Origin of the sequence: Sphingobacterium deserti (assembly GCF_000757725.1) — a bacterium.
Lineage (GTDB): Bacteria > Bacteroidota > Bacteroidia > Sphingobacteriales > Sphingobacteriaceae > Sphingobacterium > Sphingobacterium deserti.
Map to the genome: position 1 here is coordinate 1 of NZ_JJMU01000026.1, position 57,671 is coordinate 57,671.

The following is a 57,671-nucleotide window of genomic DNA, read 5'->3' on the forward strand; positions in this document are numbered from 1 at the left end:
CAAAAATTTCTCACTACGCACTACTCATTACGCACTACCAATCAATCGAACGAACAGCCGCATGTCCTTAAAATACCGAATAACGGCATTTTGTGTTTCATCAAGTGATGGAAAGAGCAGAGGACTGCCGTCGCCTAGTGGGTATGGACAGGCATGAGATTATCTCCCGAAATCCAATCTAAAAGGATTTTGGGATGTCATCTAGCCAGACAGGCAGCCTGCTGCTGTGTGTTGGGTGTTGGGAGAGATCGCCTCGATGGAACAAAGATTTTTTGTATACTTTTTCATCTGAAAAAGTATGGCCCAGTCCCGGCAAGGGACAAGCGATCTGCCGCATGCCGCAGCAAGTTCAAGTTTCTGTTTATAAAACGGATTGTCCGACGCACACCCCTTCCGCCGCATGCCGCGGCAAGGCAAATACTTTTGTAGGGCAAAAGTATTCAAAACCCCGTCGCTTGAAACCTTTGCAGGGGAGGTTTGTGCAATGGCAAATGTCTACATATTGCAAAGCTTTCGAGGCGACATTTCGGTTAAAATTGGTAGGAAGCAATAAAGCAAAGAAAGGTTTAACATCTCACTACGCTATACGCATTACGCAATTCTAAATACTAAGTACTACATACTATCATCTAAAAAAGAGGCGACATTTCGCTTAATAACTACGCATGTCTTTACTGTCACCCCGTTAAGTTTACTGACTTAATCTTCTTCGTCATAAAATTCCTCAAGTGACGCCATATAGGTATTATCCCAGCCATCGACGATATCGGCGTAGGCCTCGTCTGGAATGTTGACATGCTGAACCTCAAATGAAGTTCCTTTTTTATGTTCGTGAAGCTTAATGGTAACAATTGAGGGCTCATTTTGATCCCCAAAATACCATTGCTGTACGATCCTTTTGAAGGGCTCTAAGGTTATAAACTTACCCGTTATAGCACCGTCCCACATAGAAAACTCGCCGCCTTCCTGCGGATCTATCTCGACAAGATCGCCGGTCCACAAGCGGATCGTAATCTCTGTAGTCAACGCCTTGTAGATATCCTCTGGGGTGGCTCTTATAATATAGTATTTTTTAAAATCCTTCATTTTCGGGTGTTTTTGTAATTCCTTTCCTAATGTGGTAAATTTACAGAGAATTAAATGATATATCGATGAGCAACTTCCTTCCGAATGAACTTATTAAAAGATTAAGTGAAGATGAACATTTCAATCAGGAGTCTTTTTTGGAAACCCACGAGTCAGGCGAAAAGGTTACCTCTATTCGTTTAAATCCGCTGAAGAAGCCCAGGGAAGCTTATGATGAACTTGCTGCAGTACCCTGGTGTAATGATGCCTATTATTTAAAGGAGCGTCCGATATTTACGTTGGATCCTCTCTATCACGCCGGCTGTTACTATGTGCAGGAGGCCTCATCGATGTTCTTGGGATATATTCTTGAGCGCATTGGTTTGCGAGATAGTGCGATCAGGGCGCTTGATCTATGCGCGGCGCCAGGTGGAAAATCAACACTATTGAATAGTTACTTGGGAGAAAAAAGCTTGTTGGTGTCGAATGAGGTGATCAAAAGCAGAGCCGGAATATTGGTAGATAACGTGACGCGTTGGGGAATGCACAATGTCGTGGTAACAAACAATGATCCATCAGCATTTGGTCGACTTCCAGGCTATTTTGACCTGATGGTTGTCGATGCCCCTTGTTCGGGCTCGGGCATGTTTAGAAAAGATCCGGCAGCTATTGATGAATGGTCGTTGGCAAATGTAAAGTTGTGTAGCGATCGTCAAAAGCGAATCCTAGCGGAATCCATTTCAGCGCTCGCGACCGGCGGCTATCTCGTTTATTCTACATGCTCGTATTCAAGGGAGGAGAACGAAGATATTGTGGATTGGATTATGGAAGGCAATGGTTTTGAAAGCGTGAAAATAGACTTTAATTCAGCATGGGGAATAGAGGAAACCACCTCTACATCTAAAGGTGCCTTTGGTTATCGGTTCTATCCACACAAGGTGAAGGGAGAAGGCTTTTTTGTCGCGGTATTACGCAAAACAGGAGAGCAGGGCTCTTTTGAGATGAGAAGGTCAAAACCAGAAAAGTCGCCAGTATCCAAAGTTGTATTGGAGCATTGGTTGGACAATATAGCGAGCATACAGCACTTTCTGCATGGCGATAATGTGCATATTTTCCCCGCGATATACAAAGATGACTTACGGCTATTACAGGATATGCTGTATATCCGAAACGCAGGGACCAATATTGGAAAGTGGCTGGGCAAGGAACTCATCCCTTCGCATGATTTGGCAATGAGTGTACATGTTAAGGCTGATTTACCTGGGCAGGAAGTTTCATTAGCTACGGCACAGCAATACCTTCGTAAAGAGAATCTAGATAGAAGCAACTTCGAGGTTTCATCAGGCTGGTGCCTAGTGCAATATTCAGGGGTGAATCTGGGTTGGGTGAAAGTCTTACCAAATAGGATAAACAATTACTATCCGAAAGAATCTAGGATTGTTCACTTATAATGAGCTGATGATCTACGATGATTTCGCAAATATCTCGAGCAATTTCCATCTTGCTTTTAAGGGGCAGGTGGATTTTGTTTAAATCTTTACCGATGATGGTAACTTTATTTGTATCAACGGCAAATCCTGCGCCTTGGTCTTGCATAGAGTTCAAGACGATATAATCTAGGTTTTTACGCGCTAACTTTCCTTTCGCGTTTTCCAACTCATTGTCTGTTTCAAGCGCAAAGCCTACGAGTGTTTGTTTTGAGGATTTTCTTGCACCTACAGTTGCCAGAATATCTGTCGTCTTCCGTAATGAAATAGTGAAAACGTCCTCTTTTTTCTTAATTTTTGTAGTTGCCACCTCAATGGGCGTATAATCTGCTACGGCGGCGCTCATGACGATGATGTCGGCATCGTCAAAGTGATGTTCCACTTGCGAGAGCATTTCCGCTGCGGATATTACATGAAGCTGTTGCACATTGTCAGGTGTTTTAAGGGCCGTAGGACCGCTCACTAAAACCACTTGCGCTCCAAGCCTTTGAAGAGCTTCTGCAATAGCGAAGCCCATTTTACCGCTCGAGTGATTACCGATAAATCGAACAGGGTCAATGGTCTCATGCGTTGGGCCTGCAGTCACTAAAGCCTTTTTTCCCTGCAGGGGCAAAGCGTCGCTAAAAAAATTATAGATGGTCTGAAAAATATCCTCAGGTTCGGCAAGTCTACCTTCACCTGATAACCCGCTAGCTAATTCACCAGAAGTAGGAGCGATGATGATATTCCCAAATGATTTTAATCGCGAAACATTATCCTGCGTGCTGGGATGAGCCCACATATCAAGATCCATCGCAGGAGCACACATAACGGGGCACTTTGCTGATAGGTAAGTTGCTAATAGCAAATTATCGCAGCCACCATGAGCCATTTTACTAAGGGTGTTGGCTGTTGCCGGAGCAATTAGCAAAAGATCCGCATGAAGACCTAAATCTACATGGTTGTGCCATACGCCTGTATGTGGATCAAAATAATCGGAATAAACGGGATTTTTAGAGAGGGTGGCAAACGTGAGCGGTGTGACGAAAGCCTTAGCCTCTGCTGTCAGGATTACCTGCACATTCGCGCCTGCTTTAACTAGCGATCGGACAAGGTATGTAATTTTATATGCGGCTATTCCGCCGCATATACCAATTACAATATTTTTGTCTTTTACAGACATCAGAAATTAATCTTGTTCTTTAGAAGGGTTTCTAAAGTAAACTTTATCGTTCAAAAATTCGTCAACAGCTACTAGAGATGCTTTTGGCATGCGTTCGTAATGCTTCGAGATTTCGATTTGTTCACGATTTTCAAAAACTTCTTCCAGATTATCGTTGTTGCTAGCAAATTCCGACAGTTTACCGTTCAATTCTTCTTTTACGTCTACGGCGATTTGATTGGCACGTTTAGAGATAACAACAATTGATTCATAGATGTTATCCGTCCCTTTATCCAATTGTCTTAAATCACGGGTAACTGTTGAACTTGGGACAGAAGTGTTTTTATTTTGACTCATTTTGTAGTGTATTACGAATTTTCTAATTTATTTCGAAGACGAATTAACTTCGTTAACTTCTTTAGCTTCAGCTTCTTCTTTACTTATTCCGAGTTCTCTTTGCTGTTCTTCACGCATTTTGTTTATTGCGTCCATTCTTTTAACAACAAATGCTATCTCTTTTTCTGCGCTGGACCTTAGATGGTCGGCATCGCTTTTAAACTTGCTTTGTGGGTAATGGTCAACAAAGGATTGATAATAATCAATAGCTTCATTGTATCGGGCTTCCTGGCGGTAAGGCATGCTATTCTGTGCGAATAGATATTGCGCTTTCACTATCAAGAACTCAATTTCCTCGGCGTATCTAGTATCCGGATATTCTCGGAGCATGCTCTCGAAAGCAATGACAGCGGCACGATAATCATCGGGTTGGCCCATATCGAAATATAGTCGAGCATTAGCGTAGGCTTTTTGCTCCAGCTTATCCCGTAATTTTTGTATCAAATCGCCAGCTTCCTTCGCTTTTTCCCCATCAGGATATAAGTTGATAAAGAGCTGCAATTCATCGATTGCTTTCCGCGTGTTTTCCTGGTCTAAAGAAAACCTTGGTGAGTCCTGATAAAAGCAATAAGCAGACATAAATCTACACTCTTCGGCACGCGGACTATTGGGGTAAGTTGTTGCGAAATTTTTAAAGTTAAATCGCGCAGATGTATAATCGCTCAAGCGATAACTTGTGTAAGCTGTGTAATAGTAAAGATCTTCAGCCTCCGATTGCCCCCTGTACTTACTCATTAGCTCGTCAAAAAGAACCAATGCTTTAGCGTACTTCTTTTTCTCGTAATACTTCACAGCCTCTTGGTACTTCATAGCAATATTGTTGCTGGCGCGAAGTTTTTCGAACCTGCTTTTACAACTTGTCGCGAACATTACCATTACTACGCAAGCAATTATGGATACTATACGTCTATCTAAAAACATTTTACAAAGATACATCAAATTCAGATAAGATTCAATTAAATTTTAGTGCTGCAAGTTACCGCTTAATTTATCGTAACCCCGCTTATTTAAAGCTGTTTAACATTCTTTAACTTGAGCTTCGTTAGAGATGTCAACGAAATGTTGAATTAACGAGCTATGATTTGGTTAACCCAAATAATTTTAATAATTTGATTATCTTTACATCATAAAAATTTACTAGAGAAATGACATTAAAAGAGCGAGTAGAACAGGCATTAGATACCATTCGTCCTTACTTGGAGACGGATGGGGGGAACGTTAGCGTGGAAGAGATTACTCCTGATAATGTAGTTAAATTGAAACTTTTGGGGACTTGCGCGAGTTGTTCGATGAGCATCATGACTTTCAAGGCGGGCTTAGAACAAGCGATCAAGAAATCTGTTCCAGAAATTACAGCAGTAGAAGCTATCAATTTAACAGACATCAATGATCCCAACGCAATAACGCCCGAACAATTTTAGGGTTAACACAATTTAACAGGCTTTTGCGTTAAGTTTGTATAATTTTGGAGTATGGTAGGACGGTTTCTTTTTGCGGTTGTTGTGATTCTGATTTTCCTTTTCCCGGCTAAGGGTCAAGAAAAGAAAATTATACAATTCAGCGGTCTCATTAGTTCGGTGGGAGGAGAGCTGCCCGTACCCTTCGTTACCGTGACAAACAAAAGCCACAACAACCAGGCGCATGCTGCAGATAATGAAGGTTTTTTTTCGTTTGTAGCCCACGTAGGTGATACGATTGCTTTCACCTCTGTAGGATTCGATCCGCTGACGTATGTTATTCCGCACACACCCACAGATAAATTTACCGCACGAATCAATATGAAGAGCTTAGTAATTGAGCTTCCCGCCGTTATGCCCTTCCCATGGGCCAGCATCGAGGAGTTTAATTTAGCGTTCTTAGCCTTGGATGTAAGTAACGATGACGCTTCTCGAATCAAACGAAGCCTGTCGCCCGAAGCATTAGCTGCGCTCTCGCAAGTTACTCCGCGTAGCGCAGAGGAAATTCAGACCTTTAATTCCATGCGTCAGCATATTAATATGACGAATAAGAATATGAATCAGCGCTTTTCCAATCCTTTATTTAGTCCACTCGCTTGGGGATCGTTCATTAATTCAATTGTAAAAGGGGACTATAGTAGAAAGCGTCTGCAGTACTAATCTGCAGCGCGTATGGCATCATTTCGAATTTCTCGGACACTTAGCGAGGAAGCGAGGTAAGAAATGAGGATAGCAACCAGCATCACAGTTACAAATACAAGTAAGAAATCTAAAGGACGTATATCTACAGGATAGACATCCATGATCGCATTTTCGCCATCACCTGTTCGAATAATACCGTACCTGTCCTGCAACAGGCAGAAGCCCAAACCCATTGCGATTCCTATTATTCCCCCAATAAAGGCAATCATAACACCTTCGTAAAAAAATATGCGTTGAATAAGCCAATTGTTTGCTCCTAAGCTTTTCAATACTGTCATGTCCTGTTTCTTATCGATTACGAGCATCGTCAAAGATCCGATAATATTGAATATGGCTATAACCCCTATCACGGTAAGAATAAAGAACACGATCCACTTCTCCGAACGTACCGTTTTGTATAGTAAAGGGTTTTGCTGTTCCCTACTTTTGACGATGAAGTCATCGCCTAGAGCTTGTTGCGTCTGCTTCTGAAGTTCTTCAGACTGATTTGGGTCTTTGGTATAAAGCTCTATGGCCGACACTTGATCGTGTTCGTTAAGTAAATCGCGAGCGAAGTCAATCGGCGTGATTACCAAATTATCAAAGCCTTGTTGATATTGAAGCAGGCCGCAGGGTGAAATGTTCCGAATATTAATTTCATCCATAGGGTTTACGCTGTTACCGGAGCTTCCTTTTCGAGGTGAAAATAGTTGGATAGTATTATCAAGGCCTTGCAAAGGAATACGAAGGTTCGCTTGGACTTGTGCACCGATTAAAGCAAAATTTGTGCTATCTGCATAGATATTCAGGTTGCCGGCATATAGCATATCCTGATGGTCAGCTTCGGTTAGGCTTTTCGGTTCTACGCCTTTTATTTGCGCTATAAATTGTTGATGCTCGTATTGTATAAGCACCTTTTCTTCCAATATTTCAGAATAGCTCTTGATTGCTTTGTTCTGTCTTAGCTTTGCAAAAACCTCTTGTCGAGCGTCAAATACCTTTCCCTTTGCAGGCTCTATTCGCAGCTCTGGCGCAAAGGTGCTATATAAGGAGAGAATAAGATTTTCCATCCCATTGTAGAACGAAAGCACAATAACTAATGCTGCGCTACTAACTAATACACCAACAACGCTGATTGTGGAGATGATGTTGATCGCATTTAAAGATTTCTTGGAAAAGAGATATCTCTTTGCAAAAAAGATAGGCAGTTTCATTCTTAACCTTTTATAAATGGATTGGTCGACTTTTCGAAGCCGACTGTTGTCTGCGGCCCATGCCCCGGATATACTACCGTTTCATCAGGTAATGTATATATTTTGGTTTTGATATTATCCAACAGTTGCTGATGATTCCCGCCAGGCAGATCCGTTCTTCCGATGCTGTTGCGGAACAGCACATCGCCACCAATTAAGAACTTTTGGTCAGGCTGGTAGAAGCAAAGATGAGCAGGCGAATGACCGGGGACTAATAATAAATGAAGCTGGTGCTGCCCAATATGGATAATCTCTCCTTCCTGTAAAAACGTTTCTGGGATTGGGGATATTTCGTAGCGTATGCCGAACATAGGCGCTCGATGTTCTACATCGACCAATACTGGTATTTCACCTTCATGCATCTGGGGAATTAGATTATATTGTTCGTAAATAAACCTGTTGCCAAGTACATGATCGATATGGCAGTGGGTATTGTACAGTGCAATAGGACGAAGGTTCTGCTCCCCTATGAACGACAAAAACTGTTTCTCCTCGGCAGCATTGGACATACCAGGATCAAAGATTGCACAATTGCCTAGTTCATCATAAACGATATATGTATTCTCCTGAAAGGGATTAAAAGCGAAAGTCTGAATTGTCAACATAGTTCAAAAATAGGAATTATTTCCAAGTAAAGGAGCGGATCATTAAGCGCATTGTCCTTTCCCAGAACATTTAGCAGCAGCGCCAAGAGGTAGGGTTACAAATATTTATTTAGGGATTCGCTACGCTTGGATATTATTTACATGATCATAAACAAAACACTTGCGCAGATTAATAATATACATGTTTGTCTATCTACTTTATCAAGCGTACAAGAGTAGATGAAAGTGACTCTCAACGTCCAACACATAGGCAGCATCAACTTATGTAATAGGCGCGTGGTCATTGGCTCTCCAAAGCATAGTGAAGATTCGCTTAGTGCTCTACCAGCAGCCATAGCAAAGTGCTACAAAGCGCACTTCATACCACATGCTCATAACCCTATCGCCGAAAAGGATCAAAATTGCCTTCTAAAAGGCCTCGTTCCAAATTGCCCAATTCCTTTCAGCTTGCAAAATCAACATCTCATGTCCGTTTTTTATTGCAGCGCCTCGCTCACGGCCTTTTTTCAAAAATAACGTTTCCTCGGGATTGTATATTAGATCATACAGTAGATGTGCGTCGCCAATGCCATCGTAAGGAATCTGCGGACATTGATCGGTATCCGGGAAAGTCCCTACTGGCGAACAGTTGATCAGCAGCTTGTTGTCTGCGATGATTTTTTCGGTCAGCTCGTCGTATGTTAAATCGCCTGTATCTTTATGGCGACTAACGATTTGATAGCTGATGTTTAATTTTTTTAAGCTGTAATAGACTGCCTGCGCAGCGCCGCCGTTTCCAAAAACGAGCGCTGTTCGATGTTTTTCCGTTAATAGGGGATGAAGCGAGTGTTCAAATCCATATGCATCGGTATTAAATCCCTTCAAGCGTGTTTTGCCATTGTCCCGCTGTATAGTTACACAATTGACAGCGTTAATTTCTGTAGCTTCGTCCGATAGTTCGTCCAATAGCGTCATGACATTTCGCTTGTGGGGAATGGTCACGTTAAACCCAACGAATTGCTGATCACGTTCGTAGATATTACGGAAATCGTTTAAGTCTTCAACAGGATACAATTCATAATCAATATCCGTTATACCTTCCTTTTCAAATTTATTGAGGTAGTATTTTTTTGAGAATGAATGACCTAAAGGGAAACCTATAAGACCTAATTTTTTCATGGGTTATTTGTGTATTTCCTAATAATATCAACAATGATCTTGTTCCCTTGCAATTGCGGTAGATAATCAAACAAAATATAGAATTTGTCCGGATTAGTGGCTAGGCCCAATTCTAGGAAATTCAATGCCTCATTATACTGTCCGTTTGCAAAAAGATAAGCGACAACTCGGTAATACAGTTCAGAAGCCTCCGGATTTTGCCTGATCGCATCTGCCATTACATCGATAGCTTGCACGTACTTTCTTTGTTCAAAATAAATGGATGAAAAGTCTAACCACGCTTCAATATCCGTGGGATTTAGTTCCACAACCTTGTTGTAGGCAAATTCAGATTCTTCAAACTGATTCAGCTTATACCGGGCGTCAGCTATTGCAAACCAATAGTCTGGATTTGCATCATCGAGCTCGAGAGCCTTTTTATAAAAGTGCAAAGACTCAAAATGACGATCGTCAAAATCCAACGTAACCCCTATACCAAACCATCCATCGGCAAGGTGCGGATCCAATTTGACCGCTTTTTTATAGTTTTCGCGGGCCTCTTCCATATGCTCCAGTTTCTCATAACATTCACCTATCGCACAGTATACGTCTGCTGTTGGTGTCTCATATTCAAAACTCTGTTTATACACATCGATGGCTTCGGTGTACTTTTGGGAACTAACAAGTACATTCCCTTTATTGAAGTAGGCAGGAACAAATGCTTCATTGATGAGTATGGCATAATCATAGGCATCAATGGCTTCTTCAAATCGATCCAGCTTTTCATATACCATACCAAGATTAAACCAGGCGGCGTAGGAATAAGGATCCTTATCAATATACTGTTTATAAAACTCTATGCTTTCCTCCGGCTTTTCCAATACCTCATAACAAAAGGCAAGCGCATGTAAAGCGTCATCGTTTTCCATATTAATTTCTAACGACTTTTTGAGATACGCTATGGCTTGTTCATAATCTCCTTTTAGCTGAAAAAGTTCTGCCGTTTGCAGGTAGGCCTCAGCGGTATCTTCACCAAGCTCAATAGCGTGTAAGAACAAACTTTCGGCCTGTTCGATGTCGCCCTGTAAAAGATGTATATTGCCTTTTAAAAGATATACTTCGCCACTATTCGGCTCCAGTGCGGTAGCTTTGTCTAGCTGCACAAGTGCGTTATCGAATTGATTGATACGACCGAATATTTGTGCTTTTTTTAGTAGAAATAAGGTTTCATAGGGGTGTTGACTAGTCGCATATTCAGCAACCTGAAGAGCTTTCATCGGGTCATTTTTTTCGATATAGTATTCAATTATACTTTCGAAAGCCTTTGCATCAAAGAAATATTGATCTTGGTTTCGAAGCATTTCTTCGTACCGATCAACAGACAGTTTTTGTTCTTCGGGCGAGCCAAATTCGAAATCTTCTTCCATATCACTCCTTTCATTTTAATTTACAAATCGCTTGAATCCTCACTGCAGAAGAAATTTATAAAGAAAATACGACTTTTATTTGTTTTCTTTTCCACATGTTAACATGTCGCCGTGCAAATATACAGTAAAAGATTGATTATAAACAGAAAAGCCGATCCATCACTGGATCGGCTTTCTTATCATTTAACTCTTTTTAAGAATTATTTTTTGATTTCAACGCGACGGTTTTGTACGCGGCCTTCCTCAGTAGAGTTAGAAGCAATTGGATTAGCTTCACCGTAACCGTTAGCAGAGATGCTTGATGCAGAAACACCAGCGTTTACTAAGTATTGTTTTACTGCGTTAGCGCGGTCTGTTGACAAGTTCATGTTGTAAGACTCAGAACCTTCTGCAGAAGCATAACCATCTAAAGTGATAGATGCATTAGCATCACGTAATTCTTTAGCTAATTTGTCTAATGTAGAGTATGATTCAGTTTTCAATACAGAGCTATCAAATTCGAATTGAATAGGAGCATAGTAAGCACCTGAAGTTGCACCTGGAGCTACTACTTGCTCAGGGAATTTGATAGGACATCCTGAACCATCTACTGCAGTACCTGCAGGAGTACCAGGACATTTGTCAAATTTATCAGATACACCGTCACCATCAGAGTCTTTGCTTAATTGATCAACAGTACCTTCTAAAGTAGATACGCGTTGTTTCAATGCTTCAACTTCGTTACGCAATGATGGATCTTTCAACTCATCATACAATGTAGCAACTGGGTTTGTGAATGTTAAACTTTCTTTATCACGTGAACCTAAAGTGAATTCTAGACCACCGTAAACGTTAGAGAATTTACCTTTAACATCTGAACGACCTGGGCCGAACAATAGGTTGTCATCAGTGAAGTTCATTGTGTAACCTAAGTTCAAGGCAACAACTTCAGATAATTTGAATTTCACACCAACACCTACTGGTACGTAAGCTGCCATTTTGAAATCACGGTCACCAGTGCGCTCACGATCTCCGAAGATTTCTTCACCCCAGTTTCCTTCGTTGTTATATACTACAGCACCTGTGAAGTCGTTGTTTGCATATTGAACAGGGTTGTTCGCCAATACACCCAAACCTACTTTAGCGTAGAAGTTAACTGCATTTTCTCTTCTCATGAAGTCGATAGTACCTAATTGGAATACACCATTTAAGCTAGCAGCCCAGTTTACTTCTGTTTCTGCAGATCTTGCAGTACCAGCGCCATTCAATCCAGAACCTGCCTCGAAAGCTGGACCAGATACATCGTGGTTGAAAGTTTTGATGCGACCACGGTTACCTTCCAACTCTAAACCGAATAGGTGAGAGAATTGCTTGCGTACAGTTAAACCATAGTATTCACCTACTTTGTTTTGGAACATACCAACTTTTTGACCGAAGTTGTTAGATCCACCAGTAAGTACATTCGGCGCAGTGATACCACCTTGAACACCGATCGACCAAGTTCTGTATTGTGATCTTCCACCAAATACAGTTGGAGTTTGTGCTTGAGCGTTCTCAGCAAAACCTAAAGCGGCGACTAAAGAAGCTGCAACAGCTGTTTTTTTAATTGTAGAATAGTTCATACTCTTGTTTTTAAGGTTATTAAAATTTTTAATTGTTTTCACTTTTCCAATTTTAACATAACTTAACAATAACGATGCCAAAAAATAAAAGCATCTTAAAAAGTTTTGTTATGACTTGATTTTACTGACATTCAGCAAAAAATCATCGCGTAAAAGTATGTATATATTTTAAAAACACAAAATTTTTTGAGTTTTTTTACTCGAGAGTCAATAAAAAGATCTCGCTATACGTTTAAATATCCTGTTATAGAATAAAATGTATAACCGCAAGCGACAATCCGCCTAATATCGCACTTACCGGTATCGTCAATATCCAAGCCCATAATAAGCTTATCGTGACGCCCCACCGCACTGCGGAAACACGCTTCACGACACCAACCCCGATAATAGAACCTGTTATCGTATGCGTAGTGGATGCTGGAATACCGAAGTGCTCGGTTACGCCAAGTGTTACCGCACCCGCAGTTTCTGCAGCTACGCCTTCCAAAGGTGTTACCTTCGTAATCTTAGTACCCATCGTTTTAACGATTTTCCATCCGCCGCTCATTGTTCCAGCAGCGATAGCGATATAACAGGATAGTGGAACCCAAGCTGGCATGGCCTCGAAGTCGGGAATGACTTGCTCTGCTATCAAAGCTGTTGCAATAATACCCATTACTTTCTGTGCATCATTTCCACCGTGGGCAAAGCTTAATGCTGCGGATGATATCAACTGACAGATTTTAAACCACTTTTCTGCCACAGCAGGTCTGGCTCTGCGTGCCAGGTTCATAATAATCAACGTTATGATTACCGATATAAACATACCGAGAATAGGCGCTAAAACAATGAAGGAAACGGTTTTAAGAATAGCACTTTGGTTGACAGCAATAAGCGGATTGGCACCCATTATCCATGCGTAGGCCATTCCTGAACCAGCAAAGCCGCCAATCAATGTGTGGGAAGAACTGGAAGGAATACCATAATACCAAGTGAAAAGGTTCCAAGATATCGCGGCGACAAGCCCTGCAAAAATTACCTCGAGCGTGATATATTCCTCAAGTACGGTTTTTGCAATAGTATTGGCCACCTTATGATCAGTAAAATAAAAATATGCCGCGAAATTGAATATAGCAGCCCACAAAACCGCCATAAAAGGAGTCAATACTTTCGTCGATACCACCGTTGCAATAGAGTTCGCTGCATCATGGAAACCGTTGATGTAGTCAAATGCAATCGCTAGAATAACGACGACAATCAATAATGTTGAAGTCATAATAAATTTGTTTTCTTGATGCCTTTATTAAGCATTCTTTACTAGAATGCTTTCCAATACGTTCGCTACATCCTCACATTTATCCGTAGCGTCTTCCATAGCTGAAAGCACTTCTTTATTCTTAATCAACGTGATGGCATCTTTTTCATATTCGAAAAGCTCACCCACCGCTTTATCGAAAATATAATCCGCTTTGTTCTCAACACTATTGATACGGACGCACGAGTCCGTGATATTCCGAATGTTTTTAAGATCTTTTAATTCATTTACTGCTGTAGCAACATGCTCTGTTGCTTCGACAATTAAATCTGTAATTTCTTTCATCGCTTGGCTAGGCGTAACGACTTTGTATAATTCCATGCGGTTTGACGCACCATGTATGAAATCTGCTACATCATCTAAAGAGCTTGCCAAAGCATGAATATCTTCGCGATCAAAAGGAGTGATAAAGTTTTTACCTAATTCAAGGTGTATTTGGTGAGTTATGTTGTCGCCCCGGTGTTCAAGGTCTTCTAGTTTTTTATTCAGATCAGCGCGTTTAGCCAAATCTGTAGAGTAAACCGTTTCTTGTAGCAGTTTTGCCATCTCGATAAGGTTTGCGCCTGCTTGTTCAAACAAAGGGAAAAACTTTTTATCCTTTGGAACGAAATACTGAAAAATGCTATTTAAAGACATATCGATTGAATTTCTGCAAAATTATGAATGAAATGTTAAGTTAATGTTAAGTTTTCTCTGTCAATCGTAAGATGAATCTCCTATTTACACGTTTTTCGCGGGTACCAGCGTAAAGCCAAACGTTGTTCCGATACCTTCTGTACTTCTTACGTTTACATTTTGTTCATGTGCTTCTATAATATGTTTCACAATCGCTAAACCTAAACCTGATCCTCCAATTTCGCGCGACCGGCTCTTGTCGGTGCGATAGAAGCGTTCGAAGACGCGGGGGAGGTTTTTCTCCTCGATGCCAAGGCCATCATCCGTTACCTCTATTAATATTTGTTCAAAAAGCGGGTATATAGAAATGCTGGTGTGGCCATTCCTTCTTCCGTACTTTATAGAGTTATCGATAAGATTGATTAATACTTGTTGAATGCGTTTTCGGTCGGCCTTTACAAAAATCGGATGATTGGCTTTGCCTTTATATTTTATTTGGATGTTGCTTCCGCTGGCTTTGCCTTCAAGATCTTCCATACATTCTTTTATAAGTTTTACCACATCAAATTTCTCGATCGTGAGCGCTATTATTCCGCTTTCTAGCTTAGAGATCTCGTCTAGGTCTTGAATGAGGTAGCTCAGTCGGTCGAGATTGCGGGAGGCCTTCTCCAAAAAATTCTTAGCAATATCTGGATCTTCATCGATAAGGCCATCCTGCAAGGTTTCAATGTATCCTTGTGTCGCAAAGAGCGGAGTTTTAAATTCGTGCGAAATATTGGAAAGAAACTCTTTTCTAAATTGGGCCTGTTCTTTTAACGTATTGATTTCTGACGCCTTTTGTTTAGCCCAGTCACGAACCTCTTTTTCAGCATTGGCAATCGGATCATCGGCAATCTGCTCCCCGAGAGCATCTTTTAGATCTTTGCCTAGCTTTAAGTTGTGAATTAGCTTATAAACATTCCGGATACGTTTATACACGAATCGTTCAAACAAGTTAAGCAGTATCACAAAACTCAATACACTGATGGCAATGAATATGAGTGCGGCTACCGAAAAATTTGCGCGGTGCATGTAATCTGTAGCGGCAACCAGTAAGCCGAAGCTGCTGGAGATAAGAAGGACAAAAATTCGAAAGTTCATAAAAAAAGCTTCGTATAACGAAGCCTAAATTACGAATACCGTATTAAAATAATGTTAAAATGTCGCGAGAACTGTTTTACCGCCTACGACCTTATCACCAATATTGACATCGACTTTGGTGCCTAAAGGAAGGAAGACATCCACCCGCGATCCAAATTTTATAAAACCGAATTCTTCACCTTGTGTTACAGCATCCTTTTCATTTACATACCAAACAATACGGCGTGCCATCGCTCCCGCAATTTGCCTAAATAATACCTCTACATTGGATGTGTTTTTCACAACAACGGTGGTACGCTCGTTTTCGGTTGATGATTTAGGATGCCAAGCGACTAAGAACTTGCCGGGATGATATTTAAAATATGATACAATACCGCTAATTGGATTGCGGTTCACATGAACGTTGATAGGAGACATGAAAATGGAAATTTGTATCCTTCGGTCGTTAAAATATTCTGTTTCCTCTGTTTCTTCGATCACCACGACTTTCCCATCTGCAGGGCACAAAACGATGCTTTCATTCGCTGTCACTCGTTTGATCGGACTACGAAAGAACTGTACAATGGTGATAAACAAAAAAGCCGACAAGAGGTATAAGAACCATTTCAAATACAAAGAAGCATCGTAATAATCTGCTATTGCATTAATAACGAAAATGAATAAGATCACGATCGCTAAACTGGTATATCCTTCTTTGTGGAATTTCATGCCTAATTTTTTTTGCAAATATAAAACATTCGTTGAATTTGCCTAGGGTTGTTTTTCTCTTTCAATACGCAGGCTGTGGAAATTAAATACGCCAGCCTCGCTAATCGTGAGTTTTCCCGATACTGTTAGTGCATCTTCAATTGGCTCTCCTGCTTCATCCAGCGAAGGAAAGTAAAATGGAATGTCTTTAACCACCATTTCTAGGTATTTATTAAGAGCCTGCGTCTTCAATGGCTGATTTAATGTAATCAATTCAGGCTCGCCCTGCTTGTCTAAGGTCACGCGGTAACTAAATTCATCTTCTGTATTCTGAAAGCTTGGATTTGCAGCAAAGGCAGCATTTAGCCTATCCGATAAATACGCGTTAAATCCGCTATAGTCGTCAAAAGTACAGGGTTTTGATATCAGGCGCTCACCATTTACGAAAGACTGTGTAGGGATAATGGTAAGCGGAATGCGGTATTCACGATCTTGGAAAAGGTTATAACCTTCTGTCAACATCCCATTTTTATCGTATACTTCTTCTGTAAACAATACCTTCTTGTTTTTTTCGTCAACCATGTTTGTTGTCCAGTATCCAGAAGGGAGACCATTTCTGATTCTACCTTTACGCTCAAAGAATGGAAAACCGTATTCGTTGTAAAACTCAAAAGGCATTTTAAATTCATAGCTGCCGTCCCCTTCAATAACCCGTTGCCGACCCAGCCTATCCCAAAAGGAAGTAATTAATCCGGTTCCGTTGTCAAAATTTACCGTTAACATGGGCTTGCCGTCTGGATAATAGTATTTCCAGTCGCCAACAGGCTTATTGTCTTTAAATGTTACTTGCCATTGCAGTACTCCATTAGGATGGTAAGCACTAAAAAGACCTTCCTTTGCGCCCTGGTTGTGGTAGCCGGTAAGCACCACGGTACCCCGACTGTTAAAATCTTTAAATTCGCCATGGAAGGCATTCTTTGCGACCACAAATTGAGAAACTCGCTCAATGGATTTAAAATCGCAATCCTTATCTACTAAATAGTAATGATTATCGTAATAGAAGCGAACGAGACCTTCTGCTGCCTTTTCGAATAAGGTGTCTCTAGAAACTGAGTCTGTCTGCCCCCAGCTACATAAGTGTGCTAAGCATGCAACAATAAATAAGCTAACTTTCTTCATCATATAATTAATGTGCTTCTAACCAATTATCGCCTTTTCCCACTTCAACCTCTATCGGTACTTTCAACGCTATAGCATGCTGCATTCTGTCGCGGATAATTTTAGAAAATTGTTCAACTTCATGCTGTGGGACATCGAAAACCAACTCATCATGCACCTGCATAATCATTTTACCTTGCAGGCCGGCAGATGTTATGTCCTGTTGGATGTTAATCATGGCCACCTTTATTAAGTCCGCAGCAGAACCTTGTATAGGCGCGTTAATCGCGTTTCTTTCTGCGAAGCCCCTTACCGTCATGTTGGCGGAATTGATGTCTCTTAGGTAACGTCTTCTTTTCAAGATAGTTTCTACATATCCGTTTTCTTTGGCAAATTCCACGGCTTTTGACATGTACTGCCTAATGCCTGAATATTGTTCAAAATACTGCTCAATCATGCTGGCAGCCTCTTTCCGGGGGATACCAAGGCTTTGCGACAAGCCAAACGCAGACTGGCCGTATATGATACCGAAGTTGACTGCTTTGGCATTGCGTCGCTGATCGGAACTTACCTCATCCAATTCCACCCCATATACCCGAGCGGCAGTCGCCCGGTGTATATCATGCCCAGCGGTAAAAGCATCAAGCATATTTTGATCCTGGCTAAGTTCGGCAATGAGGCGGAGCTCAATTTGCGAATAATCTGCAGATAATAACACCTGCGATGCATCTCGCGCTATAAAAGCCTTTCTCACCTCTCGTCCTCGTTCCGTTCGGATAGGAATATTCTGTAGATTCGGGTTTGTAGAGCTTAACCGGCCGGTGGCAGCTACCGCCTGATTATACGAAGTATGTATAAGTCCAGTTTGCGGATTGATAAGTCCCGGTAATGCATCAACATATGTAGATTTCAGCTTTTGCATTTGTCTGAAATCTAAAATGTCCTGAACAATGTCTGATTTATGCGCAAGGGTCAGCAATACGTCTTCACCTGTTTTATACTGTCCGGTTTTGGTTTTTTTTGCCTTCGGATCTAATTGTAGTTTGTCGAACAATATTTCTCCCAATTGTTTGGGCGAAGCGATGTTAAATTGTGTGCCTGCTTTCTCGTAGATAGACTCTTCCAGTCGTTTCACGTCATCTTCCAATAGCTTAGAAAAGGTACGTAAGGTGTCTACATTTATTTTAACGCCATTTTTCTCTACTTCGGCTAATACATAGATCAATGGAAATTCGACATTTTGTGCTAATTCCAAAGTCTTGGTATCGACGAGAAGCGGCTTCAATACCTCGTGCAGTTGCCAGGTGATGTCCGCGTCTTCAGCAGCATATTCCGTTATCTTCGTTAGCTCCACGTCGCGCATACTTAACTGATTTTTCCCTTTCGGGCCGATGAGTTCTGTAATGGAGACCGGTGTATATCCAAGATAGTTCTCTGCTAAGACATCCATATTGTGACGCGTATCAGGATCGATAAGATAATGGGCAACCATCGTGTCAAAGAGCGGCCCATTTACCTTTATGTCGTAAGAGGACAAAAGCAAGATATCATATTTCAGATTTTGGCCTACCTTTTCTATGCGGGGGTCTTCCAATACGGTTTTAAAAATATCTGCCGTAGCCTTTGCTTGCTGGAAATCTGCGGCGGTAGGTACATAATAGGCTTTTCCTTTTTCGAATGCAAAGGAAAGCCCGACGATCTCTGCCGATAGCGCGTCAAGGGATGTTGTTTCTGTATCAAAAGCAAAGCTTTTTTGAAGCGATAAGGTTTTTGCTAACTCTTGTTGCGCCTCGATAGTTTCCACCAAGATATATTCGTGCGGGGTATTGTGGATGTTAAAAGTGGGAGCAATGGGTTCAGGAATAAGATCGGCAGCGGAATTTTCTATGGCAGCAGGGGCGAATAAATCCATTTGCGCACTTCCTTTATTCCCTGATTCAGCAATGCTAAAATCATCTCCAAATACCCGCTTGCCCAAGGTTCTGAATTCCAGCTCTGCGAATAAAGGTTCTAGTGTTTCCCGATTTGGATCTTCAAGCTCAAGAGCTTTCTCATCAAGTTCGATCGGCACATCAAGTTGAATGGTGGCTAGCTTTTTAGAAATAAGTCCTTGCGCTGCGAAATTCTCTACATTTTCCTTCATTTTTCCTTTCAACTGCGCACTGTTGGCAATGATTCCCTCAACAGATCCGTACTCCTGAATGAGTTTCTTTGCAGTTTTCTCACCGATGCCCGGGATGCCTGGAATATTATCTACTGCATCTCCCCACAGCCCTAAAATATCGATCACTTGAGAGACGTCAGCAATCTCCCACTTTGCGAGGATCTCAGGAACGCCTAATGTTTCAGCGCCATTGCCCATGCGTGCAGGTTTGTAGATAAAAATATTATCGGATACCAACTGTCCAAAGTCTTTGTCTGGCGTCATGCAATATACTGTAAAGCCACTTTGCTCGGCTTTTTTTGCTAAGGTTCCTATGATATCATCAGCTTCGAAACCATCTTTCGTGATGATCGGAATGTTGAAGCCTTCTATTAAACGAAAAATATAAGGTATTGACGTTGCTAAATCTTCAGGCATTTTTTCGCGGTGCGCCTTATAGGCTTCAAACTCAATATGCCGATTTGTGGGGGCATCGGTGTCGAAAACAACAGCAATGTGACTGGGCTGCTGATTTTTCAAAATCTCTAAGAGCGTATTTGTAAAGCCCATTATTGCTCCGGTATTTAAGCCATAGGATGTCAAACGTGGAACCTTATTCAATGCGAAGTAAGCCCTATATATAAGAGCCATGCCGTCGAGAAGAAATAGTTTTTTCACCAAAATATAATTTAATCGTCTTTCACAAATGTAGGAAAATAAAGAAAGCGAGCCTGCCGATACAACGGAAAAAATCGGTCTATGTTTTTAAATCCGTTTAAAAATAATTGAATTGAACAGCTTTTCTAACGTTAAATTTCCGATTTTTGTAAGATGATGGACACGATGGTTGAAATAGGGTTAGCGGTATGCGCGGGCTAGTTACTAAATCTACAGGCAGTTGGTATCTTGTGCTCGGTGAGCAGGGTCAACGTGTGGAATGTCGTATCAAAGGTAAATTTCGGACCAAGGGTATAAAAACTACAAACCCCATAGCGGTAGGTGATTGGGTGAATTATGAATTGGAACCGGATCAAGATAGCGCGATAATCACCGACCTAGAACCTAGGAAAAATTACATCATTCGCCGGTCTGTAAACCTCTCAAAGCAAACGCAAATTATCGGCGCCAATCTGGACCAAGCGATACTCGTCGTGACATTGGCATCGCCTCCTACATCATTAGGTTTTATCGACCGGTTTCTCGTAACAGCTGAAGCCTATGACATCCCGGCGATCCTGGTATTTAACAAACTCGATCTTTTTTCAGAAGAGGGTTTGGAAATTTTAGCAGAATACATGGCCATATATGAACAAATAGGCTATCCATGCTATGCCGTGTCTGCGCATACGGGAGAAAATATTGAGCTAATCCGGTCGTTACTTAAAGATAAGGTAACGCTGGTGTCCGGACACTCAGGGGTTGGAAAATCCACATTGATCAACGCGCTCGAGCCTGCCGTCAAACTGCGAACAGGAGAGATTTCCGATTGGTCGGACAAAGGAAAGCATACCACAACTTTTGCCGAAATGATTGAGCTTTCTTTCGGGGGAAAGCTTATTGATACACCAGGTATCCGCGAGCTGGGTATTGTTGATATAGAGAAAGGAGAACTCTCGCATTTTTTTCCGGAGATGCGCGCGCGATTAAACGCCTGTCGTTTCCATAATTGCCGGCATATAAATGAGCCTGGTTGTGTTATTATCGATGCGGTAGAAGAGGGGGATATCGAGCACTCCCGCTACGATAGTTACCTAAGTATTTACAATAATCAGGATACCCGTAACTAACAAATTGTCAAAACTTTTACGGCATTATCTTTGTTTTGACACACAAGGAGATATCGTATAGTACTTCAATAAACCAAAGTTCTTAACCTATCTTTCCGTTTGCTTTGGGTGATTTTAAAGAGAAGTAAAATTCATCTGGGCTGAAAGTTGTTACCACGTATAAACAGACTATTTGTATGAAGCCAATTTGGAAATGGATCATCGGCATTGTTGCTGTAATTATTGTCGGTCTTTCAGTAACTGCGTGGTATCTGTCACGCAATTGGAAACCGATCCTGGAGGAAAAACTGAAGGAGGTTATCAAAAATTCTACCGATAGTTTGTATACCTTACGTTACGACAAGCTCGATTTGAATATTGCGCTGGGCAATGTGACGTTGGAAAATGCGGTATTATCGCCGGATTCTAACGTATACGCCGAATTAGAAAAAGTGAAGGAAGCGCCAGATAATGTATACGATATTCGGTTAAAATCTTTAAAAATCAAGCGATTTGGAATCATCAACATTTTGACCAACAGAAAGCTGAATGTCAAATCCATTTTTCTAGATGCACCAAATGTACACCTAACAAATAAATACCACGCTTACAACGATACGCTATCTGCTAAGCCAAAGAAAACGCTTTATGAAAGCGTAAAGGACGTGCTTAAATCTGTGAATGTGCAGGAAATCCAAATGGATGACGTTGCATTTAAATATTCCAAACTACAAGATGGCAAGAGTTCAGACTTTGCCGTAAAGGATATTGATATTAAGGTTCATGATGTATTGATCGATGAAACTTCGTTATCAGATACAACTCGTTTTTACTACACCAAGATGGTGGAGGTGATTGTTCCAGGATTCACTTACAATTTAGCGGGTGGACTTTACAGTGTGAAATTTGATGAGCTAAAAATCAATACGCAGGATGAAAACGTCTTGTTGACCAATGTTGATTACCGTCCTGTAATGAATAAAGCGGCATACTTTAAAAAGTTGGGGAAAAACAAAACCATGGCAGATCTGCATTTCGACACGCTACGCATGGAGAAGTTGGACTTTCGCGCGCTGCTAGATAACCAACAGACTGTAGCAAAAAAGGTACAGATCAAAAACGGTTATGTGAAATTATACAATGATAAGCGATACCCCAAGTCGCCCAAAAGTCACATTGGAAATGGCCCGCATCAGCAGCTGCTCAAAGTTCAGAAGCTGATCAATATAGACAGTGTTTTTGTCGAAAATATCGATGTGCTTTATGGAGAAATGAGTGGGAAATACTACCGGGAAGGTGTTATTACGTTTGATAAGGCCACTGGCTTCTTAACGAATGTCACAAACGACTCGGCTAGATTGGCAAAAAACAAGTATCTGAAGGCAGATCTTCGCGCGAAGATTATGAATAGCGGAAATCTACACGCTAAATTTTCGTTTGATATGCTGAGTAAAAATGGCTTCTATACCTATTCAGGAGATTTAAAACCTATGCAAGCAACATCTTTTAATAAGATATTGACACCACTTTTAAATGTGGGCATCGGCTCCGGAAATATCCGCAGTGTTCGGTTTAACATGGAAGGCAACGACTATCGGAGCTGGGGCGATTTTCGTTTTGAATACGATAACCTAAAGATAAACCTACTTAATAACGATGGCGAACGGGAAAAGAAAAAAATCCTGTCATTTTTAGTAAATCAATTGGTTATTAACGACAGCAATCCGGATGCGAATGAGAAATACCACATAGGAAAGGTAAACCATAAACGTGTTCCTGAACATACCTTCTTTAAGAATCTTTGGCAAAGCTTGCTGGACGGTATTAAGCAAACGGCAGGGATTAGTCCAGAGCGAGAGGCACGCCTCATGAATTCCGCGCAATCAGCCAAAAAGGCCGTCGAAGAGACCAAAGGATCGGTTAAGAAGACCAAGGGCTTCTTTAATAAATTATTCAAAAAAGGGGAAGATAAAGAGACGCAGGATAAATAGCCGCCGCTGGACGCGCCGAACATTCTCCGCAAATTATCGCTATGTTTGTAGCGCATGGATAACATTATCGGTTTCTTTAAGTACTTGATTAAGTACAGGACTAGACGGGTGGATCAAGTCATGTTTTACGTTAGCATGGCATGTGCGCTAATTACAATAACCCACATCGGCTATATAACCGATCGCGAGATTGCCAGCTTTTCTGAAAAGACGATCGTTGGCTCGTTCTACGTTCTATTTATATTGGGTACTATCCGCACCGCTGCTGCAATACTTGTTCAGCGTAAACTTAATGTTTCCAATTTTACAGGTGTTGTAATCGCTGTGTATTTCTTGTTTATTGCGCTATCCCGCTTGAATAACGTTGTTTTTTTTGCCAAAATGGAATGGATATATTTCGGCATCGCTGTGACATTTCTTTCCGAACTATCTCGAAACAGCTTATTTTTTGACAATTTTTATTTCAATCCCACGATTCTATTTGTCATTAGTTTTATCGCGTTGATACTATTAGGCACTGTGTTGCTCATGCTGCCTCGCACAACGCTAGTTGCTCCATTGAGTTTTGTTGATGCATTATTTATGGCGACGAGCGCTGTTTGTATAACGGGCCTCACCGTAACCGATATTTCAACCAACTTCTCCATCTTCGGCCAAACCGTGATTATGCTGTTGGTGCAAGTAGGCGGGCTTGGTATTATGACATTTACGGGGTTTTTTGGCTATTTCTTTTCTGGGGGCTTCTCCTACAAAAATCAGTTGATGTTTGGCGAGATTTTGGGAGAAAATAAACTAAATTCCGTCATCTCCACACTTCTTACCATTATTTTTATTACGCTATTCTTTGAATTGATTGGCGGTCTTTTCATTTACTTGTCGCTCGATCCTATTGAATTTGATGGCGTTGGCGAACGGGTTTTCTTTGCTGCATTTCATGCGATATCTTCCTTTTGTAATTCAGGATTCTCTATTCTCCAAAATGGAATACATCACGATGCCTACCGTTTCAACTACACATTTCAGTTGTCCTTGGCAGGGATTTTCATTCTGGGAGGTTTGGGTTTCGGTACCGTGTTAAATTTCTACACGTATATCAAACAAAAATCTCGACAGTTTATTCAAGAATTTATTTTTGGACGACCTTTTGTGCACAAGCCACAGTCCTTCTCATTTAATACGCGGTTCATTTTACTTTGCAATGCTGTGGTTGTCGTATTAGCAACGGTCTCCTATTTCTTTCTTGAACAACGCCACACATTGACAGATGACTCCTCCACTTTGGGGAGGCTAATCACCTCATTTTTCATGGCAAATTCTTCACGATCAGCGGGGTTCAATAGCGTTCACATGAGTTTCTTGGCCAACCCAACGGTGATTATGGTGACGATGCTCATGTGGGTTGGTGCTTCGCCGGGTTCCACGGGGGGCGGGGTGAAGGTAACTACGGTCGCTTTGGCCTTGCTTAATATTATCACGTTAGCACGCGGGAAGGAATCTATAGAGATTTACAAACGCAAAATAGCCTCAGAATCGGTCAATAAAGCTTTTGCAATCATCTTGCTATCTATCGTCACCATAGCATTTAGCTTTATACTGCTTAACTTCTCGGATCCGGATAAGTCCTTAAAGTCACTGCTTTTCGAGACGGTTTCTGCCTATACCACTTGTGGATTAAGTTTAGGGATTACGCCATCGCTTTCTTCGGCGAGCAAGATGATTATCGTTTTCACGATGTTTGTTGGGCGTGTGGGCATGCTGACGCTGCTTGTTGCCTTTATTAAGAACACAAGAAATAAAAGTTATATTTATCCAACGGAAAAGATTTTATTTTAGTCATGAAGTATATTGTATTAGGACTGGGACATTTTGGAAGATCGCTGGCAGTGCACCTCACTGAGCAAGGCCACGAGGTGATTGCAGTGGATAAGAGCCTCATACTTGTCGAACAGCTTAAGGATAAAATAACACATACCGTCTGTATGGACACGACGGATAGGGAAGCCATGACCTCTTTACCTTTGAAAGATAGTAACGCCGTCATTGTTGCTATCGGTGAAGATGAGGGAGCTTCTTTATTAACAACCGCTTTGTTAAAGCAGCTACAAGTACAGCGAATAATCGGACGCGTTGTGTCAGAACTTCAAAAAACAGTGTTACAGGCCATGCAAATCGATGAATATATTATGCCGGAGGAAGAAGCTGCAGAACGACTTGCCATGCGTCTGGACAACGCAGACATTATCGATTCTTTTAAGGTGTCTGATCGCTACAGTATTGTCGAAACCCGCGTGCCTGATAAATATGTCGGCATGAGCTTAAAAGAGGCTAACCTGACCAATGTTTACAAAGTAATCGTACTGACGACGGTGAAATCATATGAGAAAGCGGTGAAAGGTAAAATGGTACAGTATAAAGAGGCTTCCGGTATCGCTAGTTCCGATACGATATTGGGAGATGATGATCTTTTGGTCCTTTTTGGCGAGTTATCCGATATCAAGCGGCTTATCCAAAAGGCGGGCTAAACAGCACATTTTCATCACCCTTCAATTACTAGATTTATACTGGTAATTCCAATTCATTTCTATATTTTTGGCAGGTAATAAACTAATCATTAAGATTAAATCTGTGCGTTGATTGGCTAAGACATTAAAATGATCTGCAGGGGTCATGCACAGAACCAAAGAAGTAGCAAACGATATAATAAGTATATGAAACAGTGGTTTAAGGAAAACTCAACCCATCTCGCAATAAGCGCCCTTTTTATTGTTCTGGTGTTATTTTATTTCTCCCCTATATTTGACGGTAAGACACTTGTCCAAAGTGATGTTATGCAGGCTGAAGGTAGTCAGAAAGAACTTTTCGATTATCGGGCAAAAGATGGCCACGCTCCGTTATGGACAAACTCCATGTTTGGAGGAATGCCAACCTATCAAATATGGTATGAACACGCGAGTAACGTCGCCAGTTACATCAATAAGGGGATTCGTGCACTTGTTCCCGTTCCTGCGGATATTGTTTTGCTGTATCTTTTTGGTGGATACTTTTTGTTTTCTGTATTAAGGTTAAAACCTTGGCTTGCTGCGGTAGGTGCTATAGCCTTAGCATTTACGTCCTATAATTTCATTTATATAGAAGCTGGCCATGTGAATAAAGCTTATGCTATTGCCTATCTCGCGCCCATTATTGGGTCAGTATTGCTGAGTTTTAGGGGAAGCCGATTGTGGGGGCCTGTGCTTTTATGTCTGTTTTTGACATTAGAAATTCGTACGAACCACGTACAGATTACCTATTATTTGTTTATCGCGCTTTTGGTGTATGTATTGATTGAGCTTTACTATGCCATTCGCGATAAAAAACTAAAGGGATTTATGCGTGCTGGCGCGGTTCAAATCGTCGCTGCAGTGGTCGCCGTATTGGTGAACGCTTCGGTGCTATTTCCTACCTATGAATATTCGAAGCTTACCATCCGTGGAAAAGCAAATATTCAAAAGGTTGATTCAGGCTCCCAGAGTAGCGGTTTAGATAAAGAATATGCGTACCAATGGAGCCAAGGTGTCGGTGAAAATATTACTTTTTTAATTCCTAACGCTTATGGTGGACGCACAGGAGGCGTGCTGGATAAGAATTCCGAGGTGGTGAAATTCTTCACGAAACTAGGAGCGCCCGAAGCTCAGGCGGTACAGTTTGCAGATAGAATCCCGACATATTGGGGCGAAAAGATGTTTACCTCTGGGCCATGGTATTTCGGCGCAGCGACCTTCTTTCTATTTGTGCTTGGACTTATTATTGTGAAAGGCCGCGTTAAATGGTGGATTTTAATCGCTTCCGCCTTGTGTATGTTACTGGCTTTCGGTCGGCACTTCCCATTGGTTTCTGACTTGTTTTTTGACTATTTCCCTATGTACAACAAGTTTAGAGCGGTAGAGTCGATTCTTGTCATACCAGCCATATTAATACCCATGTTGGCCATGCTAGCGGTGAATGAGCTTTTTGTGCGCGCGTCGGAAATTCCAAAGCTTGACAAAAAAGTGCTTTACACCTATGTAGGGATAGGCGGATTTTGCCTCTTGGTCGCTTTAATGCCGAGCCTCTTCCTGGACTTTAAAACTTCAGGACACCAAGATTTTATTTCTTCCATTAGTCAACAATTAGGCGGGCAAGCCGCTGGCAACGAGTTCGCTAATGCATTGATCAAAGACCGATCATCATTGGCAAGTGGCGATGCCTATCGCTCTTTCTTTATCGTTACCATTGCCTTCGGACTTGTTTGGCTGTTTTTGAAAAAGAAAATAACGGTACCTGTTTTCATCGGTGTGCTCGGCATAGTCATACTTGTTGATCTTTGGGCCATAGATAAACGGTACCTAAATAATGCCTCGTTTATTGAAGAGCGGGCAAAGACACATATCGTAGAGCGAGAGGTTGATCAACTGATTCGCTTAGATAAGGACCCAAGTTACCGGGTGATGGACTTGACAACAAATCCTTTCTCTGACGCGCGGGCTTCGTATTTCCATAAGAACATCGGTGGATACCACGCTGCGAAACTGATGCGTTTCCAAGAAGTGTTAGAGCATCAGTTTAACGGCGCTATTAATGAAGACGTTTTGGATATGTTCAATGTCCGCTATCTAATCACACAAAATCGCCAAAATGGTGCAGAACAGATCCAGCGGCGCAGTACGGCTTCTGGCAATGCGTGGTTCGTGCAAAAAGTGACTTTCGTGAAAGATAACGCGCAAGAAATGCAAGCGATCAGTAGCTTCGATCCGAAAAGAGAAGCATTTGTGCATGAGTCATTCAAAAATCAATTAAATACAGCGAAGCTAGGTCAACCTTCTAACGCTGAAATCAAATTGGTTTCTTATCATCCCGATACCTTAAAATATGAGTCTACATCACCTAATGATGCTTTTGCCGTCTTTTCTGAGGTATATTACGATAAAGGTTGGAAAGCTTATATTGACGGCACCGAAGTTCCCATTATCCGTGCAGACTATTTATTGAGAGCATTGCAGGTTCCTGGTGGAAATCATAAGATAGAGTTTATATTCGCTCCTGCTTCAATACGTATCAGCAACTTGATATCATTGATAGCTTCTATCGTTTTGGTGCTTGGACTTGCTGCTGCTGTATTCGTTTCTTGGCGAACAAAGGGTCAGAAAACGGCTCAGGATAGCGTTAAATAAGAAAACGAGTAACGCTCAATCTGCTACAATTGCAATACTTTAAGTATATCGCCACTGATCGGAAAAGGTCAGTGGCTTTTTTTTAAAACAATTTTAGCTGTGGGTCTGAAATACGAAATGTTTTGCGGTGATGTGGCGTTATGCCGAACTCCAAGACCGCTTTTCTATGGCTAACCGTGGGATAGCCCTTATTGGATAGCCAGTCATAGCTGGGAAAATCCAAAGCTAAGTTGTCCATATATTCATCCCGATAGGTTTTTGCAAGTATAGACGCCGCCGCAATAGACAGGTATTTTCCATCACCCTTTATAATGCATTGGTGAGGAATATCCTGATAAGCTTTAAACCTGTTTCCGTCCACGATAATATATGCCGCTTTTGTTTTTAGCATGTCTAAGGCTCTATGCATGGCTAAATAAGACGCATTTAGTATGTTGATACTGTCAATTTCTTCTGCTGAAACACTGGCTACCGCAAAGTCGAGCGCTTCACTTTCAATAATAGGCCGCAATGCCATTCGCTTTTTTTCCGACAGTTGTTTCGAATCATTTAACAAAGCGTTGCAATAATCAGGAGGAAACACCACTGCCGCGGCAAAAACTGGGCCCGCCAAACAACCGCGACCAGCCTCGTCACAACCTGCTTCGACAAATTCTTGTTGGAATGTAGAAATTAACATATTACGAAAGTACAAAAAAAAATATGGAGGCGAATTCCCTTCTCTCTCCGGGTCTTTATAAGCGCATGTTGCTGTGCTTAAACAATGCGGGTGAACATGTAACTTCTCTGTGATTCGTAAGCATTTACACTATTTTACACTTCTTATATTTTTATTTGTAGGGTATAAAAAATCATTGTGAAAAGGCATAACCCATAAAACTTTGAAAAGCATGACGAAAATTTTCGCAAGTTCAATGCTAGTCCTCATGGTCAATTTTGCTTTCGCGCAGAAAAAGCAACGGATCAATATTGATGTGGTGCAAGATATAGTCGTTGATGCGAACCTAGACGAGTGGTCTGGATGGGTAGATGTGGCTGACGAAGGCCTTTGGGCTTACCAACTACTGTAGCGCTATCAAACAAAGATATGTACGGGCGATTCATACGCCAAAAAAGTAGGCAGACATTGGTGGTATTGCTAGAGACATCGATAAAATAGAAGAAGAGATAATGAGAGATATGAAACAAATTTTTGCATTAGTTTGCAGTTTAATACTACTGATTGTTGCGCATAACGCATTTGGACAATCTGGAAAAACGGTACAAGGCATGCTACGTGATACCGAGTCTCGCGTGGTCGCGGGCGCTTCGGTACAATTGGTTGCAGGGAACGATACACTGGGGACGAGTTCGTCACCCGCGGGCATATTTACATTTGCAAATGTGAAAGCCGAGACATTTAAAATTAGGGTATCCAGCTTAGGCTTTGAGCCATTTGAAAGGCAATTTACATTACAGGCTGACGGTGATAAAATGGTTATCCCATCGTTTGAGTTGCAGGGAATCGCAAATATGTTGGAGGAAGTAGTTGTGGACGGCGTGCTTACCGTTCAGGTGAAGGGCGACACGCTTGAATATACCACGAAAGATCTCAAACTGCGCGATAACGCACTCGTAGAGGATGCTTTAAAGCGCTTGCAAGGGGTAGAAGTGGATAAGGATGGAGCTGTTACGGCACAGGGTGAACAAGTGGTGCGCGTCCGTATAAACGGGAAAGATTTCTTTGGAGGCGATGTGAAGACGGCCACGCAAAACCTGCCGGCTGATATTATTAACAAGATTCAGGTGATTGATGATTATGGTGATATGGCAAACCTCACAGGAAACAAAACGGGTGATGCCCAAAAAATTCTGAATATCGAGATCGATCCGGAGAAGAACAAGGGCTTTACCACCACGCTTCGTGCAGGTTATGGAACGGACGACCGTTACCAGGCGACGGGAAGTGCTATTATTATGCGCGATAAGATGCAGTTCTCTATTTTAGGAAACTTAAACAACATAAATGCACCGTTATTCGACTTTAATACGCAAGGTGGCGGGGCACGTCGACGGATTGGGGGTGGAGGTGGTCCCGGCGGGGGAGGTATGTTTGGCGGATCTAATGGTATCACCAATACAGGGTCTTTAGGTCTGAATTATCGGCAAGACTTCAGTGACAAAATCACAGTTTATGGTAGTTATAGCTTCGGCCATGATGATAACGTGGCACTCTCTTCTAGTTTGAACAGATTTCTATATCCTGATTCAACACTGGATCGAAATACGGAATCAAACACCAATACTATCGGAAATTCGCACCGCTTTGAAGCAAATCTGGAATGGAAGCCCTCTGAGAAGGATTTCATTAAGATTACACCACAGCTAAGCTATCGCAATACAAAAACCAATAGTTTCAGTTTTAATGAAAATCTGTTGAACGGAACGCTTTACAATACAGAGGATAATAATTTAAGCGGTGTTGCTAAGTCGCCCAATGTTGGCGTAAGTGCATTGTACAATAGACGATTAAATGATAAAGGTCGGAATTTATTTATCAATATGAATATTTCATCGTCCGGAACAAGAGACGATCAGGACCGTATTATTGAAACCTTGGTGAGCGATCCGAATAATAGTGATATGACTATGGATAGTCTCTACCGACGAACTTTGTCGGAACTGGATAACAGCAGCTGGAATGGTGGTGCGACAGTATCCTACCTGGAACCTGTTAGCAAATATGGTAAAATTGAGCTTTCGTATGATTACAATATCAATAGCTATGATAACAACCGTCAGCAGAATGCTTTTCAGGCAGATGGAAGTGAGTTGATGGATCCGCGGTATGTATTTAATAGAATGTACGATTACTCGTTTTCTACACATCAATTTGGCGCAAATTATAATTTCAACAACGATAAGATCAAATATTCGTTGGGCCTAGCGGTACAGCCTACGCTATTGGATGGAGATGCATCTATAGACGGCGAGGAAATACACATTAATAGAAATGGATTCAACGTTGTTCCTATTGCGCGCTTTGAATACAAGTTTAACAGGCAGAAAAATTTGCAGTTGAATTACTCAGGACGAGCTAATGAGCCTTCCATAACCCAAATTCAACCATTTACCGATAATTCAAATCCTACGAATATCATAACGGGAAATCCGAATTTGGATGCGGAGTTCCAACACAATGTGCGCCTACGTTTTAATAGCAACGATTTCCAAAAGGGTAAAACATTCTTCATGGTGTTGAATGGAACATTGACTAGCAATAAAATTGTTTCTAACAACCTACGCCAAACGGATCCGGCACTGGGGGTTATTCAAGAAACCAGTTATCTAAATGAAGATGGTGCGTACAGCATGCGCGGCTTCTATCATTACGGGCGATCTTTTAAAAATAAGGTATACAGCCTCAATTTTATGGGAAGCTTGAATTTTAACAATAATCCATCCTATACAGAAGGAAACCTCAACAAAGCACAAAACTGGGTATTGATGCAAGGAATGATGTTCCGTTATCTGCCTTCAGAAAATCTTGAAATCAACCCTGGCATTCGTTACACGTGGGACCATACCTACAACACGCTAAACGCACGCTCCATTACGATGCAATCGTGGGCGCCAACGCTGATCGGATCTGTCAATATCACACCTACCATCGTCTTTGGCGCTGATCTTTCCAAGACTTTTTTCCAAGGCAACGCCTTCAGCGAGAATCCTTTTATCATCAATACGTATCTGGAGAAGAGAATGCTGAAAGGGAACAGAGGAGCTTTGCGGTTGCAAGCCTTTGATTTATTGAATGAGCAGACGAACATTTCCAGAACGGCCAGTGATATCATGATCTCCGACACGAGAGTAAATAGATTGGGACGTTATTTTATGCTGCAATTCACGTTTAAATTACAAAAGTTCGCGAGCGGCGTCAATCCTTTTCAAGATAATGGAGGGCCTGGCGGAATGCGACGTCCGCGTATGTAAAGGCATTAAGATTAATGGTCTATATAGCGGCTGTAGTTTCCGGAAACTACAGCCGTTTTGTTTGGAATTTGTGTAACTTTGCTGCCTGGTTTTTGATTGTAAAGGTGTAATTATCATCTATTTTTCTTTAAGCCATTGACTTTTGCTGGTTCATTTTTGGCTAGTGAAATTTTAAATTATCCACAAAGAGCTAACAAGCTCGGTTTTGACTTTTTGATTTGAAGAACATAGAATATGAAATCATCCGCTTGAATAATGGTATTCGTGCGGTATTTCACCGCCAAGCATCACCTATTACGCATACCTGTTTAGTGGTGAACGCAGGATCCCGTGATGAGCAGGAGGGGAAGTTTGGGATCGCGCATTTTATTGAGCATTTACTTTTTAAAGAAACACAGCGGCGATCCATGCAGCAAATCCTAAATCATCTAGAAGCAGTAGGCGGTGATTTAAATGCTTATACCACGAAAGAATATACCTGTATTCATGCATCCATCCTGAAGCCGCATTTAAGTAAAGCGTTGGATTTGTTTGAAGATATTATATTCCACTCCACATTTCCCGAACACGAGATGGAAAAGGAGAAAGGTGTGATCGCAGATGAAATGGCATCTTACCTCGATAGTCCAGAAGAGTCTATCATCGATGATTATGAGGATATGGTCTACAAAAATTCGGGACTCGGACACAATATTTTAGGGATTGAGAAAGATCTCCTTGCGTTTCAACAACAAGATGTGCATCAATTTCTACGCGACAATTACGACACGCACGATATCGTGATCGGCATTACGGGCGACTATGAACTTAAAGTCGTAGAAAAAATGTTGAAGCGCTATTTTGAAGGAGTGCCAGATAATCAGCCAAAGAGAACGCGCGATCTTGCCTTGTCAAATGTAGCCGAACATATCGAGGTGCCTAAGCCGATCAATCAAGTACATTATATGCTGGGTGCGCCAGCCTATGGCATGTTTGATGAGCGGAAAACCGGATTATTGCTTCTTAACAATATGCTGGGAGGCTTTGGAATGAGCTCTATTTTAAACCTCTCCATTCGTGAAAAATATGGTATCGCCTATACCATCGAATCCAACTATACTGTATTTTCCGACACGGGACTGTTCACTATCTATTTTGGTACCGATGAGGAGAAAGTAAAGCGGGCAAAAAAGCTTGTCTTTAGGGAGCTGGATAAGTTAAAAGGTAAAGGTGTCTCTGAAGGACAGCTGCAAAAGGCGAAAAACAAATTTAAGGGCCAGATAGCTTTAGCGGAAGAAAACCGTATGAGCATGATTATCGCTGTGTCCAAAAACGTGATGGACTACGACCGCGTGATTTTATTGCCGGAAGTTTTCGATAAAATCGATCAAGTGCGTACAGGAGAATTGCTAACGATCGCTCAAGATGTTTTCGACGACAGCAAATTGAGTTCTTTGGCTTTTGTTCCCGAGGATTAGCTGCCTAGCGCCCTTTTTCGACTTTATTTGTTTAATTTTGATCTTTTAAAACGGGCGCGTGCGCTCATCGTTTACCAAAATAATTTTTGATGAAAACAGCTTATATTTTTCCAGGTCAAGGTGCTCAGTTCGTAGGAATGGGGCAAGATCTGTATAATTTGAATGATGAAACGAAAGCATTGTTTGAGAAAGCAAATGACATTTTAGGATTTCGCATTACAGATATCATGTTTTCTGGCACTGATGAAGATTTGAAACAGACGAAGGTTACCCAACCGGCTATCTTTTTACATTCTGTCATTCTCTCAAGAGCTTTAGGAGACAGCTTTCAACCAAGTATGGTTGCAGGGCATTCTTTGGGCGAATTTTCAGCATTGGTTTCTGCCGGAGCATTGTCTTTTGAAGACGGACTAAAATTAGTATCTCAGCGCGCGAATGCGATGCAAAAGGCCTGCGAAGCTCAACCATCTACAATGGCTGCTATTTTGGGTCTTGATGATGAAACTGTAGAGAAAATTTGTGCGCAAGTTGAAGATGTTGTTGTTGCTGCGAACTACAATTGCCCCGGTCAATTGGTTATCTCTGGTTCTGTAGAGGGCGTTGATAAAGCTTGCACCCTGCTTACCGAAGCAGGCGCCAAACGGGCGCTTAAATTGAATGTGGGGGGCGCATTTCACTCGCCACTGATGGAACCCGCGAAGGTGGAGTTGCAAGCAGCAATAGAAGCTACAGAAATTAACGCTCCTATTTGCCCGATCTATCAAAATGTGGACGCAAAACCGTATACCGATCCTGTTGCGATCAAACAAAATCTTATCGCACAATTAACGGGAGCTGTTCGTTGGACACAAACCGTTCAACATATGCTTGCAGATGGTGCTGAGGCCTTCGTGGAAGTAGGACCTGGCAATGTATTGCAGGGTTTGGTGAAGAAAGTCGACCGCGCGGCACAAACATCGGCTGCGGTTGTCGCTTAGTATTACATATGCACATGAGCCTCGAGTCTATCGAGGCTTTTTTATACTATCATATTTCATGAAAATCTCGCTACTTCTTTTATTTGCAGTATCCACCCTGCACAGTTTTGCCCAAGACCAATTTGGGAAAGCTTATACCCGCATTGTTTCCGACGTGAGGGAACATTCCAAAGCCTATACGAATTTAAAGCAGGCTACGGAAAGTCTGGGACATCGTTTAACAGGATCCGACCAGGGTGCGAAAGCTGAAAAGCTAGCTTTCGATTTGTTAAGGTCTTACGGCTATGACGTGCGTTATCAACCATTTGACATGGTTTCTTGGCAACGAAAATCTTTAAGTGTAACAATCAGCGGAAAATCTGTAAAATCTGTGGCGCTCGCACATTCTCCAGTCGAGGCGCGAACGGAGTCGTCCCTTATAGATTTAGGCAATGGGCTGGAGCGAGATTATGCAGGCAAAGACGTTAAAGGTAAAACGGTGTTGGTTTATCTCCAGCTGCTGCCAGGATCTGCCACGGGAACAAAAAATCTCCATCGTTCGGAAAAAACTGCGATTGCGGCTCTGCACGGTGCCGAAGGCATCATCTTTGTTAACGCGGTGCCGGGTGGCGTTCTGTTGACAGGAACGGCGTCCATCACGGGAGATCTGATTGCTATCCCGGCCGTGTGTATCGGCTATGAAGATGGTATGGCTTTAAAAGCACGGCTACAGAAAGGCGATAAGCTATCTGCCGCAATAAACATGCAAAATGAGTCTGCGCGTGTTAAAGCGCGAAACGTTATTGCTACGTTAAAAGGTAAAAGCAAACAGAAAATTGTGGTAGGAGGCCATTTGGATTCGTGGGATCTAGCAACCGGCGCCATAGACAATGGAATAGGCTCTTTCGCCGTTATTGACATGGCCCGAACATTAAAACAGCTAAAGGTAAAACCCAAACGTACCATGGAGTTTGTACTGTTTATGGGCGAGGAACAGGGGCTCTTAGGATCAAAAGCCTATGTAGCATCGGCGGAAGCAAAAAATCAATTAGATGATATCGCTTTTATGTTGAACTTTGATATGACCAATGCGCCTACAGCATTTCATAGCTCTCGGGAGGAAATGCAAAACCTATATCGGGAATGGATGATACAGCTTAAATCCGCAGACAGCACCTTCAATGGAAATGTATCTTTTGCTGCGGGTTTACACAGCGATCATCAGCCTTTTATGCTGGCAGGCTTACCCTATGGCGGCGGTGCGGGAGGGAAACTTCCAAACAACGCAGGAGCCTACTACCACTCTGATAAAGACGTTTTCAGCTTGGTTGATAAAAAAGGATTGGAACAAACGGTGATGTTGGGTGCAGCGTTAGCTTATAGTTTAGCACAAACGCCACAAATCCCTGCCCAGCGGCTAACCGATGATGCTATAAAGGCTTACCTTGAACGCTACGGACTCAAAACGCCCTTACAGGTATCCGGCGAGTGGCGATGGCAATAAAAAGAAAACGGTAGGATTTACAGCCTACCGTTTCTTTTTATACCGTTTCCTTTGGCGGGAAGTTTTTATGCTTTCTTTTGCTGATTTTCTCTAGATTGACAGGTTGCGGCACTTTGATATAATAGCCTGTACCATCGTACTCCCTTTTCCGCGGGTGTTCCATGCAAGTTGTTGAGCAACAGCCTTCCAGTTTCTCGCCACAAGCATCACACTGCGTGAAATGCTCATTGCAATCGGGGTTCGCACAATTAATCATCTTCGGCGTTACGGTACCGCAGTTTCTACAGGTAGACACTACCGTCGGGTTTACGGCGTTTACATCTACTGTAACGCGGTTGTCGAACACGTAACATTTGCCATCAAAATCTTTTCCACCTGCTTCTTTACCATATTTGATAATCCCGCCGTGCAGTTGGTAAACGTCCTCAAAACCTTCTTGCAAAAGCAATGCAGAAGCTTTTTCGCATTTTATTCCGCCTGTACAATAGGTCAATATTTTTTTTCCTTTATACTGCTCCAGCTCTTTAACCTTCTCCGGAAATTCGCGAAAGTTGTCTATATCCAGCGTGACAGCATTCTTGAAGCGTCCCACGCTATGTTCGTAGTTTGATCGCACATCCAATACAACCACATCATCCTGATCTTTCATCGCCAGGAATTCTGTCGGTTCAAGGTGTTTTCCCGTTTGTTTGTTGGGGTCGATGATCTCTGGATTCCGTAAACCTGAGTGTACGATCTCTGGCTTATACCGGCAGTGCATTTTGATGAAAGAGGGTTCTGCAACCTCATCAATTTTAAACTCCGTTTTTGCAAAACGGGCGTCGGCATGTATGGCTTCCATATAGCGCTTACAAGCGTCTACAGTGCCTGAGACAGTGCCGTTAAGCCCTTCTTCCGCCACGATAATGCGACCAACAAGTCCAAGGGATTGACAAAATTCTAAGTGCTTTGCCGCAAAATCTTCGGCATTTTCGATAGGGCTGTAGCAATAGTACAGCAAGGTGTGGTATGTATTCATATGCATTGATACCGCTGCAAACGGCGTTTAATGTTTAAAATTTTATGCGGCAAAGGTACGAAAAAAGAGCTGTTTAAAATTGATGGCTATCATTTTTTGATCAATGGCCTCAAAAGATAGTCCAATCCGTTCATTTTGATTTCATGAAGCGCAGCGAGTTGCGTTCCTAATTTCCCTTTTGGAAATCCTTTCTGTCTGAACCACACAAGATAGGGCTCTGGTAAGTTACATAGCAACCAGCCTTCGTATTTACCAAAGGGCATCTTACTATTTGCTAGCTCGATAAGTAGCGCCGGGTCAAATAAATTAGTCTCTGGTTTTTCCATGCTTTATGCGGTGTGAAATTAAACGGAGTGCAATGATTCCGTGGTTTATCAAATTGGGAATCGCTCCGTAGTATTTTTTAAAGATTTGATAACGCTCTCGAAGACTTTGCTTATGGCGCTTTTGCGACATGCCGCCGACGAGATATTTCGCTACATAAGCATGCACATTCACAATCTTTTGCGCTTTTTTCGAAGCCCGAATGATCCAGTCGATATCTGCACTTAATTGGTAAGTACGATCGTAAGGCGCGGTTAAACTTCGTTTTATGTAGATCGCTTGATGGCAAACATTCATGCCATATTTAAACGATCGCCAGTTGAAATTGCGCGGTGCTTTATGGCGTCTATCACCAATTTCATAGCGCTCTTCATCGACAAGTCTTGTTTCGCCATAATAGATATCAGCATCTATTTCTGCGGAGAAAACGCGTTCCAAAGTATCTGCTGCATAGAGTTCGTCGCCTGAATTGAGAAACAAAACATAGTCGCCCGTAGCAACGGCTAGCCCTTTGTTCATTGCATCATAGATGCCTTCATCTTTCTCAGAAATTAGCGTATCAATGTGCGCTGTATATCGATCTATAATAGCCAGCGTTCCATCAGTAGATGCCCCATCAACAATGATATACTCTACGTTGCTGTAGCTTTGACTGATGACCGACTTAATCGTGAACTCAATATCCCGCGCATTGTTGAATACGATAGTGATGATAGAAACCTTGGGTGTAAACTTTGTCATGCAAAAAGCCTTATTTGCAAAAATACGAATATCTATGTTAGTATGGTCGATATGGATTCGCCTATGGCGAAAAATAAAATGTTAAAATTGAATTATTCGCACAACCATTTGGAAAATAATATTAATTTATTTTCGTTTTAACTTAATGAATCGCACCGTGTTATTACTAAAGCAGGCGATATTGAAACATATCCCAGTGCATAAGTTTTTCCATTACTGTTCATACGCGCAAGATGGAGAGGATATGATCATCCGGAGCCTCTACGAACATCTGAAAGGATACAAAGGTTACTACGTGGATGTAGGGGCGCATCATCCTTACCGCTTCTCAAATACCAAATATTTCTATAGTAAAGGTTGGCGTGGAATAAACATTGAGCCATCTCCAAAAGCCCTGCGACTATTTCGCATCTTTCGGAGCAGAGACATCAGTCTCAATATCGGCGTTAGTGATAGCCCACAAGAATTGACATACTATTGTTTTAATGAGCCGGCGCTAAACGGCTTTTCAAAAGAACTATCCGAATACCGAAATAGTGCACACGCTCGTTATCATCTTATTAAAACGATCGTGGTAAAAACACTTCCTTTGGCGCAGATCTTAGATCAATATCTACCGAAAGGCCAAAAAATTGATTTTCTTACGATTGATGCAGAGGGCTTTGATCTGATTGTACTGCAGTCCAATGATTGGACACTTTATCGTCCAGCCTTCGTTTTGGTAGAGGATGCCGTTGATTTCTTGCAATTGCGGGATTCTGCTATCTATCAGTTGATGGCTAAGGTGGGGTATAGTCTAGTTGCAAAAACGGTTCGTACGCTGGTATTTCAAGATAAGGCCTAAACTAGTTTTTTTGTAGTTTTTTATGGAGGTAGCGAACTAATCGCTCCATGATGGAACCTTTTCTTGTGGCATAAAATTGTTTGATAGCCTCGTATGCCTTTTTGTTTTCCTCTACTTCGTTTGGGAAATATTTCATTTTGCTCTGTGCAAGTTCCACGCGATATACATTGTCGCGATCGGAATGCGTGCCAGAACCGTCGGTGCCAATGTTTTGCACCATAGAATTTCGCGGATAAAGCACGAGTCCCTGCGCATTAAAGACTGACAAATACCAGCGGATAGCCCAAGAGTTGATCTTTCCGGCTTTGTAGGCTTTCACCTGTTTCCAAAAGTTTTCAGACCGTTCGATGCTAAATTGCTTAATATCGGCCCGATCAAAATTTTCCGTCAACGCCTCGATATCCGGATTAAATTTATCCCAAGCCCTTTTCCAGGTTGCCCAACCCCAGCTATTGGCGACACGGAAAAAGAAAGACTTTGGCAGTCTTTTAGGGTGCTGCACAGGATACATATAGCCGCTTATTTCCATAACGCGTTCTTCCGCCTGATAGCGTAGGAGGGCGTCGTTAAAATATGTGAGGGCATAAGGCGATGTCTCCAAATCATCTTCCAAGACGATCACCTGACCATACTCATTAATAATTTTAGTGACGCCATCAATTACATTTTCCGCGAGGCCCCAGTTGCGGTTGCGCTCCATAATCGTAATGTGCTTAAAATTCCAAGGTTCACGAATAATGGATCGTACTTGGTTTACGGCTTCCACAGCATCTGCATTTTTTGCTGCATCGGAAATAATAAATAGGAGGGAGCTGGACGCCAAAAGATTTTTTTCCAATGCCGCCAGTGTCTTTCTGGTATGCTTCGGTCGGTTGTAAACGAATAATACGATGGGCGCTAATGATGACATAAAAAAATGATCCTGAATTCAAATATAAAAAAGTTATTCTCGCTTTGGATTCATTTCCACTCTTTTTCTACCTTTTCAATTAATATCTTTGTTAACTTATTGGATTAAGATCTTTCATGAGCGAAAATACCAAGCAAAATACACTGAAGGGGTTGTTTTGGAATGCTATTGACCGTTTTGGTAACCAATTCGTCATTACGGTGGTCGGTATCATCACTGCGCGCATACTTACACCAAACGACTTTGGTGTACTAGCCGTTCTGATGATTTTTTCGACTATCGCCACAACCTTCGTTGATAGTGGATTAGCTACTTCCCTTGTGCGCTCGCCAAAGGTTGAAGAGGAGGAATACGCCACCATGTTTGTGTTTAATCTTGCTGTCAGCGTCCTGCTATACGGTATCCTGTTTTTTGCAGCTCCTTATCTCGAACGCTTCAATGACATCGAAGGTCTTGCGCTGTATGCACGGGTACTTTTCTTACAGCTCATTGTACATTCTTTTGGGATCGTACAGTACGTGAAACTGCTCAAGAACTTTTCATTTAAGCAAACTGCCCGGATTAACGTATTCGCTATTGTTTTTTCAGGTACGACGGTGGTGTCACTAGCATTGTTAGGATTTGGCGTATGGGCGATATTGCTCCAGCCGGTTCTCTATTCGAGCTTCAGAACAGCTATGCTGTGGCTTTGGGGTGATTGGAAGATCAATCTATCCTTTTCATTTGATGTGCTCAAGAAGCATCTTCGATTTTCGGTATCTTTTATGGTCGGGAGTATGCTAGGGAAAGTGTTTTCACAAGGGTACTACGCATTTATTGGTAAGCATTTTTCGCTCGCAGAAACAGGTTTTTATCTCCAAGCGAACAAGTGGGGCGAGACGCCAAACATGCTAATCTCTTCTGTTATTCAAGGAACGACACTTTCTACCCTCACGCCTATTCAAGACGATTACCCCAGGTTTTTAAATGCCTGTCGGAAATCGATGAAGACCTTAGGCTTCCTGTTGTTTCCAGTGAGTCTTTGCGCGATAGCGATTGCTGAGCCGGCATTCACTTATTTTCTGTCTGATAAATGGGCTGCTTCCATCTGTTATTTTCAACTATTGTGTTTCGCAGGCATGTTTATCTCCTTGACAGATTTGAATGTTAATTTTTTAAATATCAAGGGAAAATCTGACTATACACTTTGGTTGGAAGTCATAAAAATAGCAACCGCAGTTGCGGTGTTATTAGCGACATTCAGGTTTGGGATTTTGTCGATTATATTCGGGCAAATTGGTATACGTATAGCATTCTATTGTGTTAGTACGTTTTTCAGCGGCAAGATCTATGGCTATCATTTTTTTAGACAGCTGCGAGATTTATCATTTAGCTTTTTCATCAGTGTGGTCGCGTTTTGTTTAGCCATGCTTTTTAGTCATTTCTTTCCAAATATCCACGACCTAATCTTGCTGTCGTTACAAAGCATTATATTCGTAATGGTATACATCGTTGGGAATCATTTAGGAAGGAATGAAATTTGGATGGAGTTGGTAAACATGGGTAAACGAAAATTAGCAAGGAAATAAGAATGGAAGTTGCAAAGGGCAATTGGGTAGGATACGGAACAATTTTTTACAATGAGCGTACGGCGAAGTACAGCACATCAATTGACGAGGTAATAGACTATAACCGCCTAGAAATTGATATGCAAGGCTTGTCAGCTTATTTGGATTATGGTTATTGTGTTTTTGGACACAGTCCGGTAAAGCATGTCAAATACCTTCTTCCAAATGAAACGTTACATCTGGAAGATGGAAAGTTGCTGGTTAAGCGCGAGGACGATAACATTATCCAAAGAATTGGCGTACGAAGTCACGAAGATGGTGTCTTGTCGATGCTTTCCGATTCATTGAATACGTGGAGCACAAGTTTTTCGGATGATATTCTAATCCCGACAAGTGGAGGCTTCGATTCCCGACTGCTGAATGTCTTGCTGAAGGATAAAAGTAGAATTCGTTCCTACACGTATGGAACATCGTTCAACCAAAACCTATCGCGCGAAGCGGTATATGCAGCAGCTTTATCAAAAAAAATCGGGACACACTGGATGCGCGTGGATTTGGGAAAATTTAACAACTACGTTCAAGACTGGTATGAAATTTTCGGACCATCAGTAGGCGCTTCGGGTACGTACCATATGGAATTTTACGGCGCGATTGCCGACATGGAAAATCAAAGAAAGCTGCATTTGTTGAGCGGTATCATTGGCGATGCATGGGCAGGCGCAGTAGACGTTCCGCCAATTGCAGACCCGCAATCGTATTTAAAGTTGGGGTACACGCACGGCATGAGTGCCGAATCGTCTCTCGCCACGGGAATAGATTATACATCCTTGGTGGAGCCGATATTCGACCAACAAAAAGCGCATCTTGAATCTCCCGAATATAGAATCATCACAGCGATGCGTACAAAAATGATGCTTTTACAATACCTCATAAAAGTGCCATCCGTTTACGGATTTCCGGGATATTCGCCGTTTTTAGAGGAAAATATTGCTTTGGCTATGCTAAATCTTCCAGCAGAACGTAGAGCTAACAGGCAATGGCAGCGCGATTTTTTCAAATCAAACGGCGTATTATTTGAAGAACAGCAGCATAGCTATACCTATCAAAACTCCCTGAACTACTACGCCTTGATGCATACTCCGTTGGAGCCGCTCAACGTAGCGGTTTTGAAAGAGGTCATTAAGCCTGCGTATCTAAAATGGATCAATGATCGGATCGCGACAATAGGAAAAAAAGAAAAGCTTTTCCAGCAATTAATGCATACGCCTAAAGTAAAAGAACTGTTGAAGATGCTTGGATTTAAAAACGGTTTACTGAAAGCGTATTTTGCATACATTACGATTAAGCCTATTGAAATCATGTTAGTAAAAAGAAATGCAACATAAATTACTTTTTGTAGGTGATGTTGTCCTGCAATCGGAACCATCTTTTTCATCGGAGCTACGGGCATTAATTGCCGAGCAGCATATTTGCTGTTGCAACGTAGAAGCACCATTGGCCGGGGTTGGCGCTGCGGATGCCAAAACAGGGCCTACCATACAACAAAGGAAGGAAGCTCCTATTTGGTTGCGTAACTTGGGGTTCAACCTATTTGCGATGGCAAATAACCATATTCTAGATTATGGTAAAGAAGCCATGTTGCAAACTATGCAAGCATTTGGGGAGGACGCAATTGGAGTAGGGGATGAAGATCAAGCATACGATATGCTTGTTAAAAACATCGATAATATCCGCTACGGTTTTTTGGCGTATGCCGAAAATGGATATGGTGCGCTGAACGGTGATAGGTCTCACGGCTACGCTTGGGTGAATCACCCGCGGGTCAATAAAGATCTGGCGCGCTATAAACAGCAGGTAGATGTTCTTATTGTACAGGTGCATGCCGGCGTAGAAATGGTGGATTTCCCGATCCCAGAATGGAGAAATAGGTATCGCGAGTTGGTTGACCACGGAGCAGATATCGTCATTGCGCACCATCCGCATGTTGTGCAGGGACAAGAAATTTATAAGGGGAAGCATATTATCTATAGCTTAGGCAATTTCTATTTCGATGGCATTACAGATACGCTTGCTTGGAGAACGGGTGCGGCGCTGCAGCTAACGGTAGAAAGGGGTGTTATCCAGCAAGCAGAACTCCGTCTGACACGCAAAGATGATACTTCTGTATCGCTTCGGTCCAAGGAGGAAACAGCTTTGCAGTTGAGCGCTCTAAATGAAAAGCTATTGGATGATAGCCATTATACAAAGCTTGTGGATGATATAGCTGTTGACCAATGGCAGCGCCATCATAAAAATTATTACGCAAAACCGTTCAATGGCCTATCAAGCTATTCTTTCAAAGCATTGGCAAAACACATCAAGCGGATGGTTTTTAACAGAGAAGTCGACTATAGCTTGCTGTGGCACAATATGGAAATTGAAAGTAATTTCTGGATTGCACGTCGAGCAATCCGGAAACTGCAATCAAAAAAATAGCTATATCACTTGGATTTGTTTCGCAAATTCCGTCAATTTTGGATGTTTTGGATCTAGGTCTGTGACAAGATAGGTGACATCCCTTAATGGCGCTACGCGCATCTTTTGGTTGGAGTTTAGCTTTTCTGTGATGCTTAAGATTGCAAGATTTTTCGAACACTTTATCATCGCTCGTTTAATTTGAACGACTTCCCAGTCCGAATCGGTGATACCCTCATCGAGTGATAAACTGTTTGTGCCCAATAGGCACAGATCTACGCGTAAATCGGAAAGCTCGTTTATAACCTGCGCTCCAGTAACAATATTTGTATTTCTGGACAGTTTTCCGCCAAGCAAGATCACGTCAATGTTCTCTTTTTCCGCAAGTTCAAGCGCAACCAGCGGGCTGATGGTGAAAAATGTGCATTGAATTTCATTAGGGACAAGTCGCGCAAGTTCAATCATTGTTGTACCACCGCCAACGAGTACCGTCATGCCATTTTGTATAAGAGAAATGGCTTTCTTCGCAATGTCTTTCTTGGATTCCTTGGCGTAGACATTTCCTTCTTGAAAAGGGAACTGAAAAGACTTTGATAATGCCCCGCCATACACCTTCAAAACTTGTCCATTTTCGGCTAGCTCATTTAAATCTCGCCGTATGGTGTCTTCTGATACATTGAGCTGTACACTCAAATCTGACGATAAAACTTTGTTATGTAAGTTTATTTGGTGAATGATATAGGCTTGTCTTTCTTCCTTCAACATAATTCAAATTTTAATTTTTGATAGCTAATTTTTAATTTACTCAGACGGATTTTCGTCCGTAGGCTTATTCTTTGTTACGCCCGCTTTAAAGCGCGGTTTGAATCCGGTAGGCTTGCTGGTCGGCGCTTCTGCTGGTTTATCTTCTTGCGCGGGATCTTCTGCTTTCGGGGTCTCCGGTTGTTCATCAGCAGGCTTTGTTACGCCCGCTTTAAAGCGCGGTTTGAACCCTGCGGGTTTACTGACCGGCGTTTCTGTTTGCTTATCTTCTTGCGCGGGATCTTCGGCTTTCGGGGTTTCCGGTTGCTCATCAGCAGGCTTTGTTACGCCCGCTTTGAAGCGCGGTTTGAACCCTGCGGGTTTACTGACCGGCGTTTCTGTTTGCTTATCCTCTTGCTTCGGTTCTTCCGGCGATGATGTTTCCGGTTGCTCATCAGCAGGCTTTGTTACGCCCGCTTTAAAGCGCGGTTTGAACCCGGTAGGCTTGCTGGCCGGTGCTTCTGTTGGTTTATCTTCTTGCGCGGGATCTTCGGCTTTCGGGGTTTCCGGTTGCTCATCAGCAGGCTTTGTTACGCCCGCTTTGAAGCGCGGTTTGAACCCTGCGGGTTTACTGACCGGCGTTTCTGTTGGTTTATCTTCTTGCGCGGGATCTTCGGCTTTCGGGGTTTCGAGCTGCTCATCAGCAGGCTTCGTTATGCCTGCTTTAAAGCGCGGTTTGAATCCTGCCGGCTTACTAGCCTGTTCAGCTATAGGATCTTCTTGATTCGTCGATCCGGTTGTCGTAGGCTTCTTGTTTTCGGTTTCCAACGTTACACCTGCTTTAAAACGAGATTTAAAAGCCGGCTTTTGAATTGCAGCAGAATGAACTTCTTTGTCTGCGTCGACTGTATTTTCTTTATTTTCCTCTGTTGTTGATTTTTTGAAACGTGATTTAAAGCCCGTCGGATTGTAGATTGGTTGTGCAGCGTTAGCTTCCGACTTCTCTACAAGTGGTGCGGCCTGTTCGGACGGCGTAGTTTGATTTTCCTTATCCAGCAAAAGGTATTTTTTTCGCAAGTTATTGAACCAAAACTTTTTTGTATGGTCGAAGCTTTTTTCACCCATTTGAGCATAGTGAAGCCTAAACTCTTCATACAAAGAGCGCTCGTTTGCCTGCAGAAGCGAAATATCTATTCTTTTTTTCGCAAAAAAATCTTCAAATGTCATCATGTCCAAGTGCTAAATTTAATAAATAATACCAAGCATGTTTAAAATTATCCAATAATTTTTCTGAGCAACCGTATTGACCATTCATTCGTTAATTTTTCGACGTAGCTACGTATCATATCACGATCCAGAGATGACCTTAAACCCGTAATAATTTTGAGTAACTATTCGCAAAAACACGTCTTCGATCGGAGGTGTAGGATAATGGATTGGTAAGATCCGTGAGACGCTACTCGCGTAGCACAGCAAAGGGTATATCGAAAATACGATAGGCGCAATTTCTTAAAAATTAGGAAGGAAGCTTTGTTTTGCTTCCTTCCTATCAATGACTACTTTAGTCCATATTATGATAAACGGCCTGTACATCATCATCTTCCTCAATCTTATCAATCATCTTGAGTACTTCAGCGGCTTGTTCTTCGTTTGTCGAGGTGTGGGAGAGGGCTATACGTTCAAGTTTTGCTGATTTCACCTCAATTCCTTTTTCTTCCAGCAAGCTTTGCATATTTCCGAAATCTTCAAATGATGTTTGTACTACAACTACATCATTACCCTCTTCGTCTGCTTCCACATAGAGTTCCTCAAGACCGCCATCGATCAATTCCAGTTCCAGCTCTTCTACATCCAGTTCTTCGGAGGCATCAAAGCGAAATATTGATTTACGTTGGAAAATAAAATCCAGCGAGCCTGTTTTGCCCAATGATCCGCCTGCTTTTGTGAAGTAGCTTCTGATGTTTGCTACCGTACGGTTTGTATTATCTGTCGCCGTTTCAATTAGAACAGGCACACCGTGCGGGCCATATCCTTCATACACATATTCTTCATAACCCTTCGCATCTTTTTCTGAGGCTCGCTTTATTGCGGCTTCGACACGGTCTTTAGGCATGTTCACCGCTTTCGCATTTTGTACAGCTGTGCGTAGGCGCGAATTGTTTTCCGGGTGAGGGCCGCCTTCTTTAACCGCCATTGCGATTTCTTTCCCTAAACGTGTGAACTGAACGGCCATTTTGGCCCAGCGTTTAAATTTTCTTTCTTTTCTGAATTCAAATGCTCTACCCATTTTTATACGTGTGTTTTGAGGTTTTCAATCATGTTTTTTGTCATGCCTTCCAAATCATAGGTTGGTTGCCAACCCCAATCGTTTCGTGCGTAAGAATCATCTATACTTGCTGGCCACGAGTTGGCAATAGCTTGGCGGGGATCGTCGTCGACATAAGACATCTCAAAATTAGGAAGAATTTTTTTAATTTCCTCTGCGATTTGCGCCGGCGTGAATGATATGCCCGCAATGTTGTAGCTCGAGCGGATAGTGATTTTTTCTGCTGGAGCATCCATAAGCTCTATTGTTCCGCGTACTGCATCTTCCATATAAAGCATAGGAAGTTCCGTTTCAGCGGATAGAAAGGATGCATATTTCCCATGTTTCAGTGCTTCGAAAAAGATGTGTACAGCATAGTCTGTCGTTCCCCCACCAGGTGAAGTTTTCCAAGAGATGATTCCCGGATATCGGATACTGCGGATATCAAGTCCATATTTATTGTGGTAGTACTCGCAAAGGCGCTCGCCGGCTAGTTTACTGATCCCATAAATGCTGGACGGATCCATGATGCAATACTGCCCAGTATTTACCTTTGGCGAGTGCGGGCCAAAAACGGCAATAGAACTTGGCCAAAATATTTTTTTGATGCCTAAGTCTAGCGCTAAATCAAGCACATTCAAGAGGCCATTCATATTCAGATCCCATGCTTTTTGCGGGTATTGTTCGCCTGTGGCTGATAGCATCGCCGCGAGCAGATAGATCTGTGTTGGTTCATATTTTATCAATAAGGATCGCAGCGCGTCCTTATCCAATACATTAATCGACTCGAAAATCAGCCCTTCTTTCAGGTCGTCCGGCTTTCGGATGTCTGAAGTGATAACGTTTTCATCACCAAATTTTTGGCGGAGGGCCATTGCCAGTTCTGATCCTATCTGGCCATTTGCTCCAATAATTATTATACGCTCTTTCATTGCTGCAAAGATAGCTCATTTTTCGCGCATCTCTTTACACTATTTCCCACTTCACCTAAGTAAAAAGCCGCCTTTAAATCATTGATAATGAACTTTTGAACAATTAATATCTAACTTCTACAGGCAAACTCATTGTTTGCAGAAAGCGCTATTTCTACAATTCTAATGCCGTGATCTTCAGCCTTAGAAACGGCCGTTTTATAGCGAATCAATCGATTGACTTGATTTCAAATATGGCCATATGCTAGGTACGATTATCCTTGCAAATTCGTTTCAAAAGTCTGCTTCATGTCCAACTAGAAAGGCCTCGCTAAACCTACGTACCAAAAAAGTTTAATAAATGAAGTTTTTCATCCGGTGGATATATGTGACAATAAGTTTATGAAAGCGTATGGGGGGGCTTTACTAAAGCTATGTATTGAACCATTACGTCTCTATTTAGTAAAACTATTTATGGTACCGTAGCGTGCAGATCTGCCACGCGGAAATTTAGATAGGTAACGGCCGGAGTATATTGTGGAGGTATCCAATAAGTTTTTAAAATTGAAAAAATCAACCAAAATTATTGTGTTATTTTTATGAAAATAAGCTTGGCTTTGATAACTTTTCAAAAATATATCCTGCGCACCGATAAATTTTGCAGAATTAATTATAAAAGGAGCTGCATATTTCGTATGTTTGATACCTTGAAATAAATCTATAGAATTCAATAATTAATAATACAAACAAAATAAGTTTAACTATGAAAGTTGCAGTAGTAGGCGCAACGGGCCTTGTTGGGTCAGAGATCTTGACCGTTTTAGCAGAACGTAATTTCCCGGTAACAGAATTGATTCCTGTCGCTTCAGAAAAGAGTAAGGGTAAGGAAATCGATTTCAAGGGGAAGAAGTATAAGGTCGTGACACCAGCTGAAGCTATTGCATTGAAGCCACAGGTGGCGCTTTTTTCTGCGGGTGGTACTACCTCGACAGAATTTGCACCGCTGTATGCCGAAGCAGGAATCACGGTCGTTGATAATTCATCTGCTTGGCGCATGGACCCGACGAAGAAGCTTGTCGTTCCAGAAGTAAATGGAGATGTTTTATCTGCTGATGATAAAATTATAGCCAATCCAAATTGTTCGACTATTCAAATGGTTGTGGTTTTAAAGCCGCTACATGAAAAATATAAGATCAAACGTGTAGTCGTTTCTACCTATCAATCTGTAACTGGAACAGGTGTGAAAGCTGTTACGCAATTGATGGACGAGCGTGCTGGTAAAGAAGGTGAGAAGGCGTATCCTTATCAAATTGATTTAAATGTGATTCCTCATATTGACGTATTCCAAGAAAATGGCTACACAAAAGAGGAGATGAAGATGATCAAGGAGACGAATAAGATTATGGGAGACGATTCCATCCGCGTTACCGCAACTACCGTGCGTATCCCAGTTATGGGCGGCCATTCTGAATCGGTAAACATCGAATTCGAAAGTGATTTTGATCTTGATGAAGTTCGCCAGCTGTTGGCGGCGCAAGAGGGTGTTATCGTCGTTGATGATCCTTCGAACCTGAAATACCCGATGCCGAAAGATGCTCATGGAAAAGATGAAGTTTTGGTTGGTCGTATTCGTCGCGATGAGTCTCAGGACAATACCTTAAACCTTTGGGTTGTTGCTGACAATCTGCGGAAAGGCGCTGCTACAAACGCCGTGCAAATTGCAGAACTATTAAACAAAAAGGGATTGATTTAGTAGTCCCGATTATACAACACGTGAAGGCTATTCGAACGAATAGCCTTTTTTAATTCCTTCCCAACTTATAGGCATGCCCTGCGGCGCTATGTGTGCAAACGGCTCGCGTAGCTGCAGTTTTCGCTTATCGCGTCATAATGAATCATGCGCGATGTGCGCGAAACGCTTCACACGCGTCGTTACGTTCGGCTACAGGCTTATTGCAGCGGGGATACCGCATATTTTGGATACAAAAAAAGGTGGCCTAGACCACCTTTTCGACTGTATATTAAACGTCTTTGACTAGCGTACTTGCGTAAACTGCCAAGTGTTATCGAAGTTAAATGCACCATTTATACCGGTGCTGATATAGCCTTTTCCATCCAACGCAAAACCAACGGCTTTCTCGCGGGCATCAGCTGGAAGCGATTGGTGTTTGTCTGTCCAAGAATCGGAGCCAGGCTCATATTTCCAAACGGTGCTTGTTATACCTGATCCACTACCTCTTCCACTTACTACGTATCCTGCGTTGCCGATAACAAATGCGCTGGCATTATATTTCCGAACGTCGTAAGTATATGTGTCGTCGCTGCGGTTCAAATCAGCAAGTGGCGCCCAGTTTGTTCCGTCGAACGAATAAAAATCTTCTGGTAATGTCGGGCTATTTGCGTAACCACCACCTACGTAAGCTTTGTCGCCAATAACAAAAGAAAATGCAAACGCTTTTTTATACCGGAAAGGCACCGGGATCTCCGTCCAAGTATTCGCTGCTGGATCATAACGGTAAAAATCACTAAATTTAGCTTCTGTTTTTGTTGAACCTAAGCCCACATAAGCGTAATTTCCTAGAGTAAATGCTACGGCACCATAGCGTGCTCTGCCCGGGAAAGGAGCGATTTCTGTCCAGGTGTTCGTTTGCGGATCATAGCTGTAAAAATCTGCTAAATCATCCGTACCAGTAGATCCAGTACCGATATACCCTTTGCCATTGATCGAAAAACCGACAGCCATCTGCCGTGCCTGGCCAGGAAAATCAGAGATGTCTGTCCAAGTTGAGCCGTTAAAGCTAGAGCCATCATTTACAACGCCTTCATTTCTTACAAATCCTCCTACCACGTAGGCTTGGTTATTAAGTGTGAAAGAAGCGGCGCCATTTCTCGGATCATTTTTAAATACGATCGATCTTACCCATTCGGTTGGTCCGGTATCTGTTGTATCTTCTTCGTCATCTTTGCTACAGGAATTGAACGATGTAAAAGCAATAGCACAGGCTAAGATTAATAATAGCCAATTTTTCTTATTCATAAATTACCTAAATTTAGTGTATAATATATTCAATTTTATTTTTGGTTTTGCATTCTCTGTTGCGATAAATGCAGTATTAACTGTGCTGAAAGTACTCATCAATTCTTGAATCGGGATTACCGAACTCAGATACAGTGATGTATTGTCATACATAGTCGTGGACTTCAAATTTTTCAAATATACGATCAAGTCAAATGTATACGTCCCATTTCGTCCTGTTTGATTACCTGCGACGTAACTTGCCGTTTGAATAGCACCGGCCTGCTGCGCGTAAGGAACTGTAAGAGCAGATACTGGTATCCCATTGTAATCCGCAACATACAGCATTAAGTTACCAGGTGCCGGATACATGGTATTCAGCGGTGTGCTCGATTCGATGACAAGTTCTGCCTTGTTAATCGAAAGGTTGTCATCCTGTAAAAACTCTTTTAACGATGGCATTTCAATTTTCGCTACAACGCCAGTTCCAGATTGAACATAGGTAAGACCACCTGTTGCGCTGGTTCGGAGTTCCCGATTTGTTGCGGATAATCCTTCAAAAGCAGTTCCTGTGCGGTCGTATGCTATATTGTTAAATTGAAGGCCTCCATCCACAAGCGTCATTATTTTGGAAGCTGACCTTCTAAAACCATCATTGCCTGTAAAACTATAATTAACTTTCACCTGTACTGTATCTGTACGGAAACCTACAACAGCGGTATTATTTTCGTCAGGGACAAGAACAAGTCCTCTAAAGTAGTTTGTAAAATTTTCATTGGATGATACACGCACGTCATTCGATCGAATAAGATCAAAAAAATCTTGGCCGACAGGTTGGCTTAAACGGATGCTTAAAGTGTCTAGCGAACGCATATGCGGGCTAAACGTCGTTGAACCGATTGCCGTAGGATTGTAGTCAAAAGTTTGGTCGCTAAAGATAGATGCGCCTGCAACATAAACGGGTATAGCCGTATTCTGGATACCTCCCGTAATCGTTTTGGTTTCCAGCGTTTGATTAAGCTGGTGAACGTTTATCTTTTGAATTTTGGTAGTATCTCCAAATGCATACCTTGCACTATTGGGTCTCAAAACAAGTGTTAACGAATCAAATGCCGCATTTTCCGGAATATCATTTGTGAAGCTTGAAAATCCAATACGGAAATAAGAGGTCGATTTAACTTCTCCATAAGTAGCATCGGCTGCCTTTCCTACTAAAATAGTCCCTCTACCAGCAGAAGGCAAATTGTTTAGCTGCACAGTGGAAGTATTAATTGTAAAAGAGTCGATAAGAGATACACCAACATTGCTTGTTGCCGAATTATCCAACATCACACTCATATCCTTATCGCAGGCCCCGGTAATGATCAGCAAAAAAATAGATAATGCAAAAAAGGAAATACTTCTCTTAATAAGATGATTCATATGTATTGTTTGACGAGCAAAAGTAATCAAATAGAACAGCTAACATGTGTTATATTTTGTTAAAATCTCCTCCCTTCCGATGCGCTGTACACCTATTTAAAAGCTGTAGACAGGCTTTCTTGCCACATTGGGTGCAGAGAACTGTTAATCAGTGTTATATTTTGTTAAAACTAGCCGATTACCCGTGCGATGCAAATCTACTAATTTAAATTTGTATTAATAATGTTAAAAAAGTATAAAATCCTCCTCGTTTTGATCGTGCTTACGGCTACTGGAATTGGCCTTGTTTTGTCTTTTTGGCTGTATGGCAGCTATAAAAGCGAGCGCGAGCTTTTTCTTGGTAGAGCAGAAAGGGCTTTATTTAACGTCCTGCAAAATTACTATCAAAACGACTTTACGGCCTCTGCAAAGAAGGCAGAATTAGATGCGCATGATGCGGAAAGACGGCATAAGGGCTTTCTATCGATCTTAAGAAAAGTGTATCCCAATTTGGATGTAGCGCCTATGCAAACCTTTCTAGACACAGCGGATTTTCGACGGGGACGAAATAGAAGAGTGCGCGGTGATGATGCGGGAAAAGATGCGCCCAACGAATTGCTACCGTTGTATTTGCTTGAGAAAATGGATTTCAATAGCGCATTGCTCGATACCCTCGAGCTTCGTTTGGAGAAAGCGTTGGCAAAAAATAGGATGCGAACAAAATTTCAGCTCTCAACGGAGATCATTCATCGCGATGAGTTCGATGCTTATATACAGTACAGACGAAAGCAAGGGGAAGTCTTTACACGCCCGATCTTGATTAATCCAGAAAGTGAACAATTCTTACTAGCTAAGTTTGACAATCCATGGTCTTATTTGGTTTTCAAGCTCGGTGGCCAACTTTTTCTTTCTTTGTTACTGCTTACAGCGCTATTAGGCACTTTTCTGTATTTATTAAAGACCATAAGGAGACAGAATCAAGAGGCTGTATTGCGGAAAGCGTTTGTGAACAATATGACACACGAGTTGAAAACCCCGTTGGCAACCGTGATGGCCGCTGTAGAGGCTATTCAACGTTTTGTAGCTAAAGATGATAAAGCAAAGATGAATAAGTATCTCGACCTTTCAAAGGCCGAGTTGGAACATCTTAATAACATGATTGAGCGTGTGCTGCAGCTTGATGTAGACGAGACCCACCGTATTCGCATTTTTAAGCAGCAGGTGAATATTATTCCATTAATCAATAACTGTTTGGAATTAGCCACAATTAGCGCGGCTAAAGAAATAACGACTACGTTTGATCACGAGGACGAACAGCTGTTAATCATGGCTGACGAAGCCCATTTAAAAAATGTGGTCAGCAACCTATTTGACAACGCTATTAAATATTCTGCCGACCCGGTCCAAATACATATCATTTTGAAGGTTTTTAAAGAAAATATCCTCTTGTCGATATCAGATAAGGGTAAAGGCATCGCCCCAGAACATTCGCCACGCATCTTTGATATGTTTTACCGCGTGCCGGAAGGGACACTCCACGAAGTGAAAGGCTTCGGTTTAGGTTTGGCCTACGTGAAACATGTTGTTGAGCAACATGGAGGAAGCATAGCCGTTCGCAGCGAACTTGGAAAAGGGAGTACATTTACAATTGAAATCCCTAAATATTGAAAAAATGGTAGATGTATTGTACGTTGAGGACGAGTTGAGCTTAGCGCTTATCGTTGCTGATAGCTTAGAAGCGCATGGATTTCAAGTGACACATCGGGAAAACGGAAGGGATGCCGTTATCGCTTTTAAACACAAAAAGCCCGATATCGTTGTGCTAGACGTTATGATGCCATTGATGGATGGTTTTTCTGTCGCAACGGAGATTCGGAAGGTAGACTTAAGTACACCAATTATTTTTCTGACTGCCATGACCCATACAGAGGATGTTGTCAAAGGGTTTCACTTGGGCGCTAACGACTATGTGCGAAAACCGTTTAAAATAGAAGAGCTTATTGTCCGGATCGAATCATTAACAAAAAGAGTGGCTGTAGCGCAAGCGATGAAGCAGTATATTATCGGCGATTTTGTACTCGACACCATAAAATCTACACTGACATACGGCACGGAGCAGGAAAAGCTTTCTTTCCGTGAGGTGGAGCTCTTGCGGCGTTTATTTGAACACAAGGATGAGGTGGTACCCAGAGAGGAGATTATTCGCGCTTATTGGAATGACGATACTTACTTTACGGGCAGAAGCTTAGACGTGTTTATCAGCCGAATCAGAAAATATTTGTCTAAAGACGAACGCATAAAAATTACCAATATCCGTAGTGTCGGTTATATGTTAACGATTGACTAATCAAGCTCAGCAAAAACTGTTTGATAATTACCTCTAAAGAACTCTTTCAGGACATTAGCAGGCAACGTGGACAACAAAAAATGCGTGTCTTTGGCCCTGTCTTTTTCATTCCAACATCAAAAATGATTGCACAGCTCGCGTACCGTTGCAGGCCGCATTGATCAGGATGCTGCTTTTGATGAAAATCGTATCTTTGAAAAAAAATAGGAATGAAAGACACGACGCTAAGCCGTAAGGAAAAAATAATGAAAGTAGCGCTTTCGCTTTTTGCTACGAAGGGCTACGTGGATACATCAACGAAGGAGATTTCCATCGAAGCGGGCGTTTCAGAAGCATTAATATTTAAACATTTTGGCAATAAAGATACGCTCTTAGCCCATATCGTGAAATCCGGGTACCGACGCGTTTTATCTCATCACCGTGGAATGATGACCTATCGAAATCCGAAAGAATTTTTGCAGAACATGATTTTCTTACCGAGTAAGTTGGTAGCGGAAGAACCGCTGTTTTGGAAGCTCCAAGAGCGCCTTTCTCATAATGCATTTTCTAAACAGCAGCACGAACAATTTATGAAGCCTGTACAGCCCATTCTCGTAAAGGCTTTTACAGAATTGGGTTACCAAGATCCAGAGCTCGAAACGCAATTTCTACTTTTAACGATCGATATGCTTTGGAAAAGGGCTGCGAGTGAAGATATCAGTAACGGTAATGCGCTATCGCAATTATTAGAAAAGAAATACAAGCTTTCCTAATGCGCTTTTATGCTGTTTTCACAATTATTCATGCATAAATTTGATGCGCCTGTTTTTTGATGTATATTAGGGCGGTAAAAAACTAAATATGATTAAGAAAATTCTTCCTTTTTTATTTCTGGTATGCGTTGGTCTGTCAGTTCATGCGCAGAAAAGGCCTGACTTCGTGAAGTTTATTAATAGCAAGAATGCTTGGGTAGACTCTGTTTTTAATAAGCTTACACCGAAGGAACGTATTGCACAATTATTTTTGGTAAGAGCACATACAAACTTAGGGAAGAAATATATCGACTCCGTTGGGCAGGTTATCCAGCGCGAGCAATTAGGCGGGCTCGTGGTATTTCAGGGGGGTCCAGTTAGGCACGCTCAAATGTTTAACCAATACCAAAAATTGGCCAAGGTACCGTTACTGATAACCTATGATGGAGAGTGGGGCTTAGGGATGCGTATGCCAGACTCGACGGTTTCATATCCTTATCAGATGACGCTTGGTGCCGTGCAAAATGAACATCTGATCTACGAGATGGGCAAGCAGGTAGCGCGTGATTTTTTACGCATCGGCATGCACTTCAATTTTGCGCCGGTAGTAGATATTAATAATAACCCTAAAAATCCAGTCATCAATTTCCGCTCGTTTGGTGATAATAAGTATAATGTGACAAGGAAAGCAAAAGCCTATATGGATGGTATGGTGGATGGTGGTATCATCGCCTCTCTCAAGCATTTTCCGGGGCATGGCGATACGGAAGTTGATTCGCACCATGATTTGCCGCAGCTTAATTTTACCAAGAAGCGACTGGATACGTTGGAAATTTTTCCTTTTCGTGCATTAATTAAGGCGGGTGCCCCGGCGATTATGGTGGCGCATATGAACATCCCCGCGTTAGACGCAACGCCTAATATTCCCTCATCAATATCCAGAAAGGTGGTAACCGATCTTTTGCGAAAGGAGCTAGGATTTAAGGGACTTACGGTGACTGATGCAATGGACATGAACGGGGTCAAAAAGTTTTTTCCGAACGGCGAAGCCGATGTGATGGCTATTGAGGCCGGGCACGACCTTCTAGAGGTGTCAGAGAACAGCGCACGTGCGATTGACTTGGTCGACAAGGCGATAAAAAGCGGACGGATAAAGCAGAGCGAACTGGATCAGCGCGTGAAACGTGTGCTGGCAGCAAAGTATTGGGTTGGGCTAAATCAGTGTAGACCCGTTCCTATGCAGAATCTAATGGCCGATTTAAATAATAATGCATCGAAACAGCTTGTCCAACGTTTGGCAGATGCCGCAATAACTGTGCTGAAAGCGGATCGCCGAATCAAGACATTTGATCGCCGTGAGGAAACGGCCATTGTATCTGTAGGGATTTCAAAGGCTCAAGATTTCGAAAAAGAGCTTGCAGGGCAGCTTACTACAAAGACACAGTTCTTCATCAGTGGGAAAGAAACGGAGGAACAACTGAAAGAGCTTTTGAAGCAAATACGCGACTTTCGACAAATTGTACTTGCTATTCACGATAACCGCCCGCGGCCACGGAGCGAGTCCGATTTATCTGAACCGGCTCGTGCATTTGTAGATAAAGTGGCAGGCCGCCGAACGATAACAGCGATGTTTACGAACCCCTATATGCTCGATAACCTATCGATCGATCGAAGCAGTGGCATTATTATGGCTTACCAGAACGACGGCTTTATGCAAAAGGCTGCCGCCAAAGTGCTATTAGGAAAAATTAAAGCACAGGGAAAACTGCCCGTAGCGATTAATAAGCGCTTCCAATATGGCGATGGTCTTTAATAGTTAAAGAGGCGCTTACCAAGGTCGTCGCAGCGAAAAAATTTATCTATGGCATCCCATGCTGTCCGCATATTTTTAAATGCAGATAACATGGGATGTTTTTTTGTTTTAGGTGTCAACTGCTCGACAGCGCTTAATATTATATTGCTAACTAAACTCACTTATAATTAGTATTTTGCTAATTCTTCGTGCTAAAAATTAGTATTAAAAATGGAGGATATTGCCGTATAAACAATATTTTTGTGTGGGCTTAAATTCTGGAAATGGCAAACGAGCGAATCTCTATTTTTGATATGTTTAAAATTGGTATCGGACCATCTAGTTCGCATACTTTGGGCCCTTGGCGAGCAGCACAACGCTTCGTAGAAATTCTTAGAAATAAAGCACTGCTAAACGAGGTGGTCGGCATAAACATATTGCTATATGGATCGCTGGCAAAGACCGGC

At 42.0% G+C, this 57,671-nt stretch carries 49 protein-coding genes (1 of these 49 running past the window's edge); 23 read left to right on the forward strand and 26 right to left on the reverse strand.

The window, feature by feature from the left end; translation table 11 throughout:
- Window positions 1–699: 699 nt before the first annotated feature.
- Window positions 700–1,086, reverse strand: coding sequence for an SRPBCC domain-containing protein (locus DI53_RS08730; protein WP_037497775.1), 387 nt, complete (start codon window positions 1,084–1,086; stop codon window positions 700–702).
- A gap of 65 nt (window positions 1,087–1,151) precedes the next feature.
- Between DI53_RS08730 and DI53_RS08735 the strand changes: the two genes are divergently transcribed.
- Complete coding sequence (locus DI53_RS08735) at window positions 1,152–2,516, forward strand: methyltransferase RsmF C-terminal domain-like protein (RefSeq protein WP_037497777.1); 1,365 nt, start codon at window positions 1,152–1,154, stop codon at window positions 2,514–2,516.
- Here the strand turns inward: DI53_RS08735 and coaBC are convergent.
- The 3 genes from coaBC to DI53_RS08750 are packed head-to-tail and all read right to left on the reverse strand — an operon-like array spanning window position 2,497 to window position 5,025.
- On the reverse strand, window positions 2,497–3,714 hold the full coding sequence (gene coaBC, locus DI53_RS08740) for a bifunctional phosphopantothenoylcysteine decarboxylase/phosphopantothenate--cysteine ligase CoaBC (RefSeq protein ID WP_037497779.1): 1,218 nt from the start codon (window positions 3,712–3,714) through the stop codon (window positions 2,497–2,499). The genes DI53_RS08735 and coaBC overlap by 20 nt on opposite strands.
- Window positions 3,715–3,720: 6 nt before the next feature.
- Entirely contained in the window at window positions 3,721–4,050 is a 330-nt protein-coding gene (locus DI53_RS08745; RefSeq protein ID WP_037497781.1) for a DNA-directed RNA polymerase subunit omega, read from the reverse strand.
- A 27-nt stretch (window positions 4,051–4,077) separates the two neighbouring features.
- Window positions 4,078–5,025: an outer membrane protein assembly factor BamD gene (locus DI53_RS08750; protein ID WP_338056436.1), complete on the reverse strand. Its 948-nt coding sequence runs from the start codon at window positions 5,023–5,025 to the stop codon at window positions 4,078–4,080.
- Window positions 5,026–5,234: 209 nt separating this feature from the next.
- On the opposite strand from DI53_RS08750, the gene DI53_RS08755 reads away from it, so the two are divergent.
- Both DI53_RS08755 and DI53_RS08760 read left to right on the forward strand, forming a co-directional pair.
- Window positions 5,235–5,510, forward strand: a complete 276-nt coding sequence (locus DI53_RS08755) for a NifU family protein (protein ID WP_037497786.1) — start codon at window positions 5,235–5,237, stop codon at window positions 5,508–5,510.
- 51 nt (window positions 5,511–5,561) lie between these two features.
- The gene (locus DI53_RS08760) at window positions 5,562–6,206 is read left to right on the forward strand and encodes a hypothetical protein (RefSeq protein WP_037497788.1); all 645 of its coding nucleotides are present in this window, start codon (window positions 5,562–5,564) and stop codon (window positions 6,204–6,206) included.
- On the opposite strand, the gene DI53_RS08765 is transcribed toward DI53_RS08760, so the two are convergent.
- The 11 genes from DI53_RS08765 to polA form a co-directional block, all read right to left on the reverse strand.
- Window positions 6,203–7,441: an FtsX-like permease family protein gene (locus DI53_RS08765; protein WP_037497790.1), complete on the reverse strand. Its 1,239-nt coding sequence runs from the start codon at window positions 7,439–7,441 to the stop codon at window positions 6,203–6,205. The two genes, DI53_RS08760 and DI53_RS08765, sit on opposite strands and share 4 nt — an antisense overlap.
- 2 nt (window positions 7,442–7,443) lie before the next feature.
- Window positions 7,444–8,085 (reverse strand): MBL fold metallo-hydrolase, encoded by a 642-nt coding sequence (locus DI53_RS08770; RefSeq protein ID WP_037497792.1) that lies wholly within the window; start codon window positions 8,083–8,085, stop codon window positions 7,444–7,446.
- Window positions 8,086–8,493: 408 nt separating this feature from the next.
- On the reverse strand, window positions 8,494–9,243 hold the full coding sequence (locus tag DI53_RS08775) for a shikimate dehydrogenase family protein (RefSeq protein ID WP_037497795.1): 750 nt from the start codon (window positions 9,241–9,243) through the stop codon (window positions 8,494–8,496).
- Complete coding sequence (locus DI53_RS08780) at window positions 9,240–10,649, reverse strand: tetratricopeptide repeat protein (protein WP_037497798.1); 1,410 nt, start codon at window positions 10,647–10,649, stop codon at window positions 9,240–9,242. The genes DI53_RS08775 and DI53_RS08780 overlap by 4 nt, the downstream gene beginning before the upstream one ends.
- 200 nt (window positions 10,650–10,849) lie before the next feature.
- Complete coding sequence (locus DI53_RS08785; protein WP_037497961.1) at window positions 10,850–12,250, reverse strand: OmpA family protein; 1,401 nt, start codon at window positions 12,248–12,250, stop codon at window positions 10,850–10,852.
- 244 nt (window positions 12,251–12,494) lie between these two features.
- Window positions 12,495–13,505: an inorganic phosphate transporter gene (locus DI53_RS08790; RefSeq protein ID WP_037497801.1), complete on the reverse strand. Its 1,011-nt coding sequence runs from the start codon at window positions 13,503–13,505 to the stop codon at window positions 12,495–12,497.
- 27 nt (window positions 13,506–13,532) lie between these two features.
- Window positions 13,533–14,180: a DUF47 domain-containing protein gene (locus DI53_RS08795; protein ID WP_037497804.1), complete on the reverse strand. Its 648-nt coding sequence runs from the start codon at window positions 14,178–14,180 to the stop codon at window positions 13,533–13,535.
- Between the two features lie 84 nt (window positions 14,181–14,264).
- Window positions 14,265–15,299, reverse strand: a complete 1,035-nt coding sequence (locus DI53_RS08800; protein ID WP_037497807.1) for a sensor histidine kinase — start codon at window positions 15,297–15,299, stop codon at window positions 14,265–14,267.
- A 54-nt stretch (window positions 15,300–15,353) separates the two neighbouring features.
- Window positions 15,354–16,007 carry a phosphatidylserine decarboxylase family protein gene (locus tag DI53_RS08805; RefSeq protein WP_037497810.1) on the reverse strand — a complete coding sequence of 218 codons (654 nt, stop codon included), beginning with the start codon at window positions 16,005–16,007 and terminating at the stop codon, window positions 15,354–15,356.
- Between the two features lie 42 nt (window positions 16,008–16,049).
- Window positions 16,050–17,168 carry a toxin-antitoxin system YwqK family antitoxin gene (locus tag DI53_RS08810; protein WP_117624870.1) on the reverse strand — a complete coding sequence of 373 codons (1,119 nt, stop codon included), beginning with the start codon at window positions 17,166–17,168 and terminating at the stop codon, window positions 16,050–16,052.
- Between the two features lie 4 nt (window positions 17,169–17,172).
- Window positions 17,173–19,965, reverse strand: coding sequence for a DNA polymerase I (gene polA / locus DI53_RS08815; RefSeq protein WP_037497965.1), 2,793 nt, complete (start codon window positions 19,963–19,965; stop codon window positions 17,173–17,175).
- Window positions 19,966–20,153: 188 nt separating this feature from the next.
- Between polA and rsgA the strand changes: the two genes are divergently transcribed.
- The 5 genes from rsgA (at window position 20,154) to DI53_RS08840 (ending at window position 28,233) form a co-directional block, all read left to right on the forward strand.
- Window positions 20,154–21,074, forward strand: coding sequence for a ribosome small subunit-dependent GTPase A (gene rsgA / locus DI53_RS08820; RefSeq protein ID WP_037497813.1), 921 nt, complete (start codon window positions 20,154–20,156; stop codon window positions 21,072–21,074).
- Between the two features lie 176 nt (window positions 21,075–21,250).
- On the forward strand, window positions 21,251–23,044 hold the full coding sequence (locus DI53_RS08825) for a hypothetical protein (protein WP_037497815.1): 1,794 nt from the start codon (window positions 21,251–21,253) through the stop codon (window positions 23,042–23,044).
- 54 nt (window positions 23,045–23,098) lie between these two features.
- Window positions 23,099–24,877: a TrkH family potassium uptake protein gene (locus tag DI53_RS08830; RefSeq protein WP_241462398.1), complete on the forward strand. Its 1,779-nt coding sequence runs from the start codon at window positions 23,099–23,101 to the stop codon at window positions 24,875–24,877.
- A 2-nt stretch (window positions 24,878–24,879) separates the two neighbouring features.
- Window positions 24,880–25,566, forward strand: a complete 687-nt coding sequence (locus DI53_RS08835) for a potassium channel family protein (protein ID WP_037497817.1) — start codon at window positions 24,880–24,882, stop codon at window positions 25,564–25,566.
- A gap of 186 nt (window positions 25,567–25,752) precedes the next feature.
- Complete coding sequence (locus DI53_RS08840) at window positions 25,753–28,233, forward strand: YfhO family protein (protein WP_037497819.1); 2,481 nt, start codon at window positions 25,753–25,755, stop codon at window positions 28,231–28,233.
- An 82-nt stretch (window positions 28,234–28,315) separates the two neighbouring features.
- Here the strand turns inward: DI53_RS08840 and DI53_RS08845 are convergent, their stop codons facing one another.
- Window positions 28,316–28,912, reverse strand: a complete 597-nt coding sequence (locus DI53_RS08845) for a ribonuclease HII (protein ID WP_037497828.1) — start codon at window positions 28,910–28,912, stop codon at window positions 28,316–28,318.
- A gap of 211 nt (window positions 28,913–29,123) precedes the next feature.
- Between DI53_RS08845 and DI53_RS08850 the strand changes: the two genes are divergently transcribed.
- From DI53_RS08850 to DI53_RS08870, 5 genes are all read left to right on the forward strand, one after another.
- Window positions 29,124–29,303, forward strand: a complete 180-nt coding sequence (locus DI53_RS08850) for a hypothetical protein (protein ID WP_037497831.1) — start codon at window positions 29,124–29,126, stop codon at window positions 29,301–29,303.
- Between the two features lie 109 nt (window positions 29,304–29,412).
- Window positions 29,413–32,205, forward strand: coding sequence for an outer membrane beta-barrel protein (locus DI53_RS08855; protein ID WP_052072252.1), 2,793 nt, complete (start codon window positions 29,413–29,415; stop codon window positions 32,203–32,205).
- Window positions 32,206–32,423: 218 nt separating this feature from the next.
- Entirely contained in the window at window positions 32,424–33,662 is a 1,239-nt protein-coding gene (locus DI53_RS08860) for a M16 family metallopeptidase (protein WP_117624871.1), read from the forward strand.
- A gap of 89 nt (window positions 33,663–33,751) precedes the next feature.
- The gene (gene fabD, locus DI53_RS08865) at window positions 33,752–34,639 is read left to right on the forward strand and encodes an ACP S-malonyltransferase (RefSeq protein ID WP_037497834.1); all 888 of its coding nucleotides are present in this window, start codon (window positions 33,752–33,754) and stop codon (window positions 34,637–34,639) included.
- A 58-nt stretch (window positions 34,640–34,697) separates the two neighbouring features.
- Window positions 34,698–36,122 carry a M20/M25/M40 family metallo-hydrolase gene (locus tag DI53_RS08870; protein ID WP_037497836.1) on the forward strand — a complete coding sequence of 475 codons (1,425 nt, stop codon included), beginning with the start codon at window positions 34,698–34,700 and terminating at the stop codon, window positions 36,120–36,122.
- Window positions 36,123–36,159: 37 nt separating this feature from the next.
- On the opposite strand, the gene trhO is transcribed toward DI53_RS08870, so the two are convergent.
- From trhO to DI53_RS08885, 3 genes are all read right to left on the reverse strand, one after another.
- On the reverse strand, window positions 36,160–37,140 hold the full coding sequence (gene trhO, locus DI53_RS08875; RefSeq protein WP_037497837.1) for an oxygen-dependent tRNA uridine(34) hydroxylase TrhO: 981 nt from the start codon (window positions 37,138–37,140) through the stop codon (window positions 36,160–36,162).
- A gap of 89 nt (window positions 37,141–37,229) precedes the next feature.
- On the reverse strand, window positions 37,230–37,466 hold the full coding sequence (locus DI53_RS08880) for a DUF3820 family protein (protein ID WP_037497838.1): 237 nt from the start codon (window positions 37,464–37,466) through the stop codon (window positions 37,230–37,232).
- Window positions 37,447–38,205 (reverse strand): glycosyltransferase family 2 protein, encoded by a 759-nt coding sequence (locus DI53_RS08885; RefSeq protein ID WP_037497839.1) that lies wholly within the window; start codon window positions 38,203–38,205, stop codon window positions 37,447–37,449. Before DI53_RS08885 ends, DI53_RS08880 begins: the two co-directional genes overlap by 20 nt.
- A 181-nt stretch (window positions 38,206–38,386) precedes the next feature.
- Here DI53_RS08885 and DI53_RS08890 point away from each other — a divergent pair, with 181 nt between their 5' ends.
- Complete coding sequence (locus tag DI53_RS08890; protein WP_206538015.1) at window positions 38,387–39,049, forward strand: FkbM family methyltransferase; 663 nt, start codon at window positions 38,387–38,389, stop codon at window positions 39,047–39,049.
- Between the two features lies 1 nt (window position 39,050).
- Here DI53_RS08890 and DI53_RS08895 read toward each other — a convergent pair whose 3' ends face one another.
- On the reverse strand, window positions 39,051–39,959 hold the full coding sequence (locus DI53_RS08895; protein ID WP_037497851.1) for a glycosyltransferase family protein: 909 nt from the start codon (window positions 39,957–39,959) through the stop codon (window positions 39,051–39,053).
- Between the two features lie 116 nt (window positions 39,960–40,075).
- On the opposite strand from DI53_RS08895, the gene DI53_RS08900 reads away from it, so the two are divergent.
- From DI53_RS08900 to DI53_RS19580, 3 genes are read left to right on the forward strand one after another with little or no spacing between them, the layout of a single operon-like run.
- The gene (locus tag DI53_RS08900; protein ID WP_037497853.1) at window positions 40,076–41,527 is read left to right on the forward strand and encodes a lipopolysaccharide biosynthesis protein; all 1,452 of its coding nucleotides are present in this window, start codon (window positions 40,076–40,078) and stop codon (window positions 41,525–41,527) included.
- 2 nt (window positions 41,528–41,529) lie between these two features.
- Window positions 41,530–42,891 carry an asparagine synthetase B family protein gene (locus DI53_RS08905; protein WP_037497855.1) on the forward strand — a complete coding sequence of 454 codons (1,362 nt, stop codon included), beginning with the start codon at window positions 41,530–41,532 and terminating at the stop codon, window positions 42,889–42,891.
- Entirely contained in the window at window positions 42,881–43,981 is a 1,101-nt protein-coding gene (locus tag DI53_RS19580; protein WP_052072242.1) for a CapA family protein, read from the forward strand. Before DI53_RS08905 ends, DI53_RS19580 begins: the two co-directional genes overlap by 11 nt.
- Here DI53_RS19580 and DI53_RS08915 read toward each other — a convergent pair whose 3' ends face one another.
- The 4 genes from DI53_RS08915 to DI53_RS08930 form a co-directional block, all read right to left on the reverse strand.
- On the reverse strand, window positions 43,982–44,725 hold the full coding sequence (locus DI53_RS08915) for a DeoR/GlpR family DNA-binding transcription regulator (RefSeq protein WP_037497857.1): 744 nt from the start codon (window positions 44,723–44,725) through the stop codon (window positions 43,982–43,984). It lies immediately after the preceding gene.
- Window positions 44,726–44,761: 36 nt separating this feature from the next.
- Window positions 44,762–45,931 carry a hypothetical protein gene (locus DI53_RS08920; RefSeq protein WP_037497860.1) on the reverse strand — a complete coding sequence of 390 codons (1,170 nt, stop codon included), beginning with the start codon at window positions 45,929–45,931 and terminating at the stop codon, window positions 44,762–44,764.
- Between the two features lie 331 nt (window positions 45,932–46,262).
- Window positions 46,263–46,988, reverse strand: coding sequence for a YebC/PmpR family DNA-binding transcriptional regulator (locus DI53_RS08925; RefSeq protein ID WP_037497863.1), 726 nt, complete (start codon window positions 46,986–46,988; stop codon window positions 46,263–46,265).
- Window positions 46,989–46,990: 2 nt separating this feature from the next.
- Window positions 46,991–47,938, reverse strand: coding sequence for an NAD-dependent epimerase/dehydratase family protein (locus DI53_RS08930; protein WP_037497867.1), 948 nt, complete (start codon window positions 47,936–47,938; stop codon window positions 46,991–46,993).
- Between the two features lie 742 nt (window positions 47,939–48,680).
- Between DI53_RS08930 and DI53_RS08940 the strand changes: the two genes are divergently transcribed.
- On the forward strand, window positions 48,681–49,670 hold the full coding sequence (locus DI53_RS08940; RefSeq protein ID WP_037497874.1) for an aspartate-semialdehyde dehydrogenase: 990 nt from the start codon (window positions 48,681–48,683) through the stop codon (window positions 49,668–49,670).
- 282 nt (window positions 49,671–49,952) lie between these two features.
- On the opposite strand, the gene DI53_RS08945 is transcribed toward DI53_RS08940, so the two are convergent.
- Both DI53_RS08945 and DI53_RS08950 read right to left on the reverse strand, forming a co-directional pair.
- Window positions 49,953–50,954, reverse strand: a complete 1,002-nt coding sequence (locus tag DI53_RS08945) for a Kelch repeat-containing protein (RefSeq protein WP_037497877.1) — start codon at window positions 50,952–50,954, stop codon at window positions 49,953–49,955.
- 3 nt (window positions 50,955–50,957) lie between these two features.
- The gene (locus DI53_RS08950; RefSeq protein WP_037497886.1) at window positions 50,958–52,355 is read right to left on the reverse strand and encodes a DUF4270 family protein; all 1,398 of its coding nucleotides are present in this window, start codon (window positions 52,353–52,355) and stop codon (window positions 50,958–50,960) included.
- A gap of 222 nt (window positions 52,356–52,577) precedes the next feature.
- Here DI53_RS08950 and DI53_RS08955 point away from each other — a divergent pair, with 222 nt between their 5' ends.
- The 5 genes from DI53_RS08955 to DI53_RS08975 form a co-directional block, all read left to right on the forward strand.
- Complete coding sequence (locus tag DI53_RS08955; RefSeq protein WP_037497889.1) at window positions 52,578–54,002, forward strand: sensor histidine kinase; 1,425 nt, start codon at window positions 52,578–52,580, stop codon at window positions 54,000–54,002.
- A gap of 4 nt (window positions 54,003–54,006) precedes the next feature.
- Window positions 54,007–54,681 (forward strand): response regulator transcription factor, encoded by a 675-nt coding sequence (locus tag DI53_RS08960; protein WP_037497892.1) that lies wholly within the window; start codon window positions 54,007–54,009, stop codon window positions 54,679–54,681.
- A gap of 209 nt (window positions 54,682–54,890) precedes the next feature.
- A complete protein-coding gene (locus DI53_RS08965; protein WP_037497895.1) occupies window positions 54,891–55,433 on the forward strand; it encodes a TetR/AcrR family transcriptional regulator in 543 nt (180 codons plus the stop codon).
- 88 nt (window positions 55,434–55,521) lie between these two features.
- On the forward strand, window positions 55,522–57,225 hold the full coding sequence (locus DI53_RS08970) for a glycoside hydrolase family 3 protein (protein WP_037497900.1): 1,704 nt from the start codon (window positions 55,522–55,524) through the stop codon (window positions 57,223–57,225).
- Window positions 57,226–57,488: 263 nt separating this feature from the next.
- Window positions 57,489–57,671, forward strand: the start of a protein-coding gene (locus tag DI53_RS08975; protein ID WP_037497902.1) for an L-serine ammonia-lyase. It continues 1,245 nt past the right edge of the window; 183 of the gene's 1,428 nt are visible here — the first part of the coding sequence; the start codon lies at window positions 57,489–57,491; its stop codon lies beyond the right edge, outside the window.

Excerpts from the sequence above, each read along its gene's own strand:
- DI53_RS08790 (WP_037497801.1), bottom strand. The coding sequence starts at position 13,505 with ATGACTTCAACATTATTGATTGTCGTCGTTATTCTAGCGATTGCATTT.
- DI53_RS08845 (WP_037497828.1), bottom strand. The coding sequence starts at position 28,912 with ATGTTAATTTCTACATTCCAACAAGAATTTGTCGAAGCAGGTTGTGAC.
- DI53_RS08755 (WP_037497786.1), top strand. The coding sequence starts at position 5,235 with ATGACATTAAAAGAGCGAGTAGAACAGGCATTAGATACCATTCGTCCT.
- DI53_RS08745 (WP_037497781.1), bottom strand. The coding sequence starts at position 4,050 with ATGAGTCAAAATAAAAACACTTCTGTCCCAAGTTCAACAGTTACCCGT.
- DI53_RS08930 (WP_037497867.1), bottom strand. The coding sequence starts at position 47,938 with ATGAAAGAGCGTATAATAATTATTGGAGCAAATGGCCAGATAGGATCA.
- DI53_RS08870 (WP_037497836.1), top strand. The coding sequence starts at position 34,698 with ATGAAAATCTCGCTACTTCTTTTATTTGCAGTATCCACCCTGCACAGT.
- DI53_RS08735 (WP_037497777.1), top strand. The coding sequence starts at position 1,152 with ATGAGCAACTTCCTTCCGAATGAACTTATTAAAAGATTAAGTGAAGAT.
- DI53_RS08925 (WP_037497863.1), bottom strand. The coding sequence starts at position 46,988 with ATGGGTAGAGCATTTGAATTCAGAAAAGAAAGAAAATTTAAACGCTGG.
- DI53_RS08855 (WP_052072252.1), top strand. The coding sequence starts at position 29,413 with ATGAAACAAATTTTTGCATTAGTTTGCAGTTTAATACTACTGATTGTT.
- DI53_RS08950 (WP_037497886.1), bottom strand. The coding sequence starts at position 52,355 with ATGAATCATCTTATTAAGAGAAGTATTTCCTTTTTTGCATTATCTATT.
- DI53_RS08810 (WP_117624870.1), bottom strand. The coding sequence starts at position 17,168 with ATGATGAAGAAAGTTAGCTTATTTATTGTTGCATGCTTAGCACACTTA.
- DI53_RS08940 (WP_037497874.1), top strand. The coding sequence starts at position 48,681 with ATGAAAGTTGCAGTAGTAGGCGCAACGGGCCTTGTTGGGTCAGAGATC.
- coaBC (WP_037497779.1), bottom strand. The coding sequence starts at position 3,714 with ATGTCTGTAAAAGACAAAAATATTGTAATTGGTATATGCGGCGGAATA.
- DI53_RS08965 (WP_037497895.1), top strand. The coding sequence starts at position 54,891 with ATGAAAGACACGACGCTAAGCCGTAAGGAAAAAATAATGAAAGTAGCG.
- DI53_RS08880 (WP_037497838.1), bottom strand. The coding sequence starts at position 37,466 with ATGGAAAAACCAGAGACTAATTTATTTGACCCGGCGCTACTTATCGAG.
- DI53_RS08915 (WP_037497857.1), bottom strand. The coding sequence starts at position 44,725 with ATGTTGAAGGAAGAAAGACAAGCCTATATCATTCACCAAATAAACTTA.
- trhO (WP_037497837.1), bottom strand. The coding sequence starts at position 37,140 with ATGAATACATACCACACCTTGCTGTACTATTGCTACAGCCCTATCGAA.
- DI53_RS08800 (WP_037497807.1), bottom strand. The coding sequence starts at position 15,299 with ATGAACTTTCGAATTTTTGTCCTTCTTATCTCCAGCAGCTTCGGCTTA.
- DI53_RS08825 (WP_037497815.1), top strand. The coding sequence starts at position 21,251 with ATGAAGCCAATTTGGAAATGGATCATCGGCATTGTTGCTGTAATTATT.
- DI53_RS08770 (WP_037497792.1), bottom strand. The coding sequence starts at position 8,085 with ATGTTGACAATTCAGACTTTCGCTTTTAATCCCTTTCAGGAGAATACA.
- DI53_RS08955 (WP_037497889.1), top strand. The coding sequence starts at position 52,578 with ATGTTAAAAAAGTATAAAATCCTCCTCGTTTTGATCGTGCTTACGGCT.
- DI53_RS08760 (WP_037497788.1), top strand. The coding sequence starts at position 5,562 with ATGGTAGGACGGTTTCTTTTTGCGGTTGTTGTGATTCTGATTTTCCTT.
- DI53_RS08795 (WP_037497804.1), bottom strand. The coding sequence starts at position 14,180 with ATGTCTTTAAATAGCATTTTTCAGTATTTCGTTCCAAAGGATAAAAAG.
- rsgA (WP_037497813.1), top strand. The coding sequence starts at position 20,154 with ATGCGCGGGCTAGTTACTAAATCTACAGGCAGTTGGTATCTTGTGCTC.
- DI53_RS08840 (WP_037497819.1), top strand. The coding sequence starts at position 25,753 with ATGAAACAGTGGTTTAAGGAAAACTCAACCCATCTCGCAATAAGCGCC.
- fabD (WP_037497834.1), top strand. The coding sequence starts at position 33,752 with ATGAAAACAGCTTATATTTTTCCAGGTCAAGGTGCTCAGTTCGTAGGA.
- DI53_RS08895 (WP_037497851.1), bottom strand. The coding sequence starts at position 39,959 with ATGTCATCATTAGCGCCCATCGTATTATTCGTTTACAACCGACCGAAG.
- DI53_RS08885 (WP_037497839.1), bottom strand. The coding sequence starts at position 38,205 with ATGACAAAGTTTACACCCAAGGTTTCTATCATCACTATCGTATTCAAC.
- DI53_RS08780 (WP_037497798.1), bottom strand. The coding sequence starts at position 10,649 with ATGGAAGAAGATTTCGAATTTGGCTCGCCCGAAGAACAAAAACTGTCT.
- DI53_RS08850 (WP_037497831.1), top strand. The coding sequence starts at position 29,124 with ATGACGAAAATTTTCGCAAGTTCAATGCTAGTCCTCATGGTCAATTTT.
- DI53_RS08900 (WP_037497853.1), top strand. The coding sequence starts at position 40,076 with ATGAGCGAAAATACCAAGCAAAATACACTGAAGGGGTTGTTTTGGAAT.
- DI53_RS08960 (WP_037497892.1), top strand. The coding sequence starts at position 54,007 with ATGGTAGATGTATTGTACGTTGAGGACGAGTTGAGCTTAGCGCTTATC.
- DI53_RS08765 (WP_037497790.1), bottom strand. The coding sequence starts at position 7,441 with ATGAAACTGCCTATCTTTTTTGCAAAGAGATATCTCTTTTCCAAGAAA.
- DI53_RS08835 (WP_037497817.1), top strand. The coding sequence starts at position 24,880 with ATGAAGTATATTGTATTAGGACTGGGACATTTTGGAAGATCGCTGGCA.
- DI53_RS08905 (WP_037497855.1), top strand. The coding sequence starts at position 41,530 with ATGGAAGTTGCAAAGGGCAATTGGGTAGGATACGGAACAATTTTTTAC.
- DI53_RS08970 (WP_037497900.1), top strand. The coding sequence starts at position 55,522 with ATGATTAAGAAAATTCTTCCTTTTTTATTTCTGGTATGCGTTGGTCTG.
- DI53_RS08830 (WP_241462398.1), top strand. The coding sequence starts at position 23,099 with ATGGATAACATTATCGGTTTCTTTAAGTACTTGATTAAGTACAGGACT.
- DI53_RS08805 (WP_037497810.1), bottom strand. The coding sequence starts at position 16,007 with ATGAAATTCCACAAAGAAGGATATACCAGTTTAGCGATCGTGATCTTA.
- DI53_RS08730 (WP_037497775.1), bottom strand. The coding sequence starts at position 1,086 with ATGAAGGATTTTAAAAAATACTATATTATAAGAGCCACCCCAGAGGAT.
- DI53_RS08775 (WP_037497795.1), bottom strand. The coding sequence starts at position 9,243 with ATGAAAAAATTAGGTCTTATAGGTTTCCCTTTAGGTCATTCATTCTCA.
- DI53_RS19580 (WP_052072242.1), top strand. The coding sequence starts at position 42,881 with ATGCAACATAAATTACTTTTTGTAGGTGATGTTGTCCTGCAATCGGAA.
- DI53_RS08945 (WP_037497877.1), bottom strand. The coding sequence starts at position 50,954 with ATGAATAAGAAAAATTGGCTATTATTAATCTTAGCCTGTGCTATTGCT.
- DI53_RS08920 (WP_037497860.1), bottom strand. The coding sequence starts at position 45,931 with ATGATGACATTTGAAGATTTTTTTGCGAAAAAAAGAATAGATATTTCG.
- DI53_RS08750 (WP_338056436.1), bottom strand. The coding sequence starts at position 5,025 with ATGTATCTTTGTAAAATGTTTTTAGATAGACGTATAGTATCCATAATT.
- DI53_RS08785 (WP_037497961.1), bottom strand. The coding sequence starts at position 12,250 with ATGAACTATTCTACAATTAAAAAAACAGCTGTTGCAGCTTCTTTAGTC.